Genomic DNA, 57,671 nt, shown 5'->3' on the forward strand with positions numbered 1-57,671 from the left:
GCCGCCGCTAAACTGGAGCTCTCCCGTCAGGCTGCAGCCATTCAGCAGAATGGCTGGCGACTGGCGTCCCTGCCGGAGGACAATGATTTATCTGCCTCAGCACGGCGGATGCTACCCCGCATTCACTACCACCTGACCGGATGTGACTTTGCATTGTCTGACTTACCGTCCTGCTCCCCGATCCCGGTCCGGCTGGTGAACGGGTTTGGTGCTGCACTACAGCAATACGAAAGTGAGTTTTCCAGGTTGCAGGCGGTACTACGTGATTCAGGCCTGCTGGCACGCCCTGAGCCGCTGCGTGAATTTGTTTACCGGGACGAAAACGTCATGATATCGGTCATACAGCAGCATGATTATCAGCACGGGGCATGGATTGTGCGGATGCAGGCCAAATCTCTGGAACATGAAAATGCCCTGGAGGATGCCGGCCTGACTTTCCCGGAACTGGAGGGCAGGGTGTTTCTGCCCGGTAGCGTGTACGGAAAAGCGGTACGCAATTCGCAGACCGGAAAATATGAGATGGGATTCCGGTTTCTCTCCGGCGTCACAGAGTTTCATATGTACTCCAGCGGGCATGAGGAGGACGGGAATCCAACCTCAGCGGATCAGGTGGCGGCCAGCCTCGCCGTAACGGTGGACACTTATCTTGTAACGTTGCTCCATGAAATGGCCGGCAAAAATTAACCCTGGAGATAAAAAATGAATAATAACCACGGTATTCCTGACCATCTTTTCACCGTACAGAATTCTGATAACACATACAGCTGGACCCTGGGAACGCGTATGGGCCAGTTTCTCTCTGAGATAGAAACGCTCTATGGTGCCCGGGACACCACCTGGACTCTTCTGGGATTTGAGTTTAACGAAGGAAGGCCAAATATCCGCTTTTCCGGCTACCCGGCCCGGCGGCAGATTATTATCCGGCTGGGTGAGAAAGCCTTTAAGTCTGCTCCGCAGGCTATATATCAACTTGCTCATGAGTGCATTCACCTGCTGGCTCCAGTAGTGGGTGGAGATGCGCCAGTTTTAGAGGAAGGACTGGCAACCATGTACTCAGAAGACAAAGTCAAAGCGTTGTATCCTTCACCCCAGGATGCGATCCGTACCAGTTCGCAAAACTATATTGATGCCGCAGCCAGGGTCCGGGAGTTACTTCAGCTTGAGCCGGACGCCATCCGCAAGCTTCGTGCTGTGGAGCCGGACTTTTACAGAATGACGGAACACACCTTTGCTGATGCCGGTCTGGACCAGATCCCGCAACCACTGATGGCTGAGCTGCTACGGACTTTTTAAGTCACCGGATGCAGTGTTTACTGCCCTTCCCGCCGGCAGCTGTCCGCTGCGGAGGGGGCCTGCGAGGGGTTGCCCATGCCCCCGGAAACCCCTCTTTATACAGCCTGGTGCGTATCATTTTGACCCGCTCATTACTGATGTTATCGGTATCGAGTGATACCGTGACCAGTATTGCCAGACTGGCGTCGGTGAGGGTAAAGCGAGCCGGAAGTTTCCAATAGCTGCTCCGGGCTGTTTCAATGCTTTCAAACAGCACCCGCAGGTAGTCCGGCACGGCTTCCCCTCTGCCGTCGACAATAGCTTCCTCGCTCCGGTGTAAAAATTCGGCTTCAGGAATTTCCCTGGCGGCGACGTTGAGGATCTGTTCAAGAGAGGGCCAATATTTGCCGTCATACTGGTTGCGCAGGGCGTCGAGAGGATCACGCAAATACGAACGATAGTGCCCGTTCTGCTCTGAGGCCATCTCAATCAGATCGACAATGTGCGTCGTGCGCTCCAGTGAAAAGGCGTTACGATTGAGTATCTGGCCCTGCTCTGTCAGCAGCGCAGACAACGCTGCCGCCTGCGCGGCGATTTTCTCATTCAGCTCGGTCAGCCTGCGGTAGTCAGCTTTCAGCCGGCTGTTATGATCCTGAGTGCCATAAGCTCCTGCAAAAAAAATCTGCTCCAGCAGGGTGTGGCACTGCTGCCAGCTGAGCCGCTGCTGCGCAATGTTTTCCCATACCGGCATCATTTCTGTTTCACGGGAAATAAGCCTGTCCAGCAACGGCCAGTGCGGTTTTCGCAGCGAATGTTCGTGGAGGTCATCACGGTATGCTTTAAGTGTATTAAGCACGTCATCGGCAGTACGGGTATGCAGGTAATACATGTCTTTTCCTCATCAGGTCCGGTTCAGGCAATTATGTCCGGGCACCACGCGATTGTCGGTAACGCAGGAGAGAAATATTTACTGGCGCTGCGTTACTTCGCTTCCGGCTCATACTTTTTCCGGATCTCAGGAAGGGAGAAGACAGATTTTTGCAGAATAAGCATAAAAAAAGGTCAGTTGTTGTTATGAGGAGATTATTGCCATGAGGGAAAATTTAGGAATGACTAAGCCTTGAATGGAAACAAAGAGAAAAGACAGTTTTTCCCCCTCAGCATCAGCATACAGTGAGGGGGAGCAACTACCCAACAAGTGGATCGTTTGCAGTTTTCATTTCATGATGCGTCTTCACCAAGTAAGGACTGCAAACTGACAGAGTCATTACGGAGTATAAAGCGGACTTTAATCTGACCACTGAAAACGGCCTCTCCTTCATATTGAGAATGCAAAGCTATTTCAAGTGGTTTACCATCAACCTCTTCAGCATTAAAATTGAACATGCTATCTCTCTCACTTTTGATTTTATACTCTTCAAAATAGTTTTTATTCACAAGCAGAGCATCAATAGCATCAAAGTGAGGCCTGATATAGAGCGAACAGCTTTTTGCTTTACCACGGATCTTTAGATTTCGGTCTTCGTCATAAAACAATTTATCTTCTTTACCCTCTACACTATCTAAAGTATTCGATCTGTAGTCATTATATTGATTCCATAATCTTTCGTCACCCACAATGAGATAGTCATCTTCTTGGAGGTCATCATAATCATAAACCACATTTAGAAGTTCGGCGAATGACGTCACATTAATATACCGTTGAGCTGGTTGGCGACTTAGCAAACGTAACAAATCAAGTACATGCTCGTTGATCAATGTGGATGCGCGATTTTCTTCAAATCTGTGTATCTTGCGAGAAAATTTATTTGTAACATCTTGCTTTTCAATATAGAAAACTACGGATCTCTTAATATTACTATTCTCTACCGGGACAGATGTAATATTATCAAAAAGAGAAAATAATATTGATTTGCTTAACTTTTGTGTAAAAAAGTCAGAGATAATACTTCCAAAGTTATCTAGAATTGTACTGCTGACTGGAGACTTTATGATTTCTTGCTCAATATGATTGGTAAAAAGATCCAGATACTCTTGTATCAAGTCAGACACTCTCTGTCGCTTTTCGGTAAAAACATCATCAGCAACAAAAGCAGCACAGGTCAGTTTGTTGATGGCATTGTGCAGTGAGGAAAGATTTCTTACGGTTTGCTCCAAAAACTGAAACGATAATAGATTAGAAGCAACAATTGCGTTCATTTTAGGTGAAACCGAATTTGCATCACCACAACGCAATATACACAACTCCGCTATCTGGGGGATGAGATCCTCAATTCCCCCGAGGCGTCTTCCCATATAGCTTCGCCCGCTTACCAAGCTTTTACCATGTGTTGATGATAATTTCCTTATAATGTTCCCGGGTGAATTTAATGCCTCCCCGCGGTCAGCTTTATTCCAGATAAGCAAACGGATAAAAACGTCGATGATGTCTGAACTCCTGGTCATTCCTTCAGATAAACGTTCAAAACCACCGGTATTTTCAACAAGACTCCCGTCAAGCAGAGTGCTGACAGCAAACTGACAATGCGTGTTTTGAAAGGCATCGGGTTTGCTAATAATAAATGCAGCTGTTAAGAGTCGAAGATCTGTCAGTGTGTTCTTGTAAAAAGAGTCCAGAAGTTGCGACGGTTTAACCGGTTTTCTTAATGGCGTATTCTCCTGACTGAAAACAATTTCGCCATCCAGAGTTGCCTGCGTAACGATAAACTCCTGCCAGCTGAACAGTGCATTGTTATGACTATCAGCAGACCCTCGGGCAGTATGAAGCCAGCGGTTCATTAAGTCCACCGCCCAGTCAACAGAGCCTGACTCGCCTGACAGCACTGCACATGCGACTATGTCGGGTAAGGTGAAAAGGTGCTCTTTCAGAGTGTCCTGGTATAACTGCTGACCACCATTTTTTTTGGATATGTATTCCAGACCATCAGTCCATCCTTCCCAAATTTCGACAAAATCCCTTAAAAGGGCCTCATAACTCTGACGCTGTGTTAAATCAAGCCTCCCCGTGTTGGCATGGCCCCAGCGCACGAGAATGTCCCATGAATAAAATGTATATTTCAAAGCAAGTTGTATTTCTTTGAAGGAAATTTTTTCTCTTTTAGAACACAGCATTCGGGGAACGTTCATACATTCTGCATAAAACCTCTCAGATATATCAATGCGTATAACTGCCTGCCGGAAAAGCTGATAAAGCTCTGTATATAATTTATCAGTAAAACTACGATCCCAAAAAATGTCATTTGCTAATAACAAAAGATTATCTGTCTGCTGCCCTTGCTTGAAATTAAATCCGTCCGTAAAAGTTGTTATGTCACGACAGAATCCTTCAATAGCTTCGTCAAAGGCATTGATATCAGCACTGGCTAACGCATCAATGGCATCACCTAAAAGCCCTTTGATTATTCTGTCTGTTGCAATATGATGTTTAGTAGCGATACCTGTGCGGAAGCAACGTGTTAAGACATTTACAAGAACATGGTCTGACTCGATATTTTTAACTTTAAACAGGGGTAGGGTTTCGAACTCATCCCGGCTATCCAGCTTCGAAAATAACGCAATCGTTATTTGTTTTTTCTTTAAGCGACCATACATATTTATAAGCCAGAGAATAATCTTCAATGGCCGCACATAGATATCTTTAATAACATCCTGTACTGAAGCTTTTTTTCTTATAATTGAGAATTCATTTTCAAATGAATAATCCTCAATGATAATATTATTATATTTATCATTTTTGATAATTTGGCTTTCAACAGGCTTATTTAAAAAAATGTTATTCAGTTGACTTTTCACATGCGCTGATAAAATGTCGGTAGTGAGGTAGCGTAACACCATTCTTTCGCGTTTTTCATCGTCAAGAACACTTAGGCTTTGCACAAAGAACCAGACAGAAAGCGCAATATTAAGCATCATCCATATAATACTTATCCCACAAATTATCGCGTAGTTATAGTTCCCGACGAATGTCCTTAGCAACAATCCGCAGAGCATGAAGCCAGAAAGAAATAAACCGCTCAGACCTGCCAGCATGAACCCGGAATAGGTCTGATAAGCTGCGTGTACGATTTTCCTTGCTGATTTCCTCTGAAATATAACACTGACAAGGCCAACGACCATGGGATACACAATACCTATAATGGTAAGCTGCCCCCCCAGGAGGTTTATCTGGGCGTCAAGCAGGGTATTCCATTTAGGAAACCACTCAGCCACAAATGGCTTTATATAGCCTTTAGCTGAGACCATCACAATGAAAATGGCTGCAAAAAATGATATCAGCATAAACATTGCTTTTACGTAATACTTTGAACCATAGACCAGTATTTTCTCAAAGCCGTTCCATTTCAATGCCATGTATGATTGATTTACATGAATGTTGTCACGGATGAACTTATCTGTCTGGTAGCTAATGCTGTCTAGGATTTTTTTAAGCATGTTGGCTCATTAATATAGATATTATTGTTTATATAGTGTGATAGAGAAAGGTCATGTGAGTCAGTCACTTTACCATTACACGCCTTAATTTTCTTCCATCAAACACATTGTTCGGGCTACTTCCACATTCGCCTGTTTAACTCATCACTCACTGCAGACTGTAGCTATGTATCAGGGGAGTAATTTTCCGGCTTAACCAGAAATCGGATCAGCGCGGCGGGAAACCGGCCAACAATATGATAATTAAAACACGAGCATAAAATCATACTAAGTTTGATATTTGTCATATTCAATAAAATCATCCATGATATGAATTTACTTAAATTTAAAATTATCAAACGGAGCATGCAGGATGGATCACGAAGAGACGTTTTCACTCAGCTATGAACAACTGACCCAGTTTGCGGAAAAACATATTCGTGAATGCAATCTGGATAGCCAGGGCGTGATTTATATCAGCGAGTCAGCCAAGGCAGGAGCCGTGCTGAGCTTGTGGTATGAACTGGCCTTAAATGGCTATGCCTCAATGAATGCCATAAACAGAAAAGAGCTCATAGACGCCGATCATCAGCGTCTCAGAAAGCTCATCTGGCCAGAGACGGATAAGCAATGACTCACGCGCGCCGACCATCGCCGCTGCAGAGGCGGGTGCTGATTGTGCTGGCTGCCTTGGATGCGAAACGTCCAGGGCCGGTCGCCACGCGGGATATTGAGCGGGTACTGGAGCAGGGTGGCGACGCCCCGGTGTATGGGCCGAACCTGCGCGCCTCCTGCCGGCGGATGGAAGCCGCGGGCTGGCTGCTCACCTTGCGCGCCCCGAACCTGCAGCTGGCCGTCGAGCTAACGGAGGCAGGCCGTGCGCTGGCCGCCCGGCTATTGGCTGGCGAACAAGCGCGCGTTCTGGCGGAGCAGCGCGCGACGGCGGTCCGGGTATTGCCCCTGGTTCCGCGCAGCCAGGCTAATGAGGCTGACGACCGACCGGTGGAGCTGGACGATCGCTGGCACCTGGCGTGCCGGGGCGACTACGTCATCCGTATCGACGGGACCACCTGCCTGCAGCTATGGAGCGCGGCCGGACAGGTGACGCGCCTGGAAGGCGATCCCCTGCAGGTAGCCACCTGGCTGCAGGCCTGCCACGACGCAGGTATTGCGGTCCGGGTGCAGGTCAATGAAAGCCTCAAACCGGAAGAGGGCACACCGGACGGTACCGCGCCGGCGGACCGGACGTATACCTGGTATCGCCAGCTGGACGCCGCGCTGCAGGCGCAGGGGATCACTGGCCTGACGGATGAGATCTGCCTTGCTGTGGTGAGGCCTGAGGGCTCATTACGGACGCTGCAGGCGCCGGTGCGCCTGCTGCACGTTCTGCGCGAAAGCCTGGAGGCATTCCCGCTCTCAGCCACCGCGTATGAAGAAGATACCGGCGCCGCACTGGACACCCTGCTGGCCCGGGCTGGATTTACTGCGAGCCAGGCGCAGGAGTTGCGGCGGCACCGCATCTGCTGGCCATTAATGAGCGAGGAAGAAATCGACCGGCGCTTGCTGAACCCTCCACGCGACACCAGGGAGGACTAATAGGGGTCCGCTTGGAAAACGGAAATTATCCCACGCTAAGACTATATTGTGTACAGCAGTGGAGAAGGATGAGAGACCAGCAGTTCATTAACAGGGACTCCTTTTTGCTTAAGCGGCTCAATGGTTCTTTCTATATAAACCGTATTCCAGAGTGTTATCGCCGCCGTATGTAGTGTCAGCGCCGGTGGCGTGGTAACGCTGATCCTCCCACCCCCAGATCCCTGATCCCGACCGGACGAGTCTGGCGGCCTGATGAACTTAAGCGGATTATTGAAATTTGCCTGGCCAATGACATCTGGGTGATATCTGACGAAATTCACTGCGACCTGTCCCGAAGCGGTATCGGTCATACACCGGCCGCCTCTCTTTTCCCTGATTCTACACGCATTATTACCTGCATGTCCTCGAGTAAAACATTCAATCTGGCCGGGAATTTGTTGGCAAATATCATTATTCCGGATCCCGGTGTCAGAAGCGAGTGGCGTCTCAGACACGACGAGTTCATCTCTCCACTGAGCCTGGCAGCAAACAAAGCGGCGTGGAGTGAATGTGATGACTGGCTTGTCCATCTGAGGGAATATATTGACGGCAATTTCCAGTACCTGCACGACTATCTCAAAAGCTATTTACCCGAAACCAGGTTCTCGATCCCCGAAGGGACATATCTGGCCTGGATAGATATTAGCCGCTACCTGCCCGACACCGCAGGTGAGGATTTATCGCTGTATTTTGCCCGGGAGTCAGGGGTCCTTCTTGAAGGGGGCTTGCTGTTTGTCGACAATGGGGACGGATATATCCGGTTAAATCTGGCCTGCCCACGGAGTATGCTGACAGCAGGGATGAAAAGAATTTCACAGGTACTGCGGATACCGGCTCCTCATCGTGTATAACCCCTTTCTCTCTGGCCGTTTTGTCCTGTCAGGATGTCGTCAGAACCCGGCATAACACCCTGTGCCGGGAACACAAAAGGCACGGATGAACAGGTCGTGAATATTCTTAGTGAAGCCTGCTGATGACATGTCTGGCGACAAAAAAATGCCGCCCTTAAGGGGCGGCTTATGCCAGCGTCACGGGGTTATCGTCTGACCGCCATGATGCCCGCATCGACATCCCAGATAGCGCCCGTCACCCATGAGGTTTTGTCAGACAACAGGAAGAGAATAGTGTTTGCCACATCTTCGGCAGTTCCGACGCGTCCCAGCGGGTGGAAATCGTTCAGCGACTTCATAGCATCTGCGATATCCGCTTTGTCCATGAAGCCTTCGTATATCGGCGTATGAACAATCCCGGGAGACACCGCGTTGACACGAATACCCGCGCTGGCCAGCTCAATCGCCAGATTACGCGTCAGGGCATGCAGACCCGCTTTTGCCATTGAATAGGCCGAGGCCGGCGAGTCACCCAGTGCAGCCTGAGCACCAATCGAACCGACGTTGACGATAGACCCTTCGAGCTTCGCGGCGAGCATGTTCTTCACGACATCCTGTGTAATAAAGAACGTGGCTCGGTTCAGCGAAAGATACATGTCATAATCGGCAAAGCTGTGCTCGGTAAATCCTTTGGGCATGAAGATACCGGCGGCATTCACCATCAGGCTGATATCGCGATGGTGAGCATTAATTTCCTGACGGATAGTTTCCATACCTTCTTCGGTCATCAGGTTCGCCGCGATGACCGCAACCGGTCCCAGAGGGCTCAGTTCTTTTTGCACCGCTTCGGCTTTGTCTTTTTTATTCCCGGTCAGCACGACACTGCCGCCCGCTTCCAGTACCATGCGTGCCACGGCCAGGCCCATGCCGCTGGTACCGCCGACGACGAGCAGTTTTTTACCTTTGAAAAAAGTGTTCATTTTCTGACTCCATTACTGGTGGGTAAGACGTTGCCGGCAGCGTGAAACTGCCGGCGGTTGACGGATTAAATACTGCAGCCATCCGTTCCGCAGGTCTGACCCGCAGTGGCTGAAAATTCGGTTTGCTGTTCATCCCAGACCTGACGCAGGGCATTCAAAAAGTTATCTGCTGCCTGAGCCCCGCTGATGGCATATTTTTCGTTCATCACAAAAACCGGAACGCCGCTGAGGCCAATAGACTGTGCGTGGGCTTCATTGTCGGAAACGGTGGCGCGAAAATCGTCATTTTCCAGGGCGGCTTCAGCGTCAGCTTTCGGCATACCGGCTTCTACGGCCATGGCAACGAGCTGCTGACGGTCAAAGAGAGAGCGACCTTCGGTGATACTGCCATGATAAAAACGTTCTTCCACCGCGTCCGCAATTCCGGCCTTACGCGCGGCAACCAGCAGGGTGTGTGCATCTTCTGTATCACCAAACATCATGCCGTCGAAGTTGTAGATCAGACCTTCAGATTTACCGGCGGTGCCCACCTGATTCATCATCAGCTCCGCTGAATGCTGACTGCCCAGCTTTTTAACGATGGCATCCTTAAAAGGCATCGCGGGAGTACCACCGGCCAGACGGTAGCTGTGATGGCGGATCACCACCTGGTCGCGAAATTCAAAGCGATTCAGACCCTGTTCAAATCTTTTTTTAGCAATCCAGCACCACGGGCAGACCAAATCTGACCAGATATCGATGGTAAGGGTGGGTTTCAGCGTTTGCATAATGATTCCTCAAAGACGTTGGGCGGTCGGATCTCACTTATCAGAGAACCGCGACCGTATGGGATTTATTGCGCCTGCCAGACCGGGTAATCGGTATAGCCTTTTTCCGGGGAACCACTGACGCCGTAGTAGGTGGCGCGGTCACTTTCTGCCAGTGGCCAGCCGTTTTGCATTCTTTCAACCAGATCCGGGTTAGCGATGTAGGGCACACCAAATGCCACCAGATCCAGCTCATCATCTTCCAGAGCCTGCTCTGCGATATCACGGGTAAAACCGCCGGCAGCGATGATGGTGCCTTTAAACGTGTTGCGAAAACGGCGGCGGAAGCCTTCCGGAAGTGGCGCTTTGGTGTACACCGGCTGATAGTAAAGGTGTACGTAGGCCAGTTCCCGCTGACCGAGCGCGTCGGTGATGGCTGACCAGGTTTGCTCTTCACCTTCATACGGCGCGAGGTCATAAATGCGGCCGAACGGTGACAGGCGCACGGCAACGTGGCTGTTACCCACGGCTTCCGCCACGGCGTCAATGGTCTCCAGCAGGAAACGCTGACGATTTTCCACCGAGCCGCCGTATTCGTCGGTGCGGGTGTTCAGTTCGCTACTGAGGAACTGGTCAAAGATGAATCCGTTTGCCGCCATGATTTCCACGCCGTCAAAGCCGGCTTCCATCGCCAGGCGTGCGGAGTGCACGAAGTCTGCAGTGATGCGTTTAACTTCATGCGTTTCCAGCGCGCGTGGCTGGCTTGGTACAACCGGGCCCGGTTCTCCGGATTCGGTCAGCGCAAAAACGGTGGTATTGACCGCCTGAACGGTGCCCGCTGAAACCGGCGCTATGTGGCCTGGCTGAAGAGAGACGTGAGACATACGGCCGACGTGCCAGAGCTGCGCGAAAATACGGCCACCTTTGGCGTGAACCGCTTGTGTCACCTTACGCCAGCCCTGGACGTGTTCGTCGTTGTAGATACCAGGGGTATAAAGGTAACCCCGGCCTTCTTCTGAAACTGGCATCCCTTCGGTGATGAGCAGGCCAGCAGAAGCACGCTGTGCATAGTACAAAGCCACGACCTCATCCGGCACGTCATTCATGGTGCGGGTGCGGGTCATCGGTGCCATGACTACACGGTTTTTTAACGCCAGGCCAGACAGATTGTAGGGGGTGAAAAGCTTACTCATCGTATACCTCACAAAAAACAAAAAGGAGTATCCCGGCAGGGATTTGCACAGCCCGGCAGTATCATCGACTGGACGTCGCGCACTGGAGTTGCATAAACATCTGATGGGTGGCAATATACCAACCATCTAGTAGGTAGGTCAATGGCTGTGTCGTATTTTTTTGTCATAACGCAGCCATTTCTGAATTGTCACTCATTTTGCGAGGTCATCACCATGCGTACATTAACAGCTTATAACGAAGATAATTTCCGCCAGATAGAGCAGTACAAAGGAATATCGGTGGTACGTTTCTCTGCACCCTGGTGTCCGCCCTGTCAGGCCAGCGAAGAAATGTTCAGTCAGTTTGCAGACCGGCTCGATAGAGATATTCAGGTGGGGAAAGTCAATGTAGATCAGGCGCCGGTGCTGACAACCAAATACGAGATCTGGGGGCTGCCGTCTGTGCTGATATTTCATGAAGGGCAATTAGTTAAACGCATACCGGGTGTGAAACCTGCATCGGTATATGCTCAGGCTATTGCGGACATAAAAAAAGGGCAGTAATGCCCTTTTAACGTGGAATTTATTAATGCTTAACCGCGTGCCTGACCGACGGCATCCAGAGTGCGGGCTGAATAAATGACCGCCGCGCCAGCGTTGAGGTTAATCGCCACGCCCAGCGCTTCAGCAATTTCAGCGTCGGTTGCACCGGCTTTCACAGCGGCGTCGGCGTGAAAAGCAATACAGCCGTCGCAGCGGGTTGTGACTGCGCACGCCAGGGCAATGAGTTCACGCACTTTTGCGCCCAAAAGGTCAGTTTTGTTACCTGCGTTGCCCAGGGCAACCACGCCTTTCATGGTCTCGGGGGTCAGTTTGCCCAACTCGCCTAAACGTTGCATTAACTCTGAGCGATAGTTGTTCCAGTCCAGCATAGTGTCATTCTCCTGAATGAGGGGTATTAAGAAGCAGTTTTATATACTTAAGGCTGTTGGCGAAGACTTCGGGTCTGGCCGTTGCATGCGCCACTACGCTTGAGCCTTCACAGACATTAATGATCATCAAAGCAATATCTGATGGTTCGGCATGGGATGAAAACTCACCTGACTCCATGCCCGCCCTGACGACTTTTGTGAGCCACTCGATTTGCATATCGAAATAAAGTGATGTCTGTACAGTAATTGCCTGAGGCAGATTGGCGGTCTCTGCTGACAACGCACAACACAGTGGCAGTAGCGAAGCTTTATGGCTTTGCGCGAAGATATCGATGTAAGCCGCAATTCTTCTCTCCGCGCTTTTCTCAGTCGCCTCTATCTGCTCAAATACGCGTTGTGTATCAGAGAACGCCTGTATTACCACCTGCTCACCCAGAATATCTTTGGTCGGGAAATGGTGATGAATACTGGCCTTGGTGATACCCACTATTTTTGATAAATCAGCATAGCTGAATGCTGAATACCCTTTTTCGCGCATCAGGTGTTCTGCTTCGCTGAGCAGCCGTTCCCGTGTCATGGTTGTCATAATTACTCCATATAATCTACTAGTTGATAGATTATATTGTTGCTATTTTTCCGTAGCAAGTTGTATCACTGACTCAGTATCGTGCAGAGCTGAACGTCACTGCCATCCTGCATTCTGAATGGCAGCATTACATCTCTGACATCACGCCAGGCGTGTAATCATTTCAACCGGATTAGCCAGAGTATCGTGGATTGGCGAATTCTTTTGCATTTCGCTGACCAGCGCTTCTAACTCCTCGCGACTGGCGGTCTTGCTCGTAAGGTGAACATCGACGCGAATAGATTTCGCACCTTTACGCACGTTGCTGTCCAGCCCAAGGAAGCCGTTGAGGTTGATATCGAAATTAAGATCCAGCTCGATACCGTCCAGGTCGATCCCTTTTTCAGCAGCCATCATGGTAAGGGTGGCGGTATAACAGCCAGCCAGCGCCTGCATGATGTATTCAGTCGGGCTCATGCCGGTATCGGTGCCGAGTAAACCTGCGGGTTCATCACCGATATTAGAAAATTTCCCCACACGGCTGGTATCGATAACGCCGTTCTGGATTGTGGCGCCGGTCTCTGTGCGAACGGTTAATCCGCCGCTGGAACGGGCTTTCATCTGGAAAGTCAGGTTACCCAGGCCAGGCTGGCTGCGAACTGCTTCACGGGTATTGTGGATCGCAGCTGCGTCTGCAGAAGGTTTAACGGTAGTAGACATAATGGCTCCTGTAATTTCTTGATAAAAGGTATAGCTGGTGTAATCAGTACCAACCATCTAGTTGGTAGATTAATATCGCGAACCTCTTTTGTCTACTCTTTTATAAAAAATAGGGGGAAAAGAACCCAGCAGGCTGTTTTATTTCATAATAACCATTTGATTTTTTTTATAATCTTCCCAGCCGCTCACTCTTGCAGCAATCCAGCCTTTACCCGAAGGATAGTCTGGCGGGTGGTATTAAATTCCCGGGCAATAGCACTGATACTGATGCCAGCATTTAGGCGCTCTGTCACTGTTTGCTTTTGTTCCTCGCTCAGGATGGGGGGGCGACCGAAGCGTTTTCCAGCCGCTTTTGCCCTCGCAATACCTGAATACGTTCGCTCAAGCAGCAAATCCCGCTCAAACTCCGCTACAGCAGAAATTACCTGCATAGTCATTTTTCCGGCCGGACTGGTCAAGTCAACGCCTCCGAGTGCGAGACAATGAACGCGAATATCTAAAGCCGCCAGTTGCTCTACTGTTTTTCGGATATCCATCGCATTACGACCCAGACGGTCAAGTTTGGTGACAATCAGTACATCCCCATTTTCCATGCGATCTAGCAACCGGATAAATCCGGGGCGTTCGCTGGCAGCAACCGAGCCACTGATATGCTCCTCAATAAGTCGTTGGGATCTGATGGCAAAACCCGCCGCTTCAATTTCACGACGCTGGTTTTCTGTGGTCTGTTCCAGAGTTGAGACCCTGCAGTAGGCAAAAACACGTGACATGGGAAACTTTCCGTACGAAATGGATGTCCGAATTATAACGTGTGTCCGAAATTAATTTCACTAAGTTTCGGACATGTGCTGTAAGTGGTGTACGAAACCGACCGGTTTCGGTCAGTGTAAAGCGATAACCAAAACGAACTATATGCAGAGGAAGCATTTATGCCACGGAGACAAATACTCAGCAGTGAAGAAAAAGAGCGCTTGCTGGTTGTGCCGGATGATGACGTTCTTCTGGCGCGCATGTGTTTTTTGAGTGAACATGACCTCGCTCTTATTAATAAACACCGCAGACCTGCAAATCGCCTGGGCTTTGCTGTTTTACTCTGTTATTTGCGAGGGTCGGGGTTTCCTCCCGACAAAAATATTTCCCCTCACGACGGGGTTGTTTCCCGGCTTGCGGCTCATTTGAAACTTCAGCCTGATTTGTGGGCCGAGTATGCATCAAGAGAGGTCACCCGCTGGGAGCATCTGGCTGAACTATACCGCTATCCGGCGACGATAAGAACTGACCAGGGGCCGGAGTTCACTTGCCGTGCACTGGATCAATGGGCCTTTGAGCATGGTGTTGAGTTGCGCTTAATCCAGCCGGGCAAGCCAACGCAGAACGGATTTATTGAGAGCTTTAACTGACGATTTCGCGATGAATGTTTGAATGAGCACTGGTTCAGCGATATCGTTCATGCCAGGAAAATTATTAATGACTGGCGGCAGGATTATAACGAATGCCGCCCGCACTCCACGCTGAATTATCAGACACCGTCTGAATTTGCAGCGGGCTGGAGAAAGGGTCATTCTGAGAATGAAGATTCCGACGTTACTAACTGAGTGTTGTATCTAATCGTGGGGGCAGGTCAGCCAGGATGTCGATTGGATCGAACGACTCTGCCCTATCGGACGTACCGCATACAAATTCTGTATTTTTTGTTGACTAAGGATTATGAGTTTAACTTGCAAGTTAGACGGACACTTTTCTTCGTGTGATAGAAACGGGAAGTTTTTCCTACGAAATTAATAATAAAATAGTATTTATTCAACAAGTTACATCAAAATATTAAGTTAGACGGACACTTTTCTTTTTGGTTAAAGCCATCCTCAGGGTGAGCAATGTCCTTTTAGTCCTAATGCATTGATATTTATTATTAATTTACCCATACATCCAAGTCGGACAGACATATTTTTTTGTCTGAGCTGCAGGCATCTGTAAAAAACCTCTTAACCTTGACGGACAAATTACTTATAGAGCAATTCAAAACCGCCGCAGAAAGTGGCCCCTAGCATTTATTACGTAATTGATTCTAAATATAAATGAGTCTGCGGGTTTATCACCAGAAGTTTGACCATTACAAAAACGCAAAATAGAATAAATGTCAAACTGAGGTAACTTATGAACAAACATACCACAACAGAACTAGAGCTGAGCGCAAAAGTGACGCTGGCTGATTTTCAACTAAGTCTTCTGAAAAGGATTAATAACATCGCGGTCTCACTGATGCCTGAGTTTGAAGATAAAAACCAAGCATTGGACGCAATCACGCTGGATGATGGTTCACTGATGCAACTGCTCTGCTCCATTCAGATGGAACAAAAGACGCGTGCTTCAGAACAAGAGATGCGTAAAGTACGCCGTCGCCGCGAAAATCTGGAGGCTTTTTACAAGAGCCTCCAGGAGCTTGGTGGCACCCTTAAGGTTAACGACGTGGCCGATAAGCTGGGCATCACCCGCCAAGCAGTAAATGTCCAAGTAAAAAAGAATCAGCTCATTGCGTTTAAACAAAACACCGATTATATCTTCCCGGCCTTCCAGTTTACCGATAAAGGCCTGGTGCCCGGGTTTAAAGAAGTCATGAGCGCGTTTGATGAAGACACGCATCCAATGCTTCGTCTCGGTGTGCTGAAAACGCCGATTCAACTCAGTGAAGACGTGACAAAAACGCCGATTCAGATCATGCAGGATGGCGCAAAGCCCGACGAACTGGAGCTCGCAATACGTTCTGCGAGATTGTGCGGCAACCATACTGCCAACTAACCTGTAATGTGGGGGAATGCTCAAAATATTAGAGCATTCTCAGTGAATTATAGTCAGAATACCTTTGAAGTATACCTTTAACACTGCATGTAACCTCGCCGAATATCAGTAACAGCCTGCCCGGAAACAACAGGAATACGAGGAGATTTTACAAGCTGCCTTCTATGAGGGAAACAGTAGTAGATGAACTGTAATTTATAATTATTGGACTGATACTTAGCATGTGTCTCAAGTTAACAAGGGCGTTCATAATGATTAGCAATGAGGCAGATAATGATATGCAGAAGGAAGTTCAGGTTATGCTCTAGTACCCATTCACTAATAACTTTCCATCCATCAATTACGGTCCACAGTCCATCTTTGATAGTTTTCCGCTCATTAATCACGGTTCATAGTCCATATATAATGGATTTCTACTCATTAATCACGGTCCACAGTCCATCTTTGATGGCTTTCTACTCATCAATTACGGCCCACAGTCCATCTTTGATGATTTTCTACTCATTAATCACGGTCCACAGTCCATCTTTGATGGCTTTCTACTCATCAATTACGGCCCACAGTCCATCTTTGATGATTTTCTAGTCATTAATTACGGTCCACAGTCCATCTTTGATGATTTTCTACTCATTAATCACGGTCCACAGTCCATCTTTGATGGCTTTCTACTCATCAATTACGGCCCACAGTCCATCTTTGATGATTTTCTAGTCATTAATTACGGCCCACAGTCCATCTTTGATGGCTTTCTACACATCAATCACAGTCCACAGTCCATCTTTGGTGGCTTTCTACTCATCAATTATGGTCCACAGTCCATCTTTGGTGGCTTTCCTACTCATCAACCACGGTTCACAATCCATATTTGATAATGTTATAAACCGTAAAGGAACTTCACGAATTTACGACAGCAATATTTATGGAGATACACTTTACATCATTTAACCGATGGAGTTTTTAGACGCTATGTTAAACATCCAAGTAATTGTGACAAACTGGCTCGTTAATAAAGTCTTTCTTATATCAAATCAAAGCAGGAGTGACACCTTTACTGCGGAAAAGAGTTCTACTGCTTTGTCTTAGAATATCCATTTTTCCTCCTAGCTATAAACTTCTGGGCATTCTCTTTTACCAACAGAAATTACGAAGACAATCATCTACTCGTCTATGCCTGATAGGCAAAATGATAACCTGAAAACCTGAACTTTATCTTGTAACAGTCAGGTACGCCACGAAGTTACTTCGCTTAAATTCGGGATGATTCAAGCACTTTAGCCAGTATCTTTTTTAACTGTTCACGTACTGTTGAGCCTAGCTTCGCCATTCCTTTAGTGCCCTCTCATCGTAATCAAAAAATACGCCATCAGAGTTCATCCAGAATTACACGCACAGGCTTAGGATTGCGAAGACGCTCTTTCACTATCTCACGAACTCAGCATCTTCATCACTCGAAAGTGTTTTTTTGAACGGCAAGCGTTTATTGTCAGCGATATATTCAAGCATGAGAAGAAGCGCTCAATACCATTAGGTCTTAAATTTCACATCTACCGTTTTCTCAGCCATAAGCTCGTCTACCAAACGTACCATCTCTTCCTTTTTCCTTTCCTTCAGCATTACAACCTGACAGCAAAAGTTATTCAGTGATTGCTATATACATGATTTTCTCGGTCATTTTCTCCACTGTTCTGCCATCATCATATATCGCCGAGGCGGCTTCATCACAACCGCGATAAGACTCCACAACGTCTAACAAGCATCTTCTTGTTGGAGCCTTAGTAGTCATATCAGACATCCTCACTCTTAATGTTTTTCAACTTTCTGATCTTTCTTGACAGTTCAATATTGTATTTATGGAAATACTCAAGCGAATCTCTATAAAGGCAGAATTTACTTTCATACTCAAAAATTAAGCGCCATTCCCACTCTGTACATTTTGGAAAACAATTTATCGAATACATTCCCGCTTTCAATGGCTTTACACGAATTGCGCGATGCATAGCCGGGACACCTTTTAGACGCGATGCGTAATCATCCCAGTTAATAGTCAATTTCTTTGCACTACCAATATGTCCAAGTCTTGGCGCATAGCGACCAAGTTTTTCTGAATCGTGTTTTTGTACATTACTAGTTGAAATAATCTCTTTGTTACGTTTTTTCCAGATTGTCCAGTAATTATCGATCTCATCTTTAGCTTCAGCAGCAACGCTATCAATGCTTCTGATGTTCTGCGCCCGATGTGCTTCGTACAGCTTGATTAGCAAATCTTTCATGCACTCCTCCTGTATCTCAATACTATACATGAAGTATGCCGTCTTCCACGTCGGATAGAAGAGGATTTTGGACTACACCCAGACGAGTTTTAGCTCAGCGCCGGTACCAGTTAGGTCGTGATGGGGATTAAGATTGTTAGGTGTCGAATGGTGCCATTAATAAAGTTACTTTTTTAAGTACCCTGCATATCTTCAAAAGTTTGATTAATACTTGTAACACTTTTACTTAAAAAGTCGCACATGACATATTTCTCCATGTTTAACTTTTCCTACAAAAGTTAAACATGAGCAATTCATGTATGTTTAACTTTTTGGCTAAAAGTTGAACATGAGAAACTCGTGTATGTTTAACTTTTTGACTAAAAGTTAAACATATCGCAACCTTTTATGTGGGTCTTTTACAGAAAAAGTCGAACATGGTGCATGTGAATTATGCTTGCCTTTTATCCAAAAAGTTGCACATAAGCAGTAAGCTAAATCCAGTCTGCTGTTAAATTAATACAGCCTCTGGTAAAAAAGTGTTATATGTATAAGAGTTAGTATTGACCTACGGATCTAACTAATTCATTAACAGTGTTAGAGGACAGGGACCACAGAAAAGTAAATTTAAATCTTATTTTTTGCGGTTTTCTATTATAGTTTTCATTCCATAAGTTTTGAAATCCCTTATGTAGGCAAGGTTAGAAAGAGGACGTGTATAAGATGCATTTTCATTCACAACAGATTTTATTTAAGATGTTCAATTGTTTTTTATGATGAAATGTCAATAACTCAGTTTTTCAACTTTCTAGAACCCATGTCTTTGCAAGATTACGTTAATTTAAATTCCAATGACAAAATTTCCTTTTCAGCCTGATAATATTATAGCCATACATAAACCCTCTCTCGCTCTAGTACACGACCAAGCGTTTTTTTGTATGTTGTGTAACAAAAAAACATATTGGTTCAAAGAGATTTCTCAATCTATGATTTGTGATCATAAGATCTTTCTATGATGAAAATATCTTTACCAGATTCACGTAATATGGGGGGGATGAAATGGAAATGTTCAATTGTTGCCTTGATGAATGTCAACCACAAAAATGGTGTTGTCTCGTTAGTAAACGATTGGCATCCAAATTTATTATTTTTGAGAATAGGTTATTACTTCGCCCCCCAAAATTTATCTGCTTATTCCTAGAAAACACAACACAATATTATTACTTGCACTCAAGAGTTTGAAATATCTTCTTTGAAGACAATTGAAGATTACGCGTTATTACCTCGCATAATATATCTATAGTCGATAAATCCCTACGAACCAGGTATACCTTCCATAAAATTTCCGCTTGAGGATATGAAATTTTAGCTGATCTATCCTTAGATAGCATGTGGGTAAAGATAAATGAAGCGCTGCGTTATGTCCTTAAGTTTGCAAGTCATCGGCAGGATTTTATTACTAGGTTGAGCGTCTTCATTTACGCGACTGAGGAATGAGGATAGAAAATGAAACTTAGTGAAGGTCCGAGTGTCTTGTTAGTAGCGCAACTTTCAACCTAGGTACAAGTAGCAAGCAGAAAGATGGCATGGACTCCTAATAGTAAAATATAATTTGTGTAAGTATTTTACTTAATCTAACCAGTTACTGTTAGATATCTCCATATATATCATTTCTCCGTGTTTCAGTATGGAATGCCTAGACTGTAAACTGCAATCGATACATGCTCTAAAACCATCGATAATGCATAAGCCCATTAACCGCCTGTTATGCACTTTGCTATGAGCATATTCCAGACATGCGAGGAGGGTTGCCAAGAGTCGCCTATTTATATGCGCCCTATTTTCTCACCAATTTCTTGAATAAATGACATAACGTTTTTTTGAATCGAAGTTCGATAAACTCGATTAACTATTTATTATTTAATATGTGCCAACATAAAAATCAGAATGGTAAAAGCTAATCAATCCCACAATAAGTTTAATGATGCTTATTGTAGAATCATCCTCTTCCATTTTTGCATTGCTTTTAGATAAAGCTATTGGCTTATCAAAAGCATGTTGTAATCGTACAGCTAAGAACAAGTGCTTCAAGTCTACTTATTAAAATGTACCTTTGAAAAAGTAGTCTTTCTGCGGTACGCTTCACGGGACCATTTCCCCTGAGTTTTCGCACAGCGCGCCGGACGTTTTCCGGCCGGACCGGAGCCTGACATGAGCCTGATGCCTGATGACGAACAGGAACGTAATCTTCTGGCAGCAGCGATCCCGCTGGATGAGACATTTCTGCCGGCGCTGTCCGGCAATAACGTTCCGGTAAATCCGGCCCGGGCTTACCTATTGTCCCTTAATTCCCAACGTAGCCGGCAGACCATGGCTTCGTTCCTCGGGATTGTCGCCAAAATGCTTGGTGCCGGTAGCGCTGACACCTGCAACTGGGGCAGCATTCGCCGGTATCACGTCATGGTAATCACCGAGTTACTGCGCGATACTGGCCGGGGGATGGCAACTATTAACACCTATCTGTCGGCTCTTAAGGGCGTAGCGAAGGAAGCCTGGATGCTCCGCCTGATGGACGTTGAGAGCTTCCAGCACATCCGGGCGGTACCGAACCTGCGTGGCAGCCGGCTGCCAAGCGGTCGGGCCCTGCCGCCGGAGGAGATCCGCGCGTTGTTTGCCGTGTGTGAGGCCGATCGCAGCTGCCTCGGGCCGAGGGACGCGGCGATGCTGGCGGTTATCCTGGGATGTGGCCTGCGGCGGTCCGAGGCCGTGGGCCTAGATTTACGTGACGTTGTCACGCACAATCGGGCGCTACGGGTGCTGGGGAAGGGGAACAAGGAGCGTCTGGCCTACGTCCCGGCCGGGGCCTGGCAGCGGCTGCAGATCTGGATCGATGAGGTCCGGGGCGAAACCCCGGGGCCGCTGTTCACGCGGATCCGCCGCTTCGGGGATGTGACACTGAACCGGCTCACCGACCAGGCGGTGTACCATATCCTGCAGGTGCGTCAGGGGCAGGCCGGGATCGGTAAGTGCTCGCCACATGACCTGCGCAGGACCTTCGCAACTGCCATGCTGGATAACGGTGAGGACTTAATTACGGTTAAAGATGCGATGGGTCACGCCAGCGTTACGACCACCCAACAGTACGATCGTCGCGGAGAACAGCGTCTTCGAGATGCCCGCGATAGGCTCAATCTTGTCAAATGATTTAGTCGACAGGATCAACCTTGATGCCTTCGCCATCCCTGGCTGTGACGTTTTTTACCTACTGGCAACGATCTAAAGCATCATTAAAAATGAGTGTTTAAGTTCCAGGAAATTATTGATATATATAGAAAAATATATAATAACTTTAGGGTTTATGCATGTCTATTTCTCCCCCCTCGGGATTGGTTTTAACAGTTGCCAAGTGGTTATGGGGAAAGCTAACGCAACGGTTATTAATGTCTACCTATATGCATTCTCATGAGAAATGGGCATTACGGCACCGCTTGGGAGCTCGTTGGGATGCCATTGATAATAATCTTGAGTACAGTCTTCGATTTGGCATGCTCACTGATAAAGGAGAGCCTCTGACCAGGATAGCATTTAAGACGACCAACACTCCCTTGGCGCGCATTGAACTGACGTTTGAAGCAGAAGGTTCCGGCGTCAGGTATCAGCAAATTATTTCACTCTCTGAAGTAAATGCCACCCCTCTCGTAGTGACTCTCACTAATGTACCGGCGCTAAATTTCTCGTTGATTTATGGAAATATCGCGTTCTTGGTAGAAAGTTACCACATAAGAAATTGTCGAGTCTGGTTATCCGACCTGAGCCTTTATCCCGACACGTTTCATCAGTCGCCAGACTCTGTTCACTCCGCACTGTTGCCCGCTGTCACGCAGATCCAGATGGATTTTGCGATAACCATAGACGCATCCCGATTCCAGCCAGAACTGTTTAATCTGTCCTGTCAGTCTCAGGTCTGCCTGATGGCGTTGTGAATGCGGCTGCTGAAGCCAGGCGTAAAAACCACTGGGATGAACATCCAGCACCTGAAGTGGTTTACTGAATTTGGCCACCTGAACAGAGGTGATATGCTCACCTCAGAACAACACAGGTGCCATAATGAAAAAAAGAAATTTCAGCGCAGAGTTTAAACGCGAATCCGCTCAACTGGTCGTTGACCAGAATTACACCGTGGCAGATGCAGCCAGCGCTATGGATGTCGGCCTTTCCACAATGACGCGATGGGTGAAACAATTACGTGATGAGCGGCAGGGAAAAACACCAAAAGCCTCCCCCATTACCCCGGAACAAATTGAAATCCGTGAGCTCAGGAAAAAGCTACAACGTATTGAAATGGAAAATGAAATATTAAAAAAGGCTACCGCGCTCTTGATGTCAGACTCCCTGAACAGTTCTCGATAATCGGGAAACTCAGGGCGCGTTATCCTGTGGCCACTCTCTGCCATGTGTTCGGGGTCCATCGCAGCAGCTACAAATACTGGAAAAACCGTCCTGAAAAGCCAGACGGCAGACGGGCTGTATTACGCAGCCAGGTACTTGAACTGCATGGCATCAGCCACGGCTCTGCCGGAGCAAGAAGCATCGCCACAATGGCAACCCAGAGAGGCTACCAGATGGGGCGCTGGCTTGCTGGCAGACTCATGAAAGAGCTGGGGCTGGTCAGTTGCCAGCAGCCGACTCACCGGTATAAGCGTGGCGGTCATGAGCACGTTGCTATCCCGAATCATCTTGAGCGACAGTTCGCCGTACCGTTACCATGCTGTCCCGCCCTGGACGCATGACCGAAACGGAGACGCTGAATGAGTACGCTGTCTCCCGTCTGCGCGCGCCACTTATCGCACTTTATCAGGACCCGGCGCAACGCACCATGCAGGCTGTTCATACGCTTCTGGCACATTCCGGTCTGTACCTGAAAGAGCAGCATGACTGCCTTGTTATCTGTGACGGTTACGATCAGACGCGTACGCCCGTACGCGCTGAACGTGTCTGGCCAGCCCTGACGAAAGCGGTCATGAACAGCTATGAAGGTGGGTGGCAGCCTGTTCCTCATGACATTTTCCGCCAGGTCCCTCCGGCGGAACGTTTTGCCGGCGGAGGACTGAAAGCCCGCCCGGTCAGCGATCGGGAATGGGCAAAACTGCGCACCGGTTCGGGTCCGCAGGGCGCGCTTAAACGTGAGATTTTCTCCGACAAAGAAAGCCTGTGGAGCTATGCGGTATCACACTGCCGTCAGGATTTAGAGGCGCTTATCAGCAGCGGGAAATTCACCTGGGAGCGCGGTCATGAACTGCTGGCGCGTCAGGGATTACTGTTGATGCGTGAGAAGCAGGGCCTGGTGGTTATGGACGCATATAACCACGACCAGACGCCGGTTAAAGCAAGCCATGTCCATCCTGATCTGACGCTTGTACGTGCAGAGCCGCATGCCGGTGCGTTTGTTCGTGTGCCGTCAGATATTTTTGAACGCGTTGCGCCGGTGAGCCGTTATAACCCTGAGCTTGCCGTCAGCGACCGCGATATCCCGGGCATGAAACGTGATCCTGAACTGCGTCGTCAGCGTCGCGAAGCACGCGCTGCAGCGCGCGACGATCTGAAGGCCCGCTATTCAGCCTGGCGCGCGAACTGGCAGCGTCCGGACTTACACAACCGGGAACGCTGGCAGGCGATACATGACGAGTGCAGGATGCGTAAGGCACGTATCCGCGCACAGCAACGCGATCCTCTCGTGCGGAAGCTGCATTATCACATTGCGGAGCTGCAGCGCATGCAGGCACTCATTGCGCTGAAAGAGAGTGTGAAAGCGGAACGACTGGAGCTTATCGGGCAGGGGAAATGGTATCCGCCGTCTTACCGGCAGTGGGTTGAAGTGGAAGCGCTGAAAGGTGACAGGGCTGCGATATCGCAGCTGAGGGGATGGGATTACCGGGATCGTCGTCATGATAATACGCAGTCGACGTCCAACCAGCGTTGCGTGGTGCTTTGCGAACCGGGAAGCGCACCGCTGTACTACAATATGCCAGGCCTTAAGCCTGCCTTACAGAAAAACGGCAGCATCCGGTTCAGCGATACTGATACCGGGCAGCACGTCTGTACCGATTACGGCGATCGGGTGGTGTTCAGAAACGGCAGTGATTTTGCGTCCCTTCAGCGTGAGCTAAACCGGGTATCCCCTGTGCTTTTCGCCAGGGACCCGAAGATGGGCTTTGCTCCGGAAGGGAATGACATACAGTTTAACCAGGCGCTTGCTGAGATGGTGGGCTGGTATAATGTGTACCGTGCGGGAGAAGAGGATCAGGTCCGTATCAGCCGACCGGATGTGGACAGAATGCGTGAGCAGTGCGAAGCGTTTTTCCGTAACGCAGAGGCGGAGCAGAATACACCGGCATACATCTCACATGAGCCACGTAACGACTGGAAGCCACCTTCTCCGCGTTAGCATGAGCAGGCGCACTAAACCTCTTTACGCAAGCCATTCATCATGGTTGACACTAACTTATATTAGCGTAATATTATTTTTGAGCGGGAAGCCAACTGCATTAGGGTGCAATAGTTGGTGGATGAACCCCATAGAAGCCCTAACTTCTGTGCCTGGGTGAGACCTCAGCACCTTTAGTCTGAAGGTGTTTAATATAAAAAGACAACATTATTAGCCGCAGTGTTCATCATTGCGGCTTTTTGTTATCTGCAATACAGCAACTTCCCTCTGCGGTGTTTGTTCAGCCCCTTTGCTTCTGTGTGCATAAAGTTCCAGAGAACCTTTCCATCCCAGGGTGCAACAACTACCAGCATTTGCTGCCTCTGCTTGTATGTGCCGATAAAGATATAACGCACCATTTCATCGTCATACATTGTTTCCCATATCTCGTAGGGATGCTCAAGTGTGTCGAGTGCCAGCTTTACGTAACGTTCACGTGCGTCTACGCGCTTCTCCACAATGTGGGCAAGCTTATCGCGTACAATACACATGTTTCCTATATGCGTTGCCTTAATAACTGCAGACATTTCTGGCGAGCTGAAACCCATATGTGCTTCCAGGAACGCCAGGGCTTCTTCAGCTGTACTCCCTGCGACGATCTCTTCTGGTTGATCACGACGTTCTTCAGCTTCAAGGTTCCTGAGGTCTTTCAGGTCCAAATCTTTAAAGGTTGGTAATCCATTGAGAGCTTTAGCCATTCTTATTGTTAAATCCGCCATTTATACGCAGATGAGCAGGATATCATTACACTTCCCGGGTCGCCAGAACAGGCAGACCGAATAACACCGAAGGCAAGGCAGAAGCAGGCATAAGATAATTAAAGAAAAAAGGCCGCGCAAGCGGCCTTTTTTTATCAACGAGAAAGATTCGGCCACTTAACTGAGGCGGAGCCCTGCTGGGTTCGAATAATTGTTGTTTGAGCGATGTCCTGGCCGCTATCTCCGGAAGGCTAATATTACGCAGAATTGCATCTGTAGGTATCATCGCTTCCGGTGCGGCTGTTTCATCAGTCTCAGGTTTGTTGAGCGTGATATAGCGTAAGGTAAGTTCTGCCATGGTTGTGGTTTTGATAACTTCCAGTGCTTCCTCCCACAGACTTTTTTCACGCCCGCGGCGGTCCATGTCATATTCTGTCATCAGGTTGTGCGCTTCCTGGCGGTTGGCCAGCCGCCAGGAAGGTGGCGATCGCTTTCCACGGCTCTCCTCTTGACTTCTTTTTGCGGCGGGATGGTTTTCCGGACGGGGCAGGATTAGGCGAATGGCCTCGGCCTCCGTCCGGGCAACGGCCACGATCCCAACTCCTTCAATAAACCCTTTGGTCGTGTTTGCACTGTGCAGGGGGTAAAAGGGGGCCGCTTGGAAAACGGAAAATATCCTACGTTAAGCCTATTTTTTGAGCTGGCATGACGGGCAGCTATGAGCGAAGTATAGTCATTCGCCCTATCTCTTTTGTCGCACTTTCAACAAGGGGGTCGCTTGGAAAGCGGAACGAGGTCAGTCTCCGCCCGGACTGCTCAGCTCTTTAAACAGCAAAAGAGAGGCATCTTATGAGAAGGGATTGTTCAGTATGTCAGGGCAGACTGCTTTTTCATCCGCAGGTACTGAGGGTAAATGCTCAATTCCGGTACGATTCTTACTCTATAGCCAGACAGAATTCAGCATTGTGCTGAACCCGAATCTTTTTTTACTCTGACAGGCCTGTTCATCAGAACCCTGAAAAAACAATTTTCCCGTTCACATTTTTATTTTCCATGTCCTCATGAGCCCGGCGAAGTGCTTTTGTAGTGGTCATTCAATCCTTGTAACATCAGGATGATCCTGGTGTCAGTGAAAATACGAAATCAACACGTTGGTATCATTACCCACCTGTAAACTGACGTCGGCATTTTGAATCTCACTTCGGCGTGCCCCCTCCGAATGGCGCAAAACATTTCGTGGTATGGCATGATAGCACCCGAAGAGAGTCAATTCAGGGTGGTAAATGTGAAACCAGTAACGCTATACGATGTCGCAGAGTATGCCGGTGTCTCTTATCAGACCGTTTCCCGCGTGATGAACCAGGCCAGCCACGTCTCTGCGAAAACGCGGGAAAAGGTGGAAGCGGCGATGGCGCAGCTGAACTACATTCCCAACCGCGTGGCACAACAACTGGCGGGCAAACAGTCGTTGCTGATTGGCGTTGCTACCTCCAGTCTGGCCCTGCACGCGCCGTCGCAAATTGTCGCGGCGATTAAATCTCGCGCCGATCAACTGGGTGCCAGCGTGGTGGTGTCGATGGTAGAACGAAGCAGCGTCGAAGCCTGTAAAGCGGCGGTACATAACCTTCTCGCGCAACGCGTCAGTGGTCTGATCATTAACTATCCGCTGGATGACGAGGATGCCATTGCTGTGGAAGCTGCCTGCGCTAATGTTCCGGCCCTATTTCTTGATGTCTCTGACCAGACTCCCATCAACAGTATTATTTTTTCCCATGAAGACGGTACGCGACTGGGTGTGGAGCATCTGATCGCATTGGGTCACCAGCAAATCGCGTTGTTAGCCGGTCCATTAAGTTCTGTCTCGGCGCGTCTGCGTCTGGCGGACTGGCATAAATATCTCACACGCAATCAAATTCATCCGATAGCGGAACGGGAAGGCGACTGGAGTGCCATGTCCGGTTTTCAACAAACTATGCAAATGCTGAATGAGGGCATCGTTCCCACTGCGATGCTGGTTGCCAACGATCAGATGGCGCTGGGCGCAATGCGCGCTATTACCGAGTCCGGGCTGCGCGTTGGTGCGGATATCTCGGTAGTGGGATACGACGATACCGAAGACAGCTCGTGTTATATCCCGCCGTTAACCACCATCAAACAGGATTTTCGCCTGCTGGGGAAAACTAGCGTGGACCGCTTGCTGAAACTCTCTCAGGGCCAGGCGGTGAAGAGCAATCAGCTGTTGCCCGTCTCACTGGTGAAAAGAAAAACCACCCTACCGCCCAATACGCAAACCACCTCTCCCCGCACGTTGGCAGATTCCTTAATGCAGCTGGCACGACAAGTTTCCCGACTTGAAAGCGGGCAGTGAGCGCAACGCAATTAATGTGAGTCAGCTCACTCATTAGGCACCCCAGGCTTTACACTCTATGTGTCCGGCTCGTATGTTATGCGAAAATGTGAGCGGATAACAATTCACACAGGATACAACTATGACAATGATTACGGATTCACTGGCCGTCGTATTACAACGTCGTGACTGGGAAAACCCTGGCGTTACCCAACTTAATCGCCTTGCGGCACATCCCCCTTTCGCCAGCTGGCGTAATAGCGAAGAGGCTCGCACCGATCGCCCTTCCCAAGAGTCGCGCAGCCTGAATGGTGAATGGCGCTTTGCCTGGTTCCCGGCACCAGAAGCGGTACCAGAAAGCTGGCTGGAGCGCGATCTTCCTGACGCCGATACTGTCATCGTCCCCTCAAACTGGCAGATGCACGGTTACGATGCGCCTATCTACACCAACGTGACCTATCCCATTGCGGTCAATCCGCCGTATGTTCCCACGGAGAATCCGACGGGTTGTTACTCGCTCACATTTAATATTGATGAAAGCTGGCTACAGGAAGGCCAGACGCGAATTATTTTTGATGGTGTTAACTCGGCGTTTCATTTGTGGTGCAACGGGCGCTGGGTCGGTTACGGACAGGACAGTCGTTTGCCGTCTGAATTTGACCTGAGCGCATTTTTACACGCCGGAGAAAACCGCCTCGCGGTGATGGTGCTGCGCTGGAGTAACGGCAATTATCTGGAAGATCAGGATATGTGGCGGATGAGCGGCATTTTCCGTGACGTCTCGTTGCTGCACAAACCGACCACACAAATCAGCGATTTCCATGTTGTTACTCACTTTAATGATGATTTCAGCCGCGCTGTACTGGAGGCAAAAGTTCAGATGTACGGCGTGCTGCGCGATGAGCTGAGGGTGACGGTTTCTTTGTGGCAGGGTGAAACACAGGTCGCCAGCGGCACCGCGCCTTTCGGCGGTGAAATTATCGATGAGCGTGGCGGTTATGCCAATCGCGTCACGCTACGTCTGAACGTCGAAAACCCGGCGCTGTGGAGCGCCGAAATCCCGAATCTCTACCGTGCGGTGATTGAACTGCACACCGCCGACGGCATGCTGATTGAAGCAGAAGCCTGCGATGTCGGTTTCCGCGAGGTGCGGATTGAAAATGGCCTGCTGCTGCTGAACGGCAAGCCGTTGTTGATTCGCGGTGTTAACCGTCACGAGCATCATCCTCTGCATGGTCAGGTCATGGATGAGCAGACGATGGTGCAGGATATCCTGCTGATGAAGCAGAACAACTTTAACGCCGTGCGCTGTTCGCATTATCCGAATCATCCGCTGTGGTACACGTTGTGCGACCGCTACGGCCTGTACGTGGTGGATGAAGCCAATATTGAAACCCACGGCATGGTGCCAATGAATCGTCTGACCGATGATCCGCTCTGGCTACCCGCGATGAGCGAACGCGTAACGCGAATGGTGCAGCGCGATCGTAATCACCCGAGTGTGATCATCTGGTCGCTGGGGAATGAATCAGGCCACGGTGCTAATCACGATGCGCTCTATCGCTGGATTAAATCTGTCGATCCTTCCCGCCCGGTACAGTATGAAGGCGGCGGAGCCGACACCTCCGCAACCGATATTATTTGCCCGATGTACGCGCGTGTGGATGAAGACCAGCCCTTCCCGGCTGTGCCGAAATGGTCCATCAAAAAATGGCTTTCGCTGCCTGGAGAACTGCGTCCGCTGATCCTTTGCGAATATGCCCACGCAATGGGTAACAGTCTTGGTGGCTTCGCTAAATACTGGCAGGCGTTTCGTCAATACCCCCGTTTACAGGGCGGCTTCGTCTGGGACTGGGTCGATCAATCGCTGATTAAATATGATGAAAACGGCAACCCGTGGTCGGCTTACGGCGGTGATTTTGGCGATACGCCGAACGATCGCCAGTTCTGCATGAACGGTCTGGTCTTTGCAGACCGCACGCCGCATCCAGCGCTGACAGAAGCAAAACACCAGCAGCAGTTTTTCCAGTTCCGTTTATCCGGGCAAACCATCGAAGTGACCAGCGAATACCTGTTCCGTCATAGCGATAACGAGCTCCTGCGCTGGATGGTGGCGCTGGATGGCAAGCTGCTGACAAGCGGTGAAGTGCCTCTGGATGTCGCTCCACAAGGAAAACAGTTGATTGAACTGCCTGAACTACCGCAGCCGGAGAGCACCGGGCAACTCTGGCTAACGGTTCACGTAGTGCAACCGAACGCGACCACATGGTCAGCAGCCGGGCACATCAGCGCCTGGCAGCAATGGCGTCTGGCGGAAAACCTCAGCGTGACACAACCCTCCGCGCCCCACGCCATCCCGCAACTGACCACCAGCGAAACGGATTTTTGCATCGAACTTGGTAATAAGCGTTGGCAATTTAACCGGTTGTCAGGTCTTCTTTCACAAATGTGGATCGGCGATGAAAAACAACTGCTGACGCCGCTGCGCGATCAATTCACCCGTGCACCGCTGGATAATGACATTGGCGTAAGTGAAACGACCCGCATTGACCCTAACGCCTGGGTCGAACGCTGGAAGGCGGCGGGCCATTACCAGGCCGAAGCAGCGTTGTTGCAGTGCACGGCAGATACACTTGCCGACGCGGTGCTGATTACGACCGCCCACGCGTGGCAGCATCAGGGGAAAACCTTATTTATCAGCCGGAAAACTTACCGGATTGATGGTAGTGGTCAAATGGCGATTACCGTTGATGCTGAAGTGGCAAGCGATACGCCGCATCCGGCGCGGATTGGCCTGACCTGCCAGCTGGCGCAGGTCGCAGAGCGAGTAAACTGGCTCGGATTAGGACCGCAAGAAAATTATCCCGACCGTCTTACTGCGGCCTGTTTTGACCGCTGGGACTTGCCATTGTCAGACATGTATACTCCGTACGTTTTCCCGAGCGAAAACGGTCTGCGCTGCGGGACGCGCGAATTGAGTTATGGCCCACACCAGTGGCGCGGCGACTTCCAGTTCAACATCAGCCACTACAGCCAACAACAACTGATGGAAACCAGTCATCGCCATCTGCTGCACGCGGAAGAAGGCACATGGCTGAATATCGACGGTTTCCATATGGGAATTGGTGGCGACGACTCCTGGAGCCCGTCAGTGTCGGTGGAATTCCAGCTGAGCGCCGGTCGCTACCATTACCAGTTGGTCTGGTGTCAAAAATAATAATAACCAGGCAGACCATGTCTGCCCGTATTTTGCGTAAGGAAATCCATTATGTACTATTTAAAAAACACAAACTTTTGGATGTTCGGTTTATTCTTTTTCTTTTACTTTTTTATCATGGGAGCCTACTTCCCGTTTTTCCCGATTTGGCTACATGACATCAACCATATCAGCAAAAGTGATACGGGTATTATTTTTGCCGCTATTTCTCTGTTCTCGATATTATTCCAACCGCTGTTTGGTCTGATTTCTGACAAACTCGGACTGCGAAAATACCTGCTGTGGATTATTACCGGCATGTTAGTGATGTTTGCGCCGTTCTTTATTTTTATCTTCGGGCCACTGTTACAATACAACATTTTAGTAGGAGCGATTGTTGGTGGTATTTATCTTGGCTTTTGTTTTAACGCCGGTGCGCCAGCAGTAGAGGCATTTATCGAGAAAGTCAGCCGTCGTAGTAATTTCGAATTTGGTCGCGCGCGGATGTTTGGCTGTGTTGGCTGGGCGATGTGTGCCTCGATTGTCGGCATCATGTTTACCATCAATAATCAGTTTGTTTTCTGGCTGGGTTCTGGCTGTGCATTCATCCTCGCCGTTTTGCTCTTTTTCGCCAAAACAGATGCGCCCTCTTCCGCCACGGTTGCCAATGCGGTAGGTGCCAACCATTCGGCATTTAGCCTTAAGCTGGCGCTGGAACTGTTCAGACAGCCAAAACTGTGGTTTTTGTCACTGTATGTTATTGGCGTCTCCTGCACCTACGATGTTTTTGACCAACAGTTTGCTAATTTCTTTACTTCTTTTTTTGCCAACGGTGAACAGGGTACGCGGGTATTTGGCTACGTAACGACAATGGGCGAATTACTTAACGCCTCGATTATGTTCTTTGCGCCGCTGATCATTAATCGCATCGGTGGGAAAAACGCCCTGCTGCTGGCAGGCACTATTATGTCAGTACGTATTATTGGCTCATCGTTCGCTACCTCAGCACTGGAAGTGGTTATTCTGAAAACGCTGCATATGTTTGAAGTACCGTTCCTGCTGGTGGGCTGCTTTAAATATATTACCAGCCAGTTTGAAGTGCGTTTTTCAGCGACGATTTATCTGGTCTGTTTCTGCTTCTTTAAGCAACTGGCGATGATTTTTATGTCTATTCTGGCGGGCAATATGTATGAAAGCATCGGTTTCCAGGGCGCTTACCTGGTGCTGGGTCTGGTGGCGCTGGGCTTCACCTTAATTTCCGTGTTCACGCTTAGCGGCCCCGGCCCACTTTCCCTGCTGCGTCGCCAGGTGAATGAAGTCGCTTAAGAAATTAATGTCGGATACGGCGCGAGCGCCTTATCCGACCAACTTATCAGGACGGAATGTTAAAAATGAACATGTCGATGACAGAAAAAATAAAAGCAGGCAAGCTATTTACCGATATGTGCGAAGGCTTACCTGAAAAAAGACTTCGTGGGAAAACATTAATGTATGAGTTCAATCACTCGCTTCCATCAGAAGTTGAAAAAAGGGTAATGACTCCAACTTATTGATAGTGTTTTATGTTCAGATAATGCCCGATGACTTTGTCATGCAGCTCCACCGATTTTGAGAGCGACAGCGACTTCCGTCCCAGCCGTGCCAGGTGCTGCCTCAGATTCAGGTTATGCCGCTCAATTCGCTGCGTATATCGCTTGCTGATTACGTGCAGCTTTCCCTTCAGGCGGGATTCATACAGCGGCCAGCCATCCGTCATCCATATCACCACGTCAAAGGGTGACAGCAGGCTCATAAGGGATCGTCTCAGAAAACGGAAAATAAAGCACGTTAAGCCGGTGGCAGTGGTCGCAACGGTCTGAACTTGCCTGCGCCGACCTTGGTGCTGCTGCGCCAGAGGTAATCGCCGGTCAGATTGATGTGTTCCCACCCCAGCGGTGACAGGTATTGAAACAGCGTCTCGTCTACCGGTTTGCCGTGCCCGTTCAAAGCATTGGTTGCCCGTTCCAGATAGGCCGTGTTCCAAAGCACGATGGCCGCCGTTACCAGATTGAGGCCGCTGGCCCGGTAGCGTTGTTGCTCAAAACTGCGGTCGCGGATTTCGCCCAGTCGGTTGAAGAACACCGCCCTGGCCAGCGCGTTGCGCGCCTCGCCTTTGTTGAGTCCGGCCTGCACGCGGCGGCGCAGCTCCACGCTTTGCAGCCAATCCAGTATGAACAACGTGCGCTCAATGCGCCCCAGCTCGCGCAGTGCAACGGCCAGTCCGTTCTGACGCGGATAGCTGCCGAGCTTGCGCAACATCAGCGAGGCCGTCACCGTACCCTGCTTGATCGAAGTGGCGAACCGCAAGATTTCATCCCAATGGGCGCGTATCTGCTTGATGTTCAGCCGGTCGCTGCTAATCATCGGCTTGAGCGCGTCATAGGCGGCATCGCCCTTTGGGATGAATAGCTTGGTGTCGCCCAGGTCTCGGATACGTGGCGCGAATCGGAAGCCCAGTAGGTGCATCAGGCCGAAGACATGATCGGTAAGGCGATCAATGACAAGGTGCGGATGTATGGCCGCATCGGCCAAGCCTTGCTGGAAGCCAAACAGAGCGGCGGCGATCCGTTCGCCGCCATCGAGGCCGTAATGCCGTGGGATACCTTCGCCGCCAGCGTCACGGAGGCGCAAAAGCTCGCGCAGCCGGAGAGCTTCGACTTTCTGCATCGCATCGGTGAAAGCTACGCCACGTTGCGCCGCTACGCGCCGCAGTTCCTAGACGTACTTAAGTTACGGGCGGCACCAGCCGCCAAGGGCGTACTCGATGCCATCGAGGTGCTTCGCGGCATGAACAGCGACAACGCCCGCAAGGTGCCCGCCGACGCGCCGACCGCATTCATCAAGCCACGCTGGGCGAAACTGGTGCTCACGGACGATGGCATTGACCGGCGCTACTACGAGCTGTGCGCCCTGTCAGAGCTAAAGAACGCGCTGCGATCAGGCGATGTCTGGGTGCAGGGTTCGCGCCAGTTCAAGGACTTTGATGAGTACCTGGTGCCGGCCGAGAAGTTCGCTACTCTGAAGCTGGCCAACGAATTGTCGCTGGCAGTGGCCACCGATTGCGATCAGTATTTGCACGACCGACTGGCATTGCTGGAACAGCAGCTTGCCACCGTCAACCGCATGGCGGCGGCCAATGATCTGCCGGATGCCATCATTACCGAGTCCGGCCTGAAGATCACGCCGCTGGACGCGGCGGTGCCGGAGACCGCACAAGCCCTAATCGACCAGTCGGCGATGCTGCTGCCACACGTCAAGATTACCGAACTGCTGATGGAAGTTGATGAGTGGACAGGCTTCACCCGGCATTTCACGCATCTGAAGACCGGCGACACGGCCAAGGACAAAACCTTGCTGCTGACGACGATCCTGGCTGATGGCATCAATCTCGGGCTAACCAAGATGGCCGAGTCCTGCCCAGGCACGACTTACGCCAAGCTGTCGTGGCTGCAAGCCTGGCACATCCGGGATGAAACGTACTCAACGGCGCTGGCCGAACTGGTCAACGCGCAGTTCCGGCAATCCTTTGCCGGAAACTGGGGCGATGGCACCACGTCATCGTCGGATGGCCAAAATTTCAGAACCGGCAGCAAAGCGGAGAGCACCGGGCATATCAACCCGAAGTATGGAAGCAGTCCAGGCCGGACGTTTTATACCCATATCTCCGACCAGTACGCGCCCTTCAGCACCAAGGTAGTCAACGTCGGCGTGCGTGATTCAACCTATGTGCTCGATGGCCTGCTGTACCACGAGTCGGACTTGCGGATCGAGGAGCACTACACCGACACAGCGGGCTTTGCCGGAAGCCTGAAACTGCTGCTGATGCTTGTTCTTGGCGGCGTTGAATAGTTTGCCAATGATGCGGTCGTGCAGGTCGATGATTTCGTCGGTGACGGTGGCCATACCTTCAATGGCCAGCGAAACCAGAGTGGCATAGCGTCGTTGCATCTCGAACTTTGCCAGATCGGCAGGCGTCATCTGCCCACCCTCACGGGCGATCTTGAGCAGGCGGTTCTGGTGAACTTGTCGCTCGATGCCTGCGGGAAGGTCAAGCGCCTGCCAAGCCTTGAGGCGCTCGATGTGTTCAAGCATATGCCGAGAGTTCGGCTTGACGGGCGACTGGCGCAGCCATGCCAGCCACGTCAATTTGCTGCCGTCCTTGCGCTTGAGAAGTTCGTCCAGGCGCTGACGGTGGAGCGATAACAAAGAATCGGTCAACGCCGCGTAAATACGCCGGTTGGCACGGGTGATGGCCTCGGCGCTCGCGCGCTCGATGGCATTCATGGCGGGCAGGATGATGCTCTGCCGCCGCAGGTTTTCGACAAGGGTGCTGGCCAGCACAATCCCTTTATCGGTCTGCAAGGCCAGCTCGGTCAATGTATGCACGGCTGCCGGTAGTGACTCATGGTGAAGGGCTTGAACCCGAACACCGTTTGCAGCTCGACCAAGTGCTCCCGCCGCGTCTGCTCGCGCTGGCCGTAATCGTTCCAACTTTCCACCGGCACCTTGAGTTGTGCGGCCACCATGCGCAACAGGGGCGGAAACGGAGGCTCATCGATGCCCAAGAAGATGCCAGGGAATCGCAAGTAGCAAAGCTGCACGGCGAAGCCCAATCGATTCGCAGCGCCGCGACGCTGGCGGATCACCGATAGGTCGGTTTCGTTGAACGTGTAGTGCCGTATCAGTTCGTCTTTGGCATCTGGTAGTGCCAGCAGGCTTTCGCGCTCGGTGGCGGACAGGATTGAGCGGCGCGGCATGATCAGTCTTCCCGCAGGTACTGGTACAAGGTTTCGCGACTGATGCCGAAGTCACGGGCCACCAAGGTTTTTTGATCGCCTGCCGCGACTCGCTGTTTCAACTTGGCAATTTGTTCGCTGTTCAGCGATTTCTTTCGTCCCCGGTAGGCACCGCGCTGCTTGGCCAGCACGATTCCCTCGCGCTGGCGTTCGCGGATCAGTGCGCGCTCGAACTCCGCAAAAGCCCCCATGACCGACAGCATCAAATTGGCCATCGGTGAGTCATCGCCGGTGAACGCCAGCCCTTCTTTGACAAACTCCATCCGCACGCCCCGTTGTGTCAGCCCCTGAACGATGCGGCGCAGGTCATCGAGATTGCGTGCCAACCTGTCCATGCTGTGCACCACCACGGTGTCGCCCTCGCGCACAAAGGCCAGCAGCCTTTCAAGTTCGGGACGTTGCGTGTCCTTGCCGGAAGCCTTATCGGTGAATACCTTACCGACTTCGATTTGCTCCAGTTGCCGATCAGGGTTCTGGTCGAAGCTGCTGACGCGGATATAGCCAATGCGTTGACCTTGCAAGGTGCCTCCAAAGGTAAAAGTGTCAGGATGAAATCCATTACCCTTGGCGGCTTGTGTCAATAAATACAAACTACAACTCTATTCTGACGTGCTTTGCGCCAAGCATCTGACATCAGGTTAGGGTATAGCTTAACCGGACACCTCGGCCTCTGTGCCTTTACTGCTTTTCGGTACAACCGTCAAGAACAGGCAGAGCGCTCCGATAGTTATCGCCACATCAGCGAGGTTGAAGGCGGGCCAGTGCGCAAGTCGCCAATGGAAGTCAAGGAAATCAACAACCTGTCCACGCAGCACACGATCCGCGACATTGCCCAGCGCACCGCCGAGGATCAGGCTGTATCCCATCGCTTCGAGACGGGGCAATTGCTGGCACAGCATGCGTCCCAGCCAAGCAGAAACGACCAGGCCCAGCGTGATGAAAAAGTAACGTTGCCAGCCGCCAGCGTTCGCCAGAAAGCTGAATGCCGCGCCGGGATTCAGGACATGGACGAAGTTGAAGAAGGGCGTGACTTCGACCTGTTCACCGTAGGCAAACGTGCGGGTGATGGCGAACTTTGCGAGCTGATCGGTCATGACAGCACTGGCGGCCACTGCGAACCAGACCCAAGTCGATGTGCGGCGAGCCGATTGCCACACAGGGACGGCCAGCGGCATCAGCCACCCGGCGAGCGCCGTGCAACTCAATCCAAGTACCCACCCCGCCAGCACATCGGCAGGAAAGTGCATTCCGGCTGCGATGCGTGACCAACCGACCAATGCGGCGTACAACACCAAGCCGATGCGGCCACGACGGCCTATCAAAGGCCAGAGCGCGCCGACCACCAGCGCGGCATAGGTGGCATGCCCGCTGGGCAGGCTGTAGTGTCGTTCGATGCCCCCGATAACGCGCACCATGTCGCCAAAAACGGCAGGCGGGCGTGGAAAGTCGATCCATAGCTTCAAGATGGTGGCGACGAGAAATGCCAACGCAAAGGCCACGCTAAAGACTCTGAGTCTGTACCGGATGGCATCGGCCCGCGTTGGGTCAGGTGCCGACTTTGACCATCCCCACATCGCCAAGAGCATCAGTGGTGCAGTCCAGTAGTTGCCTATCACAAGGTTGAAGAACGATGCCAGCGGTTCCAGCGCTGCAGGTGTGCTCATGTTGATGGCTTGGAACAACGCGATGTTCAGACCACCCCAGTCGTAGAGAAAGAATTTCCAGCTCATTTGCGCAACAGCCTCAAGCCATTGCCAACGACGAGCAAGCTGGCCCCCATATCAGCAAACACCGCCATCCACATGGTCGCTTGACCCGTGAAGGTCAGCACCAGAAATACTGCCTTGATGCCAAGGGCCAGCACAATGTTTTGCATCAGCACCTGCGCCGTCGCACGCGACAGGCGCACGAAGGTCGGAATCTTGCGCAGGTTGTCGTCCATCAGGGCCACGTCGGCGGTCTCGATTGCGGTATCTGTGCCAGCCGCTCCCATTGCAAAGCCGATGTCCGCACGCGCCAAGGCCGGGGCATCGTTGATGCCATCACCGACCATGCCAACCTTGCCGCTTCGGGCCAGTTGCTCCACTTCGCGCAATTTGTCATCTGGGAGTAGGTTGCCTTGCGCACGGTCGATTCCGGCTTGTGCGGCAATGGCCTGTGCCGTATGGGGGTTGTCGCCGGTCAGCATCATGGTGTTGATGCCCAGTGCGTGCAGCTCGGCGATGGCGGTCCTGCTGCTGTCCTTGATGGTGTCCGCTACGGCGAATAAGGCATGTACCGCCTTTGCGCCTACCAACATCACGACGGTCTTGCCAGCGGTTTCCAGCGCAGCGATGCGCTGCTCCAGCTCTGGTGTGCACTGCCCCAGCTCTTCGAGCATCCGGTGGTTGCCCAGATGGTAGGTCGCACCGTTGATTTGGCCTTGCACACCCCGACCGGGCAGCGCGTTGAATTCGGCCACGTCGAGCAAGGCAACCCCGTCCGTCTGCGCGGCCTGTGCCACCGCCTTGGATACAGGATGGTCCGAGCGGGCCGCCAGACTGGCAGCGATGCTGCGGCTGTCCGAGGCGAGTGCATTGCCCCATGTGACAAAGTCGGTCTGTGCGGGCTTGCCGTGCGTGATCGTGCCGGTCTTGTCCAGAGCCAGCCAGCGCAGCTTGCGGCCTTCTTCCAGATAGACGCCACCTTTGATGAGAATGCCGTGGCGGGCGGCGGCGGCCAGGCCGCTGACGATGCTGACCGGTGTAGAGATCACCAGTGCGCACGGGCAGGCGACCACCAGCAGAACCAATGCACGGTAGATCCAGTCGAGCCATGCCGCACCCATGAACAGCGGCGGCAACAACGCGACGGCGATGGCAACGCCGAATACAACGGGGGTGTACCAGCGGGCGAACTGATCGACAAAACGCTGAGTCGGCGCACGACTACCTTGCGCAGCCTCTACCGCGTGAATGATCCGGGCCAAAGTGGAGTTGTTGGCCAAGGCGGTGACGCGGTACTCGAACGAGCCGGATTCGTTGATCGTGCCAGCGAACACCGAATCACCGGGGGATTTTTCGACCGGGAGGCTTTCACCCGTGATCGGGGCTTGGTTGACGGCAGAGCGGCCTTCCAGCACCTCACCATCAAGGGCGATGCGCTCACCTGGTTTGACCCGGACGCGGGCGCCGATGGTGATTTGCTTGGCGCCCACCTCGCGCCATGTGCCGTCAGCCTGCTGTACCGTGGCCTGTTCCGGGGTCAGGTCGAGCAGGCCACGGATAGCGTTACGAGCGCGATCCAGCGATTTGGCTTCGATTACCTCGGCCAGCGCGAACAGTACCATCACCATTGCCGCTTCGGGCCAGTGGCCGATCAACATGGCACCCGTGACCGCAATCGACATGAGGGCGTTCATGTTGAGATTACGGTTCTTGAGCGCAATCCACCCCTTCTTGTAGGTGGAGAGGCCACCCGTGAAGACCGCGACAAGCGCCAGAACGACAACCGACCAGTGATTGCCGTTGTGGAGCCAGTAGACCGCCTCGGCCGCCGATGCAGTGACCAAGGAGATGCCCAGCGGCCACCAGTTGGTCGGCGTGGTCACAGGGGCGGCGGATGGAGATGCGACCTCTGCCGTGTCCACGACCTGCGCCTCGAATCCAAGCGCTTGCAGTGCCACGAGCACGTCTGGCAGAACCTGGTTCGCATGGCGTACCGACAGCGTGCGCTGCATCAGGTTGAAATCGAGATCAGCAACACCGGCCACGGTGCCGAGCTTGTTGCGGATCAACGTCTCTTCGGTCGGGCAATCCATCTTGGCAATGGACAGCTTGGTCGTCTGCTCGGCCGACGCCTGATCCATGCGCACAGCTTGCATGCCGATGGCCTTCAGCGCCTGCTCGACGGGAGACAACGAAGGCAATTCGTGTCGCACGGCCAAGGTACGTTGCATCAGGTTGAATTCAAGACCCGCCACCCCCGCCAGACCGGCCAGTTTGCTTCGGATCAGCGCCTCTTCGGTCGGGCAATCCATGTTCTCGATGCGGTACACCGCTTGAGCCGATCCGGTTGCCAGCGGGGCCGGTGCCGTGGGTTGGATGATCGGCTCAGTCGTGCAGCCACACCCCTTTGAAGCGCATTCGCTCATGAGTAACTCCTGAAAATCTTCTATTCAGCCTCCATTAAAATCTCTATAGTCACTATAGAGTCAAGTGATAATTGGAGATTGATGCATGGAAATCAGAATTGGCGACCTCGCCAAGCGCTCTGGGTGCGAGGTCGTGACCATCCGCTACTACGAGAAGGAAGGGCTACTGCCGAAGCCAGCGCGAAGCGGTGGCAACTTCCGGCTGTACGGTGAGGCGCACATTGAGCGCTTGCAATTCATCCGTCATTGCCGTTCGCTCGACATGACGTTGAGTGAGATTCGCGCATTGCTGGGTCTGCGAGACAACCCGATGCAGGACTGTGGGGAGGTCAACACGCTGCTGGAGGCCCATATTCAACAGGTGGAAATGCGTGTGTCCGCGCTGTTGCAGTTAAAACGGCACTTGGTTGATTTGCGCGAGAAGTGTTCTGGCTCTCGATCTGTAGAGGCGTGCGGCATTTTGCAAGGGTTGGGCAATTGCAATTGCCATGGTGAAAGTGCCACGAACAGTCAAACATCTGGGTAAGTAAGGGCTTAGCGTGCTTTATTTTCCGTTTTCTGAGGCGACCCCTATCTTGCCTTACCATCCTCGTTTTCAAAGGCGACAAACTCTTTAAAACAACCTTCATGCCGCATATGCAAACGTTCACAGAGTTTTTGAGAGGCCAGATTGTAAACTTCTACCCAGGCATACAAACGCCTGGCATCTTTTACTTTAAATAAATAATCAAATAGTGCAGCAACTGACTCGCTCGCATATCCCTGACGTTCATAACGTTGATTAAAATGCCAGCCCACTGACCATGTATTGCTGTCTGGCTCGTCGCTATTGTCCGCAAAAAAATGTCCGATTAACGTATCAGTTTCTTTTAGACAAACGGCAAACTGCGCTGGGTCCGTGGCTCGTTTAGCCACGTCGCTCTCCGCCTCGGCTAGCGAATGTAACTTTTCATCATTAAAGCAAGGAGCACGTGGTGAAGAGAGGTAATCGAAAAGTGCTGCCGCATCCTCTGCCTTAAAAGGGCGAATGATTAACCTTTGAGTGACAATGATGTTCATAATGTCCTTGATAATGTTATGCCAGCCAGTTCAGCAAGAAACCTGCTTTAAACTGGCCGGGACACAGGGCAGAGATTAGCCGTTCCGGCTATTCCCAGGTCTGCCTTTTCGCATGCCAGTAAATCGGGTGATCGCCACGAAAAATACCGGAACAAAGAAAATGGCCAGTAGCGTTCCGCTAATCATCCCGCCGAATACACCGGTGCCAATCGCATGCTGCGTGCTGTCGCTGGCTCCACTGGCGAGCATCAGCGGAACAACACCTAATGTGAAAGCCAGAGAAGTCATGAGTATTGGCCGCAAGCGCTGCTTTGCTGCCATCAATGTCGCATCAATAAGGCTCTTTCCTTCATTCATCAATTGTCTCGCGAACTCGATAATCAAAATCGCATTCTTGGCGGAAAGTCCAATCAGGGTTATCAGGCCCACTTTGAAAAAGACGTCATTCGTCATATTCGTAACGGATACGGCGAGCACAGCGCCAAGCAGCCCCAGAGGAACAACGAGTATGACCGCGAAGGGAACGGACCAGCTTTCGTAAAGCGCAGCCAGCACCATGAATACCACCAGTACCGAGAGCACAATAAGACCCGGAAGCTGTGATGCGGACTCCCTTTCCTGTAACGAACTTCCCGCCCACTCACCGGCGAACCCCGGTGGTAAGTGCTTAGCCAGCTTGTCCATTGCCGCCATTGCGGTACCCGACGATTTTCCCTGTGCGGCACTCCCGGTAATGCGTATGGCAGGATACCGGTAAAATCTTTATCAATACTCTGCACCACGCCCTTGACCTCAACCTTTCGGCCACCAATCTTGTCATCCGCTGCAACTTCGTTTTCATCGTAGAATGCGGTTAAAGCTTTAGCCGTAGTTCTTTAAACACTACCATCAGAGTCATCACTACCGGCGTTAGCCTTAACGGATTGCTTCGGACCATTTAAGGCTGCGGTAAACTAAGAAATGACGCTCTTATTTCTGTATAACTGACGAACTCAGTGCAGGAATGAGGTTCGGTTTTGTCTTTAGCGACAACTTTACCTTTTTCATGAATCATCATGCCTGCATCCGTACCGAGGATAATGGTGTCATGAATAATTGAATATGCAGGGGTTCCTTTCTCCATGCCCTGTGTGGCTTGCGCTAATACTCCTTTGGTTGATTGTTCACTCGGTTCTTTGGCGTTGATTTCACCTTTTATCGCCAGCTCACAGGTTGTAATGAATCGCGTTCGGATATAGGCTGCGGCGGAGTTATTATAGTGCTGCAGATTCCAGGTGCTACGGGATGCTTGTTGGCCAGCAATCACAGAAAAAGAGAAAACGATGAAGGACAGCGCTAACGTTTTTTTCATTTCCATTCTAGAGAAAAATAAAAATAAAAATAAAAACAAAAACAGGCGGCTTAAGAGGCGAGTTAACTCACGGTGGCTTTGGCGTTTATTGGATGCGGGTTTAAAGGTTCATTACTCGGTCAGACTTTGCCGTCGCACCAGAGAGTAGAATATGCTCCCTTGTATTCAGGTCGATACCGATAATTGACGGTGAAAATTCTCCCGTTGTGTCGTACTGAAGACCATAGTATCGGTTCGGTGTATCAGTTTCACTATCAACTCGTGATTTTACGTTGATAAACACTACGTGGATAGAAGGCAGATCCTTTTCACTTGCTGCTATTCTGATAGCTTCTATATGGGCGATATTCCGTTTAAACGTATCCTGTAACTTAAGCCGCCGTTTATCCGGAAATTTAGCCCATATTGAGTCGTTAATATCACCTTTAAGCGTCCCAGCGTAGTTTCTTTTTTCTAATAAATAAATGCCGTGGGCATAAATAGCACATGAAAAACATGAGTGGTTTGCCTGCTTTTATGGGTAATGTCAGGTCACGTAGCAGAATGACACTATCTCCCTTCAGTAACGTACTAGGTATTTGACTTTTTTGCAACCGTCTAATTGTTGGATATCAAGGTCAGAATACAAAGAATATTAGCTGTCGGCAGGAAAATGACAGTGACGCCAGCGATGTTGGCTATTTCGAAATCCATTTATCATCCCAGATGGTGGATGCTTGTGGATTACAATCTACTGCCCAGTTTTTCTGCATCTTATTTTAGCACATCTGTAGCTGAAATTACAGACTTGTTATACGCCTTTCAGGTTATACGCCTTTCAGAGCGCCCGGTAATTGCAGATCTCTCTACCTTCAGCGGCTATGTTACCAAGGCTTCTGAATTTCTCATCCTGATGTGCTTCGTAGCGCCTGATTTACAAGTTTCTCATGTTCTCCTCCTGTATCCGAATAGTCTACACAAAGGATTTAATCCACTATACCAGACAGGGGAAGATTTTAGACAACACCCATACGTGTTTTGCCAGAATGCACAAAATAGTTTTAAGGTGTTTAAGCGCAGCGCCGATGCTTGATAGGCAGTGATAGGGATTGAGAATGTGGAATGGACGAATAATGGCATGAAAAAAAGTTACTTTTTACGTACCCTGTATATCCGTGAAAGTTTGATTAATACTTGTAACACTTTTACTCAAAAAGTTGAACACGGTCGATTTTTCCATGTTTAACTTTTTATAAAAAAGTTGAACATAAGAATCCACTCCATGTTTAACTTTTTATAAAAAAGATGAACATAAGATTTCACTCCATGTTTAACTTTTTATAAAAAAGTTGAACATCAGAGTTCACTCCATGTTTAACTTATTCATGAAAAGTTAAACATAAGGCAGCATTACCATGTGCGACTTTTATCGAAGAAGTTGCACATAAGCAGTAGACTGAGTACAGGATTTTGTTAAGTGAAGACCACTTCTGGTAAAAAAGTGTTACATGCATTAGCATTGTTCATAATTAGCTGATCTGACTAATTGACTAAAAGTGTTACAGGACAGGGGGTTCAGAAAAGTTAATTTAAACCTGATCTTCTGAGGCTTCAGATTATGTTTTTTCTCTTAAGGGGGGCAGATTTTTACTGCCTTGCATTTACAAGGCCTAAAGGAGGGGATGTACAAGATGCTTGCTGATACACAAGACGCCTTATCCCACTCCCCTCCCGGGTTTTACAGTGTGAAATGCCTATAATTCGGGATTTCATCACCTGACAGAATCCCTGCATTGCTAGGTTTAGTTGATTAAAAATGTCCATATCTCAGTACTGATATTGTTTCAACTTATTGGTGAATGTGAGTTTTTTCTTAAAGGGTAGCGTATTACCGCCAAAAATATGTGTTATTATCTGGCGTTAATTCTAAGTTTATTTTTAAGTGAGTTCACATGTCTGAAGTGCTCAAATCATTAAACAATATCCGTACTCTTCGCGCTCAGGGCCGTGAGCTTCCTTTAGAAATTCTCGAAAAAATCCTTGAAAAGTTAGAAGTAGTTGTCTCTGAACGTCGTGAGGAAGAATCATCCAAAGCAGCTTCCCTGCAAGCTCGTCAGGAAAAATTTGAAGCCCTGCGTAAATTAATGGAAGAAGATGGTATTAACCCTGAAGAGCTAATGGGCGCATTCTCTTCAAAATCTTCCTCACCGAAGAAATTCCGTGAGCCTCGCCCTACCAAATATACATTTACTGATGAAAATGGTGAGACCAAAACATGGACGGGTCAGGGACGCACTCCTAAAGATCTAACTGAGCAACTTTCAGCAGGTAAAACTCTGGATGATTTCTGATCTAAGTCAGATTTAATGAAAGTGTACGCAATATTCAACCCATTAAAAGTGGCCGTAATCTGGCCTTTTTTGATACTGTCTTTTTATGAGTTTAATATTTCCTATTTATGATAAAGGTTATTGGTTGTTTGAAGGCCTCAAGATTTTCGGTTATTTTTTTAGCATTCATTTAACTATTAAATTTCCCTCACAATGTTATGCTTAAATGAAATTACTATATTATGACGGATGGCCGTTATTTGCATTGGATTCGATGCATAACAATACATGCAATAAAAACCTTTTAAAATTAAGCTTTAATCCATCCTGTTTTTTGGAACAGGAGGTTGCATTTCTCTGTGCTATATAGGTTAGGCAGATATTATGGGGCGCGCCATCTGTTTGTTGATTCGACTTAATGGTATGTGAACTAAGTGGTGACTTATACTACAAATATGTTGCGGATATACAGCCCAGTGAAGTTATAGTTCGGCCATGTTTAAATACAAAATTCGCTTTGCGCTATAGCAGATAAGAATCTGGTCTATAACACATCATGTTTACCATTAAGACGGGATGCTGACGCCCAGCTTATGTATTTTCGAACGGTATGACTTTAGGCTCATCCATCGATGGTAATACCAGGAATGCGAATCTCGTTAATAAAATCCGGATCTATTTCCTCCCACAATTGGCCAACATGGACCGCTACTGGATTTTCCATGGCGCTTACCTTTATCCTTAATTAGCTTAATTTTCTCAAGTGACCCACCCGTTCGGATTGAAAGGATTTCATCCTTAACACCTTAATCTTTGAGCTCACATATGATAGGACGGTATTTGAGTGGTACAGGTTTTGCCTTTATCACAGTGATTCCTTATCAGTCATCCATTGCTAACGGTCGAGGTCCGCATGAAGACGAGACTTCCGGCGCTGTAAATCAGCTCTCTGCGCTCAGGAAAAGACATAGCCGCTATGTAGGGGAAAGCGCCATTGTTCACATATTGTAAACGGGTATGGGCGGTGCTATCATGTTCACATAATGTAAACGGATGGAACGACCGCAAGATGCACGTAATTTCAAAAGAGCCTTTTGAGGAAGCGGCAAAGCAATATCCCAACGATTCGTTAGCCGTTCGGGCGCTGTACCGCTTAGTCCGCGAGACGGACTTTTCTTCTCCAGCTGAGATGCGAACGCTGATACCGAGCCTGGACAATTTTAAGTATCGTAATAAGTGGTGGGTGTTGGATGTAGGGGGCAACAACTTGAGGGTTATCGCCTATATCAATTTCGTGAATAAACGCTTCTATGTGAAGCACATCGCCACCCACGCTGATTACGACAAGTTGACCCGCTATTACAGGGAGAACAAAGAATGATTACCGACACTGCAAAAGCCATTGAAGCAACCAAACAACTCGTAGCTGCTGTTCCCTTCCTGGGGGGCAGTTCGTCCGAGAGCGATTACCGCGAAGCGATAGAGTTGGTGGACTATCTGATCGAAAACGACGACGAGAACCCGCTTATTGACTTCCTGGCGAGTAAAATTGCTGACTATGAGGATAACAGCCCTCGTTTCGCTGAATTCAACAAGGCTATCGCTGAAATGCCAGTCGGCGTTGCCCTTCTGCGCACCCTGATTGACCAGTACAGGCTGTCTTATTCTGACCTTAAGGAGGAGATCGGCTCTAAATCGCTGGTTAGCCAGATTCTCTCTGGTCAGCGGTCACTGACAATCATGCACATTAAGGCGCTGTCTGCTCGTTTTGGTATCAAACCAGAGTGGTTCCTTTGACTGTCACGTAGTCCATAAACATTTTCTCTGCTGCTCTGGTGATTTTCCTGCAATCGCCAGAGCGTCAATAAACGGCTGCTTTTCCAACGCGAACTGATCAGCCAACTGCTCCAGTCCCTTGTTTTTCTCTTCCTCTTTCTGTAACGCTGCCTCTTTCTTGGCGGCATGAATCGCCACGGATAATCTAGACACTTCCTAGCCGTTGATAATACTGGTTTTCATATTCTGTCGGTGACATCTGATCGCTGGAACCATGCCGACGCTTACTGTTATAAAACATTTCGATGTAATCAAAAATATCACTGCGGGCTTCTTCCCGCGTTCCGTAGCTCTTTTTCTTTATCCGTTCGCGTTTCAACAACTGGAAAAAGCTTTCTGCAACCGCATTATCATGGCAGTTACCGTGACGGCTCATGCTGCCCTCCAGGCCGTGTGATTTCAGGAACGACTGCCACTCATGGCTTGTGTACTGACTGCCCTGATCCGAATGAACCAGCACCTGTTTTTGGGGATTACGGCGCCATACAGCCATCAGCAGTGCGTTCAGGACAATGTCCTTTGTCATCCGGGATTGCATGGACCAGCCGATAATTTTGCGTGAGAACAGATCAACAACCACGGCAAGATACAGCCAGCCTTCGTGGGTCCTGATGTAGGTTATGTCCGTTACCCAACGCTTATCCGGAGCATCCGGATTGAACTGTCGCTGGAGCCTGTTGGGCGACACGATACTGGCCTCGCCTTTACGTGCCCGCGGGCTCCGGTATCCGACCTGAGCCTTTATCCCGACACGTTTCATCAGTCGCCAGACTCTGTTCACTCCGCACTGTTGCCCGCTGTCACGCAGATCCAGATGGATTTTGCGATAACCATAGACGCATCCCGATTCCAGCCAGAACTGTTTAATCTGTCCTGTCAGTCTCAGGTCTGCCTGATGGCGTTGTGAATGCGGCTGCTGAAGCCAGGCGTAAAAACCACTGGGATGAACATCCAGCACCCGACAGAGCAGGCGAACAGGCCAGCAACAGGAGTTGTCACGGATAAAGGCGTACCTCAGTCGGACAGCTTTGCGAAGTACGCCGCGGCTTTTTTTAATATGTCCCGTTCGTCGGTAACCCGCTTCAGCTCTTTCTGGAGACGGCGGATCTCGGCCTGAGCATCTGACTGTTCTTTATTAATGGAAGGATCCGGACCGTACTTCTTTATTCAGGCATAAAGGCTGTGGGTGGTGATATCGAGACGTGTTGCAACGCTGGCAACAGAATAACCGCGATCAACAACCTGTTTGACTGCTTCAGTTTTAAACTCTTCGGGATAACGCTTACCGCTCATGGGCACCTCTCTTTAAGCCATCTTAAATGACTCTGAGGTGTCTGTTAAACCCGTGGCGATTCATTACCATACATAATTCTTTGCTCAAGAGGACTCTTCACTGAACGAAAAGCACGAAAATGTACCCATAAAAAAACCTCCGCAACAGCATGATTTAATAGGATTTAATATCAAAATTTCAAGCTGAAATTCCCATGATTCCCCTAGTAACAAACACCTGACCATAGTGAATTTATGACAATTAGTTAACTCTAGGTGTAAGTATCCCTGCAATCCGCGCCATTCACTTTTAGAGGTCTTCCGATGCCCCCTAGGGAGATCGCTATGCGTAAGATCTGATTCACCGAGCACCAGATCATCGCCGTTCTGAAGTCCGTCGAAGATGGCAGGACCATTAAAGATGTGTGTCGTTAAGCCGCTATTTCCGAAGCCAGCTATTAAAACTAGCAGGCGAGATATGGCGGGATGGAAGCTGCTGATATCAAAAAAACAAAGATCTTGAGGACGAGAATCGTCGTCTTACCCCCATTAATCAGTAACAAACCACCCAAAAATGCACGCTAGAAACGCTACGTAAAAATCTACCCGATGACTGGATATGCACTCAATTGAATAACCCCCGGTTTCAGTCCGTTTTATCGGGATTAGCCTTCTGTTTAGGTAAGTCCGGAGGCTTCACTTGCTGATTAATTTGCGCGCGACGCGTAAGCCAAGGGTGGTCAGCTTTAGATTTTACATAGAATTTTGAGCGTAAATCTATGCGGGCATTATCCACACGTTCATGGACACTCTTCTCATAATCCAGTGGTATAGGCTCCGGACCATCAATATACTTTTACCACCCCAATAATTTCCCGACATAAAGAACGTTCATTTCACCGTCAAAGCTTTAGCAAACCGTGACAACCGAATGTCGAAGTCGATATCCCCGGCCTTCACTGCGTATCTGAAACTCAATGCTTTTGTACTGGAAAGTGAGATTTTTGGAGAGAACGCGCCTCGCCTGAAGACTCAAGATATAACCCAGTTCTTTCAGAATGGTGTACATCAAGGTGGGCATTATCAGCAATACGAGGCGGCGTAGCGAACCGGTCGTTATACGCTTCAATAAATGTCGGCAATCATGCGTTTGCTGTTTCAATATTGCTGATACCCTGAAGCCGCATTTCCTTAACCAGCCTGTCCTAGAGTGTCTGATTGGCGCGTTCTAACCGCCCTTTTGCCTGCGGGCTGTTGGCATGGATTGGCTCGATGCCCAGTGCCTTTACCGCACGTGTAAACTGAGTCAACTCCCCTTCCCGCTCCGGGTTATTTACTCGGAATATACTGTGTCTGTCAGAGTAGAGAACCAGTGGTATGCCATGATCATTAAGGTAACCCCGAAGGGTTTCCATGTAGCCCGGGTTGTCTCTGCAGGAGCGAATCGCAGCGCTATCAGAGCATTGGTGGCATCATCGATAAAGACTATCAGTGTGCATTTGGGGCCCCTGCCTTCAAACTATTCATGAGGCGAGCCATCGATGTGGATGAGTTCACCGTAGGATGGAAGTCGCATGCGGCGCTGATATATTCGGACAAGTTTATGACGACGTTCACGCCATATCCCCTCCTCTACCATCCACTTCCTGAGAGTTTCAGTGGATAAACACAAGCCGTGTATCTCGCACAATTTCTCATTGATAAGGCCAACAGAACCTTTATTTCGATATCGATGCACCAGACGTTTAACTTGCCGGATGGAAATACCAATTCGCACCGCCGCTTGTTCCTGATTATATGGCAATTGATTGAGTCCTGAATAATCTGAAGTCTGTCAAGTTCCTTATGTCTCATCGTAATTGTTTCTTTTACCATGTCCCCCCAGATAATTGTCTGGGGACATTTTAGAATGATTCAAAGGGGACATTACAGCTTGGCGTTAACAATGGCCTTACCTCCCTTGCCTTGCGGCAGTTAAAAGGCTATTCTGTTTGTGTCGAGTCAAACAAATGGCCTCGTTTTGTACTGACACCCAAAAGTTGGACAGAATAAACGAAGCATCTAAGAAAGAGTCCATGGAATACATGGGCTTTTTTTCCTTAAAAAGCTAAATTAACTATTCCACTGCCAAATATCCATTTTTCTGCTTTCTCCATGCTCTTCTCTGTTTCTACAACAACCTGTATTCAAGCTTTTCTAGTGTAGATTTAGCTTTTAAGTCTACACCAGTTAATTGAGTAAGGTCCGATGCTTGTTGAAGTAAAGATTAATTGAGTTATATAGAGCATTTTTACATCTATCGCATGCGCACTTTTATCACTTCGAAGAAGTCAAATCTATACATATGCCAAATATCTACACCTGCTTAGCATAAGCTTAAAAGCCAGTCGATCAGACAGACACGCGCTTCACCGTGACAGGTTGAACGGCGCCGAGTCAGTTTTCTTCCGCAAGCCAATGCATCGCGCTCACACGGCGGGCCACCTGTTGTCACGCCAGACTTACCGTCATCCATGTCATGGACAATCAGGTTCTGCAGCAGCCCGACGGAGGCGATGGTTTCAGCCAGGCTGCATACGCTGTCTAAGGAACACAGGATGGTTCGGACGGTGAAGGAGGATTTAACGAGATCAGACAGCGGAACAGTCTCGGTCTGCGCAGCATCGATCGCCGCCTGAAGTGCAGCCAGTTAGGCTTTGTTTGGTTTCTTTACGCTGGCCTTTTTTACGGTTCTTGCTTTAACATCTGTTACTGACATAGTTAGTACCACTCCGATATTCACGATTGTCGGTCCTGCGGAGTTGGCGCTCCGACAGGGTATTTTCTTACTGAACCTGCTCTGGTGAGGTCGCCGCGTGTCTGATGTAGCGGTTAAGGTGGTTCCCCGCATCGGGTTCGAAATTTCACACCCGCGCCATCAGTCGTCCGTTGTAGTAACGAATGGTCAGACGGAAATGTGCCTCCTGATCGTCTTCAATCATCACATTGGTATACTGCGCCGCCACTGCCTCTTCCCGGGTTAATGCCCCTTCCGGCAGCATCAGAGCCGTTTTTTCAGCCCGGCATTCAGGACGGCCGCCAATTCCACATCTCCAGGTGATCTTGACCCGCCATCTCCGGACAGCTTTTGTATCTTAAGTTAACGATGTCCGCTGCCGCCGATATTCCCTCGGGGAGTGATAGCCCAGCGCGCTGTGCGGGTGGTTTTCATTGTAATGTGTGAACGCTGCTGCAAGGTTTCGCAGGGCTGTTCTCACATCTGGTTTTGCCATGAACGCGATATAGTCTTCCTTCATCGTCTTCACGAACCGTTCGGCCATGCCATTGCTCTGCGGGCTGCTCACCGCTGTTGTACACGGCTCCAGATTCAGCTCTCTGGCGAACCTCCGCGTTTCATGCGCGGTATATGCTGAACCGTTATCCGTCAGCCATTGAACCGGTGTGGTCGGCAGCCCGTCGCCGAAGCGCTTTTCCACCGACCTCAGCATCACATCCTGCACCGTCGAACTGTCGTAGCCTCCTGTGCTCGCTGCCCAGTCTATGGCTTCTCTGTCGCAGCAGTCCAGCGCGAACGTGACCCGCAGCTTCTCACCGTTGTCGCAGCCGAACTCGAAGCCATCTGAACACCAGCGCATATCGCTTTCTGCCACCGCGATTTTGCCCTTATGTTCACGCTTCGACCGCTCTGGTTTGTCATGCAGTAACAGCAGATTATGCTCGCTCATAAGCCGGTAAAGCCGTTTGGCGTTCACGGGGGGCAGTCCCTCTGTACGACGTTGCGTACGCAGGATGCCCCACACACGGCGATAGCCGTAACTGGGCATATCGCTGATGATATCGAGGATCTCTGACAGTATTTCAGCGTCTGCTTCGTCATCACGCCGGTTACAGCGCCTGTCCTGCCAGTCGGCAGAACGGTTAATTCGCAGTGACAGCTGCGCACGCGACACGCCCATGGTGCGGCTGACCAGCGCTATTCCCCGTCCTTTGGCAACAAGGGCGCGTACGCTATCCATTTTCGCGACTGAGCGTACTCCACGGCTTCTTTCAGGATCTCAACTTCCATCGTCTTCTTGCCCAGCAGGCGCTGAAGCTCCCGGACCTGCTTCAGAGCAGCAGTAAGCTCAGAAGCTGGAACAACTTCTTCTCCGGCCGCAACGGCGGTGAGGCTGCCTTCCTGATATTGCTTCTTCCACTTAAACAGCAGGCTGGGCTGGATGCCATGCAGGCGGGCGACATGGGAGACATTCATGCCCGGCTCCATCGTCTGCTGGATAATGGCGATCTTCTCCTGAGGAGTTTTACGTTTACGGACTTCTTGCCCTAACAGGATCCCGGTCATCTCAAAATTGGCGTTAGTGTTAGACATATATTCAAGCCTATCTCTTATCTGGAGATACAGCTACTGTCTGGTGTTTCAGGGGGCTACATCAATTCCACATCTCCAGGCGTGGGCACATACTGCACCTCCGGCTGGCTATGAAATTCCTTCAGGGTTTTGCTCACTACACACCTCCTTCTGAACAGGGTCTGGCCTTCAAAAACCACATTATCCGTTGAGTTTCCGGAGCCGCGGCTTTAACGCTTTATGGTAAACCACTGTTTTTTTTCCACGGATAAATGCACTTCATCCGTTTGAGACCCTTCGCCGCAGGGGCGTAAACATCATTGGCAGACGCAGCTGTATGGGGCAAGCGGGAAATTTATTCCGGTCTAATGAAGCGAACCGGAATGGCCGGGGGAAATATATTGCGAAAGGGTTTGTCAACCAAGAAGACTGTGGTGCTATCAGCACCCGGCAGGAGAGCCATAAACGGAGAAAAGGCATACGGTGAGAGATGGGCAGGGACACGCCGTAATGACGTAAGCCGCGCGCATTGCCCTCTGCATGGCATCGATAACACCAACGGCATTGATGCCATGCCTGAAGCGCAGGAAGCGGCGCGACTGAGCGGCGCAGCCATTCCGGCTCCTGCGAGCATGGATGTTGCGTCATGGGATGGACACCCGCTGCCCCAGAGGAGCTTGGCAGAGACAGCATCGTTGGCTCTGTATGAAGCATGACAGCCCGACCGGACGTCAATTGTAACCTCAAGAATTAAAAAAATTATCAAGTTGTTGTTTTATAATATTATTACCTTATGAATTTGTTATATTGCTAACTTGCGATGTCATTAAGATGTGATGTTGCTAACCAGTAATTCCTTTCCACCTAAGGTTCAGACCCTTACCAGCGCCTTTTGCGTAAAGACCTGACTTAAGGATGGTTAGAATCTCAGGCAAAAGTCCCGGTGAAGGGAGTTCTCGACATCGCCTCCTGAAAAGATCTTTCTACTTTTTATGGGCTTCAGCCATTTCGATATATCGCAGATTATTTGCGGTCGGCAGCAACGTACTGATGCGATAGAGACGCACCCGCTCGTTAAAATATTCTTTGAGATGTTACGGTTATTCTCTGGCCACCGCTTCAGGTATAACCGGCATATTCATACATTCTTGTATGCAACAGCGGATGTGACAAGGTCTACAGCAACCTTGTCTTGGTCTTCTTTTCAAAACTTCGCATTATTTGCATCACTTATACGCGCCTCCGACCCTGTAATATCCCGTCATCAAGCTTAATCTCATCCGCACATACGGGCTACAGACAGCACAGGTGGGCAGATTGCCTGCCAGGTTTATAGCGGCTTAACCACCTGCCGTAGCCCTACCCCTTCCCAACCTTCAAAATGAAGTGTCCGCCCATATACACTCAACAATGACAGGTCATGAAGTAGCAAATTTTATCGACTACCTACGCGGTCGTCAGTTTCCCCTGACCTGAATCACGACGGCTGGTATTAATCATGTTTTGAACTGACGCAATATGCCAAGGGTCTGTGGATCGAGTTTCATGATGCTCTCCTTAGCGGCAGGGGATCCCCCTGCCCGTCCTAATCAGTTGTTGAACACATTACCGTCGACAAACACCAGACCGCCGCTGAACAAGTCACGCGCGTAGGCTTCAAAATCAAAGTAACTACGAAGCAACTATGGAATCTCGTTCAACAGGCCGGAATACCTTCCCAGTCTTGGAACATGAGTTGCGGATCGTGCTCGTTTGAATGCAGGGCATATCAGGATTCGAGAAAATCCTCTTTTCCGTCAAATCGGTCAAGTCGAACCACTTTTCGAAAATGCTGCCGCAGTTGTATTTGTGCCAAGTGCCAACGTATACAGCCGGTGTTGTTGTGCTCATGAAAATTCCTCCGTGGTATATGTCGTCTGAGTTCCGGCTTACGCCGTGCCGAAACGAAGCCCGACGAATAGTGGAGAATGCAATGGGCGTTACAGGAGGCCGTGGCGCAGAAAATATCCTAGGCAGCTTGTACGGTTATCGAGCGGATAGTGAGCGAGAGAACGACGGGAAGACCGGCTGCAGACATTAGATAATAACTGCGATGGGCGAGGATGACGGACAAGCGCACCCTTGCAGCCGCAGCGGTCGGGCTAGATTAGAGGCACGGCGTTTGCCGCAGTCTGCACGAATGTCACTCGATGCGTGGCCATAACACCGTGTAGGTCCCGCGGTAAGCCGGACTACATGACATCCTTTTTTCAAGCACTGAGAGCTCAGTTAATACTCCTTTTCCTGACACATTGTGCACAGGCTTACCCACCGATTCAGTGGATAACTTTTAAGGTAAAGTTTAAAAATTCATAATCTGATGCGAGCTGACTAGATTGGACCACGGTCCCAGTTATGGGGTCGGGACCACGGTCCCAGTTATGGGGTCGGGACCACGGTCCCAGTTAAGGGGTTGGGACCACGATCCCAGTTAAGGGGTCGGGACCACGGTCCCAGTTAAGGGGTCGGGACCACGGTCCCAGTTAAGGGGTCGGGACCACGGTCCCAGTTAAGGGGTTGGGACCACGGTCCCAGTTAAGGGGTTGGGACCACGGTCCCAGTTAAGGGGTTGGGACCACGGTCCCAGTTAAGGGGTTGGGACCACGGTCCCAGTTAAGGGGTTGGGACCACGGTCCCAGTTAAGGGGTTGGGACCACGGTCCCAGTTAAGGGGTTGGGACCACGGTCCCAGTTAAGGGGTTGGGACCACGGTCCCAGTTAAGGGGTTGGGACCACGGTCCCATATTAGGAATTTGAACCATGGTCTTGAAGAAGGTAAAGCAGGAAGATAACTACCGAATTAATGCTTGTTTTTCTTCGTAGCTAAAAGCTCAAGCATTTCTTCAAACTTCCCAATATCTTCCTCGGAAAGTTTGGAACGATCCAGGCTGATAATCACTTTATTTCCTTTATAACGCGCTGTTGCTCCAGGAATGAACTCACGCTTTTCTGGGGCCTGATTTACTTTCTTGCTGGAATCTTTAAGCAAGGCAGTAAGAAATTGAATTATTTCATCAGCCTCAAGTACTACACCTGCTTTTCTCTTCTCTGATAGCTCAAAAGCCCCATCGAGTAAACGAGCTTCGTTCTCAGAAAAGATTTTCTGTAAACTTTCGCCAGCCCTTGCGGAAAGCTCGCCTGGATGAGAGAAGAGGGCGATCACATCTCTTGGTAGCCTAGAAGTATTGATACATCTGGTTATGACTTTCCTTGAGATGTTTTCAGCATCGGCCAAGGCAGAGATATTTCCGTTAAATTCTTTTTCTAAACGTTGAGAATAACGCGTACCTCTTTCATAAGCACTTGTCGGTCTGTAATCATTTCCAAGTTTGCATAAAGCATCCATCTGTTCGTCATCAAGGGCACCAACGAGTATGCGATACTCAGTTGATGTAAAGATGGCAGTCATGCGACGGCGACTACCATCGGCAACTTCAATATGACCGTCGACCTTACGCCCAAACGCCGGATTTTGTTGGCCGGTAAGCAAGAACGATGGTATGAGATCGTCCAAAGCCTCTTCTATTAGAAAAGCTTGATCACGTTCATTACCAGCCCAGACCTTAGTTGAGCTGGCGACATCTGCACCGGGTATGGTCTCAAGAATAAATTTTACTTCTCGTCCACACACGGGAAGGGTAATAGTATTACCCTTTGCCATAGCGCCTACTCGAGCAATTAGTGTGTCTACCATAGGAGCTGCAGGGGCCGATACAGTAGTTACAGGAACGACTGAAGGAATAGATTTAGGGATGATAGGTGCTCGTTTCATTAGCGGATTTCCCAACGAGGTTTAATGAGACGGTCGAAAATTTCATTACAAACCGGCTCCCAAATTGCGAGCGCATTCCTCCATGCTCCAGTAGAAGAACGCTGATCAATTGCTTGTTCAAATACTGTTCGCATTCGAATTTGGCCTTTACCTACTTCATCCGTTTCGCGTACCACGTTTTTAAGAACCATGCTTCCCCATGCATCCCTGATTTGCTCTTCCATCCAAGGCGACTGGGAACCATTATTATTGTTATATTTAGTAAGCAAGATTCTGACATCTGGTTCAAAGCCTTGTAGATCTACATTCTTCAGCAAATCCCGGAGCATATCGAAAAATTGCAATGCAGAGGTATAGTCAAAGAGCTCAGCGGGGGTAGGGACTAATAACACGTCAGCAGCACATACAACGTTGATTGTGCCGATACCAAGATTAGGAGCACTATCGATAACAACAACATCGTAATCATGGGCTACCGTTTCAATGGCCAGCCTTAGCATCATGTGAGGTTCTGTCGGCAGCTTTCCTTCGTCGAAACGTCCCATCAACTCAGTTTCAATACGATGTAAGGCCAGACAAGAAGGGATGATATCAAGGCCAGGCCAGCAAGTTGGTTTTACCGCATATGAAGCATCATCTCGTTCACCGAGATAGAAGGGGAGGAGAGTATCTTCAGAATGAATATGTAAATCAGGAACCCAACCGTGATACATCGAGGCCGTCCCTTGCGGATCGTTGCCTTCGACTAACAGTACGCGAAGTCCTTTTAAAGCCAGATCCTGAGCAAGATGAACGGAGACAGAAGTTTTATAAACTCCACCTTTATGAGCTGCAACACCGATTACCGGAGGTAAGCTTTCATCTGGGCGACGGAGGCGGGTACTAAACACATCTCGCATGTGGTTTATTTGCTCAATGGTATAGCCAACGCGCTGTTCAACGCGTCCTCGTAATTCCATATCTGGATGCGGCAATCGTCCTGCTTTTTCAGCGTCACGAATAGCCTGGGATGAAACACCGATCAGGTCAGCTGCCTCACCAACTCGCCACCGACGGGTTATTTTTCTTGCTTCAGGGCTATCATCATTAAATTGAGCAATTGCGATGGCTTTCGTCATCTCATGTCCTGCTGCAATGCACTGGTTAAGCGTATCCATTAATCCCATTTGAAACCCCTTCAAATCAACTTTGCATAATTATATTAAATCTTGATAAAACAAGCAAAGCAACCAAAAATATGCAAACCCACTAAAAAAATGCAAAGTGCATCAAATCTTGCAAAGTTGATAACTTTTTAAACAGAATCCTTCAACTCATAAGAAAGTTTGAAAGTTTGAAAGTTTGAAATTACTGGACAACAATTAACTGCAAACCATTCAAAATGGTAGGGTATCTTTTTCGTATACCGAGCGGCCCTTTCCTCCTTGATGCAGACGAAACACTGTATACATGAGGGCAGGGCGGCTGAAAACAGTACTCATGACCTCTACAAAATGTAATTTTCATAAATGCATCACCCGCACTTATTGGGAATAACCTTCTTAATAGCCAGAATGATAAAGGTGGGTCATAGCATGCATAAAGTGTGTCGCAACATGCTTAGAAAAACGATCATCGGAGGATCTTAAAAATGTTGGGTATAAACATGAAAAAGTGGGCAGCGATATGCTAAAGGTGTGTCACAGCA

General features: G+C 49.7%; 39 protein-coding genes and 18 pseudogenes (1 of these 57 running past the window's edge). 22 read left to right on the forward strand and 35 right to left on the reverse strand.

Translation table 11 applies throughout. The features are described from left to right. Both C3406_RS22290 and C3406_RS22295 read left to right on the forward strand, forming a co-directional pair. A protein-coding gene (locus C3406_RS22290) for a type II toxin-antitoxin system RelB/DinJ family antitoxin (protein WP_103825212.1) crosses the window boundary here: on the forward strand, positions 1 to 684 show its 3' portion. 270 nt of this gene lie to the left of the window's left edge; only the last 684 of its 954 coding nucleotides appear in the window; its start codon lies off the left edge, out of view; the stop codon is at positions 682 to 684. 15 nt (positions 685 to 699) lie between these two features. Further along, entirely contained in the window at positions 700 to 1,293 is a 594-nt protein-coding gene (locus C3406_RS22295; RefSeq protein WP_103825213.1) for a hypothetical protein, read from the forward strand. A gap of 1 nt (position 1,294) precedes the next feature. On the opposite strand, the gene C3406_RS26595 is transcribed toward C3406_RS22295, so the two are convergent. Together C3406_RS26595 and C3406_RS22310 are read right to left on the reverse strand one after the other, a co-directional pair. Next, positions 1,295 to 2,161 (reverse strand): hypothetical protein, encoded by an 867-nt coding sequence (locus C3406_RS26595; protein ID WP_224750807.1) that lies wholly within the window; start codon positions 2,159 to 2,161, stop codon positions 1,295 to 1,297. A gap of 332 nt (positions 2,162 to 2,493) precedes the next feature. Further along, positions 2,494 to 5,703 carry a hypothetical protein gene (locus tag C3406_RS22310; RefSeq protein ID WP_103825215.1) on the reverse strand — a complete coding sequence of 1,070 codons (3,210 nt, stop codon included), beginning with the start codon at positions 5,701 to 5,703 and terminating at the stop codon, positions 2,494 to 2,496. A 352-nt stretch (positions 5,704 to 6,055) separates the two neighbouring features. On the opposite strand from C3406_RS22310, the gene C3406_RS22320 reads away from it, so the two are divergent. Beyond that, complete coding sequence (locus tag C3406_RS22320) at positions 6,056 to 6,316, forward strand: hypothetical protein (RefSeq protein WP_103825217.1); 261 nt, start codon at positions 6,056 to 6,058, stop codon at positions 6,314 to 6,316. A gap of 263 nt (positions 6,317 to 6,579) precedes the next feature. Then, complete coding sequence (locus C3406_RS22325) at positions 6,580 to 7,278, forward strand: hypothetical protein (protein WP_233210588.1); 699 nt, start codon at positions 6,580 to 6,582, stop codon at positions 7,276 to 7,278. A 56-nt stretch (positions 7,279 to 7,334) separates the two neighbouring features. Here the strand turns inward: C3406_RS22325 and C3406_RS26935 are convergent. After that, positions 7,335 to 7,491: pseudogene (locus tag C3406_RS26935) on the reverse strand (Tn3 family transposase); the annotation flags it as partial. An 11-nt stretch (positions 7,492 to 7,502) separates the two neighbouring features. Between C3406_RS26935 and C3406_RS22330 the strand changes: the two are divergent. Continuing rightward, positions 7,503 to 8,168, forward strand: a complete 666-nt coding sequence (locus C3406_RS22330; RefSeq protein WP_228030188.1) for an aminotransferase class I/II-fold pyridoxal phosphate-dependent enzyme — start codon at positions 7,503 to 7,505, stop codon at positions 8,166 to 8,168. A gap of 185 nt (positions 8,169 to 8,353) precedes the next feature. Here C3406_RS22330 and C3406_RS22335 read toward each other — a convergent pair whose 3' ends face one another. The 3 genes from C3406_RS22335 to C3406_RS22345 all read right to left on the reverse strand — a co-directional run bounded on the left by C3406_RS22335 (position 8,354) and on the right by C3406_RS22345 (position 11,066). Next, on the reverse strand, positions 8,354 to 9,127 hold the full coding sequence (locus C3406_RS22335) for an SDR family NAD(P)-dependent oxidoreductase (protein ID WP_004729618.1): 774 nt from the start codon (positions 9,125 to 9,127) through the stop codon (positions 8,354 to 8,356). Positions 9,128 to 9,192: 65 nt separating this feature from the next. After that, complete coding sequence (locus tag C3406_RS22340; protein WP_103825219.1) at positions 9,193 to 9,894, reverse strand: DsbA family oxidoreductase; 702 nt, start codon at positions 9,892 to 9,894, stop codon at positions 9,193 to 9,195. A 65-nt stretch (positions 9,895 to 9,959) separates the two neighbouring features. After that, positions 9,960 to 11,066 (reverse strand): alkene reductase, encoded by a 1,107-nt coding sequence (locus C3406_RS22345; protein WP_006687059.1) that lies wholly within the window; start codon positions 11,064 to 11,066, stop codon positions 9,960 to 9,962. Positions 11,067 to 11,279: 213 nt separating this feature from the next. On the opposite strand from C3406_RS22345, the gene C3406_RS22350 reads away from it, so the two are divergent. After that, complete coding sequence (locus tag C3406_RS22350) at positions 11,280 to 11,609, forward strand: thioredoxin family protein (protein ID WP_002431133.1); 330 nt, start codon at positions 11,280 to 11,282, stop codon at positions 11,607 to 11,609. 29 nt (positions 11,610 to 11,638) lie between these two features. Here C3406_RS22350 and C3406_RS22355 read toward each other — a convergent pair whose 3' ends face one another. The 4 genes from C3406_RS22355 to C3406_RS22370 form a co-directional block, all read right to left on the reverse strand. Further along, entirely contained in the window at positions 11,639 to 11,977 is a 339-nt protein-coding gene (locus C3406_RS22355; protein WP_000888080.1) for a carboxymuconolactone decarboxylase family protein, read from the reverse strand. A 4-nt stretch (positions 11,978 to 11,981) separates the two neighbouring features. After that, entirely contained in the window at positions 11,982 to 12,563 is a 582-nt protein-coding gene (locus C3406_RS22360; protein ID WP_000210409.1) for a TetR/AcrR family transcriptional regulator, read from the reverse strand. A 141-nt stretch (positions 12,564 to 12,704) separates the two neighbouring features. Continuing rightward, positions 12,705 to 13,262, reverse strand: coding sequence for an OsmC family protein (locus tag C3406_RS22365; RefSeq protein ID WP_000108589.1), 558 nt, complete (start codon positions 13,260 to 13,262; stop codon positions 12,705 to 12,707). Positions 13,263 to 13,447: 185 nt separating this feature from the next. Next, on the reverse strand, positions 13,448 to 14,032 hold the full coding sequence (locus tag C3406_RS22370) for a recombinase family protein (RefSeq protein ID WP_012695450.1): 585 nt from the start codon (positions 14,030 to 14,032) through the stop codon (positions 13,448 to 13,450). Positions 14,033 to 14,191: 159 nt separating this feature from the next. On the opposite strand from C3406_RS22370, the pseudogene C3406_RS26600 reads away from it, so the two are divergent. Both C3406_RS26600 and C3406_RS22380 read left to right on the forward strand, forming a co-directional pair. After that, a pseudogene (locus C3406_RS26600) lies at positions 14,192 to 14,857 on the forward strand (DUF4158 domain-containing protein). Positions 14,858 to 15,416: 559 nt separating this feature from the next. After that, positions 15,417 to 16,058, forward strand: a complete 642-nt coding sequence (locus C3406_RS22380) for a helix-turn-helix domain-containing protein (protein WP_103181195.1) — start codon at positions 15,417 to 15,419, stop codon at positions 16,056 to 16,058. Between the two features lie 1,160 nt (positions 16,059 to 17,218). On the opposite strand, the pseudogene C3406_RS22385 reads toward C3406_RS22380, so the two are convergent. From C3406_RS22385 to mobI, 4 genes and pseudogenes are all read right to left on the reverse strand, one after another. Further along, a pseudogene (locus tag C3406_RS22385) lies at positions 17,219 to 17,432 on the reverse strand (type II toxin-antitoxin system RelE family toxin); the annotation flags it as partial. Then, positions 17,422 to 17,573 (reverse strand): annotated as a pseudogene (locus tag C3406_RS22390) (type II toxin-antitoxin system RelB/DinJ family antitoxin); the annotation flags it as partial. The pseudogenes C3406_RS22390 and C3406_RS22385, both read right to left, overlap by 11 nt. A gap of 118 nt (positions 17,574 to 17,691) precedes the next feature. Then, positions 17,692 to 17,841 carry a hypothetical protein gene (locus C3406_RS26220; RefSeq protein ID WP_158250577.1) on the reverse strand — a complete coding sequence of 50 codons (150 nt, stop codon included), beginning with the start codon at positions 17,839 to 17,841 and terminating at the stop codon, positions 17,692 to 17,694. Position 17,842: 1 nt separating this feature from the next. Beyond that, complete coding sequence (gene mobI, locus C3406_RS22395) at positions 17,843 to 18,328, reverse strand: conjugative transfer protein MobI(A/C) (protein WP_103825220.1); 486 nt, start codon at positions 18,326 to 18,328, stop codon at positions 17,843 to 17,845. 2,190 nt (positions 18,329 to 20,518) lie between these two features. On the opposite strand from mobI, the gene C3406_RS22400 reads away from it, so the two are divergent. After that, positions 20,519 to 21,511 carry a tyrosine-type recombinase/integrase gene (locus C3406_RS22400; RefSeq protein ID WP_103181193.1) on the forward strand — a complete coding sequence of 331 codons (993 nt, stop codon included), beginning with the start codon at positions 20,519 to 20,521 and terminating at the stop codon, positions 21,509 to 21,511. A 599-nt stretch (positions 21,512 to 22,110) separates the two neighbouring features. Here C3406_RS22400 and C3406_RS22405 read toward each other — a convergent pair. Then, positions 22,111 to 22,344 (reverse strand): annotated as a pseudogene (locus tag C3406_RS22405) (IS3 family transposase); the annotation flags it as partial. A gap of 70 nt (positions 22,345 to 22,414) precedes the next feature. Here C3406_RS22405 and C3406_RS22410 point away from each other — a divergent pair. Both C3406_RS22410 and C3406_RS22415 read left to right on the forward strand, forming a co-directional pair. After that, positions 22,415 to 23,073: pseudogene (locus tag C3406_RS22410) on the forward strand (transposase); the annotation flags it as partial. 341 nt (positions 23,074 to 23,414) lie between these two features. Then, positions 23,415 to 24,608, forward strand: a pseudogene (locus tag C3406_RS22415) (relaxase NikB); the annotation flags it as partial. A gap of 386 nt (positions 24,609 to 24,994) precedes the next feature. Here the strand turns inward: C3406_RS22415 and C3406_RS22420 are convergent. Both C3406_RS22420 and C3406_RS22425 read right to left on the reverse strand, forming a co-directional pair. Further along, on the reverse strand, positions 24,995 to 25,489 hold the full coding sequence (locus C3406_RS22420) for a PBECR2 nuclease fold domain-containing protein (protein ID WP_058663152.1): 495 nt from the start codon (positions 25,487 to 25,489) through the stop codon (positions 24,995 to 24,997). Positions 25,490 to 25,535: 46 nt separating this feature from the next. Next, complete coding sequence (locus C3406_RS22425; protein WP_103793519.1) at positions 25,536 to 26,081, reverse strand: hypothetical protein; 546 nt, start codon at positions 26,079 to 26,081, stop codon at positions 25,536 to 25,538. A gap of 693 nt (positions 26,082 to 26,774) precedes the next feature. Between C3406_RS22425 and lacI the strand changes: the two genes are divergently transcribed. From lacI to C3406_RS22450, 4 genes and pseudogenes are all read left to right on the forward strand, one after another. Further along, positions 26,775 to 27,857, forward strand: a complete 1,083-nt coding sequence (gene lacI, locus C3406_RS22435) for a DNA-binding transcriptional repressor LacI (protein ID WP_016809493.1) — start codon at positions 26,775 to 26,777, stop codon at positions 27,855 to 27,857. Between the two features lie 121 nt (positions 27,858 to 27,978). Then, entirely contained in the window at positions 27,979 to 31,053 is a 3,075-nt protein-coding gene (gene lacZ / locus C3406_RS22440) for a beta-galactosidase (RefSeq protein WP_088221855.1), read from the forward strand. Between the two features lie 51 nt (positions 31,054 to 31,104). Beyond that, positions 31,105 to 32,358, forward strand: a complete 1,254-nt coding sequence (gene lacY / locus C3406_RS22445) for a lactose permease (RefSeq protein ID WP_088221856.1) — start codon at positions 31,105 to 31,107, stop codon at positions 32,356 to 32,358. 65 nt (positions 32,359 to 32,423) lie between these two features. After that, a pseudogene (locus C3406_RS22450) lies at positions 32,424 to 32,564 on the forward strand (maltose acetyltransferase domain-containing protein); the annotation flags it as partial. A 14-nt stretch (positions 32,565 to 32,578) separates the two neighbouring features. Here C3406_RS22450 and C3406_RS22455 read toward each other — a convergent pair. Both C3406_RS22455 and C3406_RS22460 read right to left on the reverse strand, forming a co-directional pair. Next, positions 32,579 to 32,827, reverse strand: a pseudogene (locus C3406_RS22455) (IS1 family transposase); the annotation flags it as partial. 32 nt (positions 32,828 to 32,859) lie between these two features. Continuing rightward, positions 32,860 to 33,558, reverse strand: a pseudogene (locus tag C3406_RS22460) (Tn3 family transposase); the annotation flags it as partial. Here C3406_RS22460 and C3406_RS22465 point away from each other — a divergent pair. Beyond that, positions 33,556 to 34,902, forward strand: a pseudogene (locus tag C3406_RS22465) (Tn3 family transposase); the annotation flags it as partial. The pseudogenes C3406_RS22460 and C3406_RS22465 overlap by 3 nt on opposite strands. Here C3406_RS22465 and C3406_RS22470 read toward each other — a convergent pair. From C3406_RS22470 to C3406_RS22485, 4 genes and pseudogenes are all read right to left on the reverse strand, one after another. Further along, a pseudogene (locus C3406_RS22470) lies at positions 34,789 to 35,828 on the reverse strand (DUF4158 domain-containing protein). The pseudogenes C3406_RS22465 and C3406_RS22470 overlap by 114 nt on opposite strands. Positions 35,829 to 35,830: 2 nt before the next feature. Beyond that, entirely contained in the window at positions 35,831 to 36,388 is a 558-nt protein-coding gene (locus C3406_RS22475) for a recombinase family protein (protein WP_004213590.1), read from the reverse strand. Positions 36,389 to 36,517: 129 nt separating this feature from the next. Continuing rightward, positions 36,518 to 37,597 (reverse strand): signal peptidase II, encoded by a 1,080-nt coding sequence (gene lspA, locus C3406_RS22480; protein WP_075149163.1) that lies wholly within the window; start codon positions 37,595 to 37,597, stop codon positions 36,518 to 36,520. Further along, positions 37,594 to 39,999, reverse strand: coding sequence for a heavy metal translocating P-type ATPase (locus C3406_RS22485; RefSeq protein WP_034375348.1), 2,406 nt, complete (start codon positions 39,997 to 39,999; stop codon positions 37,594 to 37,596). Before C3406_RS22485 ends, lspA begins: the two co-directional genes overlap by 4 nt. Before the next feature lie 85 nt (positions 40,000 to 40,084). Here C3406_RS22485 and cadR point away from each other — a divergent pair, with 85 nt between their 5' ends. After that, positions 40,085 to 40,525 carry a Cd(II)/Pb(II)-responsive transcriptional regulator gene (cadR, locus tag C3406_RS22490; protein WP_003804130.1) on the forward strand — a complete coding sequence of 147 codons (441 nt, stop codon included), beginning with the start codon at positions 40,085 to 40,087 and terminating at the stop codon, positions 40,523 to 40,525. 44 nt (positions 40,526 to 40,569) lie between these two features. On the opposite strand, the gene C3406_RS22495 is transcribed toward cadR, so the two are convergent. The 3 genes and pseudogenes from C3406_RS22495 to C3406_RS22505 all read right to left on the reverse strand — a co-directional run bounded on the left by C3406_RS22495 (position 40,570) and on the right by C3406_RS22505 (position 42,409). Then, positions 40,570 to 41,058, reverse strand: a complete 489-nt coding sequence (locus C3406_RS22495) for a GNAT family N-acetyltransferase (protein ID WP_103793613.1) — start codon at positions 41,056 to 41,058, stop codon at positions 40,570 to 40,572. Positions 41,059 to 41,133: 75 nt separating this feature from the next. Further along, a pseudogene (locus tag C3406_RS22500) lies at positions 41,134 to 41,820 on the reverse strand (efflux RND transporter permease subunit); the annotation flags it as partial. A 175-nt stretch (positions 41,821 to 41,995) separates the two neighbouring features. Next, on the reverse strand, positions 41,996 to 42,409 hold the full coding sequence (locus C3406_RS22505; protein WP_103181181.1) for a hypothetical protein: 414 nt from the start codon (positions 42,407 to 42,409) through the stop codon (positions 41,996 to 41,998). 658 nt (positions 42,410 to 43,067) lie between these two features. Here C3406_RS22505 and C3406_RS22510 point away from each other — a divergent pair. The 4 genes from C3406_RS22510 to C3406_RS22525 all read left to right on the forward strand — a co-directional run bounded on the left by C3406_RS22510 (position 43,068) and on the right by C3406_RS22525 (position 46,515). Continuing rightward, positions 43,068 to 43,481 carry a hypothetical protein gene (locus tag C3406_RS22510; RefSeq protein ID WP_130588776.1) on the forward strand — a complete coding sequence of 138 codons (414 nt, stop codon included), beginning with the start codon at positions 43,068 to 43,070 and terminating at the stop codon, positions 43,479 to 43,481. An 859-nt stretch (positions 43,482 to 44,340) separates the two neighbouring features. Next, a complete protein-coding gene (locus C3406_RS22515; protein WP_103825222.1) occupies positions 44,341 to 44,739 on the forward strand; it encodes an H-NS family histone-like protein in 399 nt (132 codons plus the stop codon). A 1,048-nt stretch (positions 44,740 to 45,787) separates the two neighbouring features. Beyond that, the gene (locus C3406_RS22520) at positions 45,788 to 46,099 is read left to right on the forward strand and encodes a type II toxin-antitoxin system HigB family toxin (protein ID WP_045898923.1); all 312 of its coding nucleotides are present in this window, start codon (positions 45,788 to 45,790) and stop codon (positions 46,097 to 46,099) included. After that, positions 46,096 to 46,515, forward strand: coding sequence for a helix-turn-helix domain-containing protein (locus C3406_RS22525; RefSeq protein WP_103825223.1), 420 nt, complete (start codon positions 46,096 to 46,098; stop codon positions 46,513 to 46,515). The genes C3406_RS22520 and C3406_RS22525 overlap by 4 nt, the downstream gene beginning before the upstream one ends. A 3-nt stretch (positions 46,516 to 46,518) precedes the next feature. Here the strand turns inward: C3406_RS22525 and C3406_RS22530 are convergent, their stop codons facing one another. Both C3406_RS22530 and C3406_RS22535 read right to left on the reverse strand, forming a co-directional pair. Next, positions 46,519 to 46,692, reverse strand: a complete 174-nt coding sequence (locus tag C3406_RS22530; protein WP_223610755.1) for a hypothetical protein — start codon at positions 46,690 to 46,692, stop codon at positions 46,519 to 46,521. Between the two features lie 7 nt (positions 46,693 to 46,699). Then, positions 46,700 to 47,847: pseudogene (locus C3406_RS22535) on the reverse strand (IS3 family transposase). 354 nt (positions 47,848 to 48,201) lie between these two features. Here C3406_RS22535 and C3406_RS26610 point away from each other — a divergent pair. Beyond that, positions 48,202 to 48,368: pseudogene (locus tag C3406_RS26610) on the forward strand (transposase); the annotation flags it as partial. 104 nt (positions 48,369 to 48,472) lie between these two features. Here the strand turns inward: C3406_RS26610 and C3406_RS26940 are convergent. From C3406_RS26940 to sopA, 7 genes and pseudogenes are all read right to left on the reverse strand, one after another. Continuing rightward, positions 48,473 to 49,701 (reverse strand): annotated as a pseudogene (locus C3406_RS26940) (ISNCY family transposase). Positions 49,702 to 50,191: 490 nt separating this feature from the next. Further along, positions 50,192 to 50,515 carry a ParB N-terminal domain-containing protein gene (locus C3406_RS26945; protein WP_473828804.1) on the reverse strand — a complete coding sequence of 108 codons (324 nt, stop codon included), beginning with the start codon at positions 50,513 to 50,515 and terminating at the stop codon, positions 50,192 to 50,194. Between the two features lie 217 nt (positions 50,516 to 50,732). Beyond that, a pseudogene (locus tag C3406_RS26095) lies at positions 50,733 to 50,867 on the reverse strand (DUF905 family protein); the annotation flags it as partial. Between the two features lie 93 nt (positions 50,868 to 50,960). Then, positions 50,961 to 52,168, reverse strand: a protein-coding gene (locus C3406_RS22545) for an IS3 family transposase (RefSeq protein WP_103181205.1) whose coding sequence is annotated in 2 segments (ribosomal slippage) — positions 50,961 to 51,847 and positions 51,847 to 52,168 — 1,209 coding nt in all. Because the reading frame shifts where the segments join, the coding sequence is not laid out codon by codon here. 1,595 nt (positions 52,169 to 53,763) lie between these two features. Beyond that, a pseudogene (locus C3406_RS26620) lies at positions 53,764 to 54,070 on the reverse strand (antirestriction protein ArdA). 942 nt (positions 54,071 to 55,012) lie between these two features. Beyond that, positions 55,013 to 55,984, reverse strand: coding sequence for a ParB/RepB/Spo0J family plasmid partition protein (locus C3406_RS22565; RefSeq protein ID WP_103181186.1), 972 nt, complete (start codon positions 55,982 to 55,984; stop codon positions 55,013 to 55,015). Beyond that, complete coding sequence (gene sopA / locus C3406_RS22570) at positions 55,984 to 57,150, reverse strand: plasmid-partitioning protein SopA (protein WP_103181187.1); 1,167 nt, start codon at positions 57,148 to 57,150, stop codon at positions 55,984 to 55,986. The genes C3406_RS22565 and sopA overlap by 1 nt, the downstream gene beginning before the upstream one ends. Between the last annotated feature and the right edge of the window lie 521 nt (positions 57,151 to 57,671).

The organism is Leclercia sp. LSNIH8, from assembly GCF_002920195.1.
Taxonomy (GTDB): domain Bacteria; phylum Pseudomonadota; class Gammaproteobacteria; order Enterobacterales; family Enterobacteriaceae; genus Enterobacter.

Bases quoted from the DNA above. Each gene is read 5' to 3' on its own strand.
- C3406_RS22295 (WP_103825213.1), top strand. From the start codon at position 700: ATGAATAATAACCACGGTATTCCTGACCATCTTTTCACCGTACAGAAT.
- C3406_RS22505 (WP_103181181.1), bottom strand. From the start codon at position 42,409: ATGAAAAAAACGTTAGCGCTGTCCTTCATCGTTTTCTCTTTTTCTGTG.
- cadR (WP_003804130.1), top strand. From the start codon at position 40,085: ATGGAAATCAGAATTGGCGACCTCGCCAAGCGCTCTGGGTGCGAGGTC.
- mobI (WP_103825220.1), bottom strand. From the start codon at position 18,328: ATGAAAGATTTGCTAATCAAGCTGTACGAAGCACATCGGGCGCAGAAC.
- C3406_RS22420 (WP_058663152.1), bottom strand. From the start codon at position 25,489: ATGGCTAAAGCTCTCAATGGATTACCAACCTTTAAAGATTTGGACCTG.
- C3406_RS26220 (WP_158250577.1), bottom strand. From the start codon at position 17,841: ATGACTACTAAGGCTCCAACAAGAAGATGCTTGTTAGACGTTGTGGAG.
- C3406_RS22355 (WP_000888080.1), bottom strand. From the start codon at position 11,977: ATGCTGGACTGGAACAACTATCGCTCAGAGTTAATGCAACGTTTAGGC.
- C3406_RS26595 (WP_224750807.1), bottom strand. From the start codon at position 2,161: ATGTATTACCTGCATACCCGTACTGCCGATGACGTGCTTAATACACTT.
- lacZ (WP_088221855.1), top strand. From the start codon at position 27,979: ATGACAATGATTACGGATTCACTGGCCGTCGTATTACAACGTCGTGAC.
- C3406_RS22370 (WP_012695450.1), bottom strand. From the start codon at position 14,032: ATGTCACGTGTTTTTGCCTACTGCAGGGTCTCAACTCTGGAACAGACC.
- C3406_RS22345 (WP_006687059.1), bottom strand. From the start codon at position 11,066: ATGAGTAAGCTTTTCACCCCCTACAATCTGTCTGGCCTGGCGTTAAAA.
- lacY (WP_088221856.1), top strand. From the start codon at position 31,105: ATGTACTATTTAAAAAACACAAACTTTTGGATGTTCGGTTTATTCTTT.
- sopA (WP_103181187.1), bottom strand. From the start codon at position 57,150: ATGGGATTAATGGATACGCTTAACCAGTGCATTGCAGCAGGACATGAG.
- C3406_RS22565 (WP_103181186.1), bottom strand. From the start codon at position 55,984: ATGAAACGAGCACCTATCATCCCTAAATCTATTCCTTCAGTCGTTCCT.
- C3406_RS22380 (WP_103181195.1), top strand. From the start codon at position 15,417: ATGAACAAACATACCACAACAGAACTAGAGCTGAGCGCAAAAGTGACG.
- C3406_RS22335 (WP_004729618.1), bottom strand. From the start codon at position 9,127: ATGAACACTTTTTTCAAAGGTAAAAAACTGCTCGTCGTCGGCGGTACC.
- C3406_RS22340 (WP_103825219.1), bottom strand. From the start codon at position 9,894: ATGCAAACGCTGAAACCCACCCTTACCATCGATATCTGGTCAGATTTG.
- C3406_RS22320 (WP_103825217.1), top strand. From the start codon at position 6,056: ATGGATCACGAAGAGACGTTTTCACTCAGCTATGAACAACTGACCCAG.
- C3406_RS22515 (WP_103825222.1), top strand. From the start codon at position 44,341: ATGTCTGAAGTGCTCAAATCATTAAACAATATCCGTACTCTTCGCGCT.
- C3406_RS22365 (WP_000108589.1), bottom strand. From the start codon at position 13,262: ATGTCTACTACCGTTAAACCTTCTGCAGACGCAGCTGCGATCCACAAT.
- C3406_RS22310 (WP_103825215.1), bottom strand. From the start codon at position 5,703: ATGCTTAAAAAAATCCTAGACAGCATTAGCTACCAGACAGATAAGTTC.
- C3406_RS22485 (WP_034375348.1), bottom strand. From the start codon at position 39,999: ATGAGCGAATGCGCTTCAAAGGGGTGTGGCTGCACGACTGAGCCGATC.
- lspA (WP_075149163.1), bottom strand. From the start codon at position 37,597: ATGAGCTGGAAATTCTTTCTCTACGACTGGGGTGGTCTGAACATCGCG.
- C3406_RS22520 (WP_045898923.1), top strand. From the start codon at position 45,788: ATGCACGTAATTTCAAAAGAGCCTTTTGAGGAAGCGGCAAAGCAATAT.
- C3406_RS22400 (WP_103181193.1), top strand. From the start codon at position 20,519: ATGAGCCTGATGCCTGATGACGAACAGGAACGTAATCTTCTGGCAGCA.
- C3406_RS22350 (WP_002431133.1), top strand. From the start codon at position 11,280: ATGCGTACATTAACAGCTTATAACGAAGATAATTTCCGCCAGATAGAG.
- C3406_RS22360 (WP_000210409.1), bottom strand. From the start codon at position 12,563: ATGACAACCATGACACGGGAACGGCTGCTCAGCGAAGCAGAACACCTG.
- C3406_RS22495 (WP_103793613.1), bottom strand. From the start codon at position 41,058: ATGAACATCATTGTCACTCAAAGGTTAATCATTCGCCCTTTTAAGGCA.
- C3406_RS22525 (WP_103825223.1), top strand. From the start codon at position 46,096: ATGATTACCGACACTGCAAAAGCCATTGAAGCAACCAAACAACTCGTA.